This is a genomic window from Candidatus Pseudothioglobus sp. Uisw_041 (genome assembly GCF_048087625.1).
Lineage (GTDB): Bacteria > Pseudomonadota > Gammaproteobacteria > PS1 > Pseudothioglobaceae > Pseudothioglobus.
The window spans coordinates 865,073-921,715 of the sequence record NZ_CP159805.1; the positions used below are offsets into that span (position 1 = coordinate 865,073).

At 37.3% G+C, this 56,643-nt stretch carries 58 protein-coding genes, 1 tRNA gene, 3 pseudogenes and 1 riboswitch (2 of these 63 only partly in view); of the genes and pseudogenes, 30 read left to right on the top strand and 32 right to left on the bottom strand.

Annotation, left to right across the window (positions count from 1 at the left end; translation table 11 throughout):
- The 4 genes in view from ABXT44_RS04365 to ABXT44_RS04380 are tightly spaced (at most 36 nt apart) and all read right to left on the bottom strand, a layout consistent with a single transcriptional unit that may run on beyond the window.
- Positions 1-1,171, bottom strand: the 5' portion of a protein-coding gene (locus tag ABXT44_RS04365) for an Hsp70 family protein (RefSeq protein ID WP_416688365.1). Its footprint begins 428 nt before the window's first position; the window shows 1,171 of its 1,599 coding nt (coding positions 1-1,171); the start codon lies at positions 1,169-1,171; its stop codon lies off the left edge, out of view.
- Between the two features lie 2 nt (positions 1,172-1,173).
- On the bottom strand, positions 1,174-1,359 hold the full coding sequence (locus tag ABXT44_RS04370) for a hypothetical protein (RefSeq protein ID WP_416688368.1): 186 nt from the start codon (positions 1,357-1,359) through the stop codon (positions 1,174-1,176).
- A 36-nt stretch (positions 1,360-1,395) separates the two neighbouring features.
- Positions 1,396-1,704: a hypothetical protein gene (locus ABXT44_RS04375; RefSeq protein ID WP_416688369.1), complete on the bottom strand. Its 309-nt coding sequence runs from the start codon at positions 1,702-1,704 to the stop codon at positions 1,396-1,398.
- 3 nt (positions 1,705-1,707) lie between these two features.
- Positions 1,708-1,941: a hypothetical protein gene (locus tag ABXT44_RS04380; protein ID WP_416688372.1), complete on the bottom strand. Its 234-nt coding sequence runs from the start codon at positions 1,939-1,941 to the stop codon at positions 1,708-1,710.
- A 325-nt stretch (positions 1,942-2,266) separates the two neighbouring features.
- Here ABXT44_RS04380 and ABXT44_RS04385 point away from each other — a divergent pair, with 325 nt between their 5' ends.
- Positions 2,267-2,626, top strand: a complete 360-nt coding sequence (locus ABXT44_RS04385) for a hypothetical protein (RefSeq protein WP_416688374.1) — start codon at positions 2,267-2,269, stop codon at positions 2,624-2,626.
- A 162-nt stretch (positions 2,627-2,788) separates the two neighbouring features.
- Here the strand turns inward: ABXT44_RS04385 and ABXT44_RS04390 are convergent, their stop codons facing one another.
- The 6 genes from ABXT44_RS04390 to fdxA form a co-directional block, all read right to left on the bottom strand.
- Positions 2,789-3,379, bottom strand: coding sequence for a hypothetical protein (locus ABXT44_RS04390; protein WP_416688376.1), 591 nt, complete (start codon positions 3,377-3,379; stop codon positions 2,789-2,791).
- A gap of 106 nt (positions 3,380-3,485) precedes the next feature.
- Positions 3,486-4,679, bottom strand: coding sequence for a glycine C-acetyltransferase (gene kbl, locus ABXT44_RS04395; RefSeq protein WP_416688379.1), 1,194 nt, complete (start codon positions 4,677-4,679; stop codon positions 3,486-3,488).
- Positions 4,680-4,693: 14 nt separating this feature from the next.
- Positions 4,694-5,728, bottom strand: a complete 1,035-nt coding sequence (tdh, locus tag ABXT44_RS04400; RefSeq protein WP_416688382.1) for an L-threonine 3-dehydrogenase — start codon at positions 5,726-5,728, stop codon at positions 4,694-4,696.
- Between the two features lie 135 nt (positions 5,729-5,863).
- A complete protein-coding gene (locus ABXT44_RS04405; protein ID WP_416688419.1) occupies positions 5,864-7,297 on the bottom strand; it encodes an NAD(P)(+) transhydrogenase (Re/Si-specific) subunit beta in 1,434 nt (477 codons plus the stop codon).
- A 13-nt stretch (positions 7,298-7,310) separates the two neighbouring features.
- Positions 7,311-8,882, bottom strand: coding sequence for a Re/Si-specific NAD(P)(+) transhydrogenase subunit alpha (locus tag ABXT44_RS04410; protein ID WP_416686080.1), 1,572 nt, complete (start codon positions 8,880-8,882; stop codon positions 7,311-7,313).
- A gap of 204 nt (positions 8,883-9,086) precedes the next feature.
- Positions 9,087-9,437: a ferredoxin FdxA gene (gene fdxA, locus ABXT44_RS04415; protein ID WP_271541719.1), complete on the bottom strand. Its 351-nt coding sequence runs from the start codon at positions 9,435-9,437 to the stop codon at positions 9,087-9,089.
- A 148-nt stretch (positions 9,438-9,585) separates the two neighbouring features.
- On the opposite strand from fdxA, the gene ABXT44_RS04420 reads away from it, so the two are divergent.
- The 3 genes from ABXT44_RS04420 to ABXT44_RS04430 all read left to right on the top strand — a co-directional run bounded on the left by ABXT44_RS04420 (position 9,586) and on the right by ABXT44_RS04430 (position 11,074).
- Complete coding sequence (locus ABXT44_RS04420) at positions 9,586-9,756, top strand: hypothetical protein (protein WP_416676996.1); 171 nt, start codon at positions 9,586-9,588, stop codon at positions 9,754-9,756.
- A 102-nt stretch (positions 9,757-9,858) separates the two neighbouring features.
- Positions 9,859-10,866, top strand: coding sequence for a YeiH family protein (locus ABXT44_RS04425; RefSeq protein WP_416686081.1), 1,008 nt, complete (start codon positions 9,859-9,861; stop codon positions 10,864-10,866).
- A 13-nt stretch (positions 10,867-10,879) separates the two neighbouring features.
- A complete protein-coding gene (locus tag ABXT44_RS04430) occupies positions 10,880-11,074 on the top strand; it encodes a hypothetical protein (protein ID WP_416686082.1) in 195 nt (64 codons plus the stop codon).
- 83 nt (positions 11,075-11,157) lie between these two features.
- On the opposite strand, the gene ABXT44_RS04435 is transcribed toward ABXT44_RS04430, so the two are convergent.
- Entirely contained in the window at positions 11,158-12,306 is a 1,149-nt protein-coding gene (locus tag ABXT44_RS04435) for an aromatic ring-hydroxylating oxygenase subunit alpha (RefSeq protein WP_416686083.1), read from the bottom strand.
- A gap of 172 nt (positions 12,307-12,478) precedes the next feature.
- Between ABXT44_RS04435 and ABXT44_RS04440 the strand changes: the two genes are divergently transcribed.
- Together ABXT44_RS04440 and ABXT44_RS04445 are read left to right on the top strand one after the other, a co-directional pair.
- The gene (locus tag ABXT44_RS04440) at positions 12,479-14,095 is read left to right on the top strand and encodes a bifunctional metallophosphatase/5'-nucleotidase (RefSeq protein WP_416688422.1); all 1,617 of its coding nucleotides are present in this window, start codon (positions 12,479-12,481) and stop codon (positions 14,093-14,095) included.
- Positions 14,096-14,313: 218 nt separating this feature from the next.
- The gene (locus ABXT44_RS04445) at positions 14,314-15,033 is read left to right on the top strand and encodes a bacteriorhodopsin (RefSeq protein WP_416679552.1); all 720 of its coding nucleotides are present in this window, start codon (positions 14,314-14,316) and stop codon (positions 15,031-15,033) included.
- Between the two features lie 68 nt (positions 15,034-15,101).
- Here the strand turns inward: ABXT44_RS04445 and ABXT44_RS04450 are convergent, their stop codons facing one another.
- Complete coding sequence (locus ABXT44_RS04450; protein WP_416677000.1) at positions 15,102-15,221, bottom strand: DUF2256 domain-containing protein; 120 nt, start codon at positions 15,219-15,221, stop codon at positions 15,102-15,104.
- The gene (locus tag ABXT44_RS04455) at positions 15,218-16,708 is read right to left on the bottom strand and encodes a cryptochrome/photolyase family protein (RefSeq protein ID WP_416686084.1); all 1,491 of its coding nucleotides are present in this window, start codon (positions 16,706-16,708) and stop codon (positions 15,218-15,220) included. The genes ABXT44_RS04450 and ABXT44_RS04455 overlap by 4 nt, the downstream gene beginning before the upstream one ends.
- A 179-nt stretch (positions 16,709-16,887) precedes the next feature.
- Between ABXT44_RS04455 and ABXT44_RS04460 the strand changes: the two genes are divergently transcribed.
- The 3 genes and pseudogenes from ABXT44_RS04460 to ABXT44_RS04470 all read left to right on the top strand — a co-directional run bounded on the left by ABXT44_RS04460 (position 16,888) and on the right by ABXT44_RS04470 (position 21,788).
- Entirely contained in the window at positions 16,888-19,938 is a 3,051-nt protein-coding gene (locus ABXT44_RS04460; RefSeq protein ID WP_416686085.1) for an efflux RND transporter permease subunit, read from the top strand.
- Positions 19,935-20,882, top strand: a complete 948-nt coding sequence (locus ABXT44_RS04465; protein ID WP_416686086.1) for a carbohydrate kinase family protein — start codon at positions 19,935-19,937, stop codon at positions 20,880-20,882. Before ABXT44_RS04460 ends, ABXT44_RS04465 begins: the two co-directional genes overlap by 4 nt.
- Positions 20,869-21,788: pseudogene (locus ABXT44_RS04470) on the top strand (pseudouridine-5'-phosphate glycosidase). Before ABXT44_RS04465 ends, ABXT44_RS04470 begins: the two are co-directional and overlap by 14 nt.
- Here ABXT44_RS04470 and ABXT44_RS04475 read toward each other — a convergent pair.
- Positions 21,789-22,166 (bottom strand): hypothetical protein, encoded by a 378-nt coding sequence (locus tag ABXT44_RS04475; protein ID WP_416686087.1) that lies wholly within the window; start codon positions 22,164-22,166, stop codon positions 21,789-21,791.
- Positions 22,167-22,280: 114 nt separating this feature from the next.
- On the opposite strand from ABXT44_RS04475, the gene ABXT44_RS04480 reads away from it, so the two are divergent.
- Together ABXT44_RS04480 and ABXT44_RS04485 are read left to right on the top strand one after the other, a co-directional pair.
- Complete coding sequence (locus tag ABXT44_RS04480; protein ID WP_416677006.1) at positions 22,281-22,472, top strand: hypothetical protein; 192 nt, start codon at positions 22,281-22,283, stop codon at positions 22,470-22,472.
- Positions 22,473-22,556: 84 nt separating this feature from the next.
- Positions 22,557-23,390 carry a phytanoyl-CoA dioxygenase family protein gene (locus tag ABXT44_RS04485; protein WP_416686088.1) on the top strand — a complete coding sequence of 278 codons (834 nt, stop codon included), beginning with the start codon at positions 22,557-22,559 and terminating at the stop codon, positions 23,388-23,390.
- Positions 23,391-23,413: 23 nt separating this feature from the next.
- Here the strand turns inward: ABXT44_RS04485 and ABXT44_RS04490 are convergent, their stop codons facing one another.
- The 4 genes and pseudogenes from ABXT44_RS04490 to ABXT44_RS04505 all read right to left on the bottom strand — a co-directional run.
- Complete coding sequence (locus ABXT44_RS04490; protein ID WP_416686089.1) at positions 23,414-23,833, bottom strand: DUF2306 domain-containing protein; 420 nt, start codon at positions 23,831-23,833, stop codon at positions 23,414-23,416.
- A 34-nt stretch (positions 23,834-23,867) separates the two neighbouring features.
- Entirely contained in the window at positions 23,868-25,115 is a 1,248-nt protein-coding gene (locus ABXT44_RS04495; RefSeq protein WP_416686090.1) for an aminotransferase class V-fold PLP-dependent enzyme, read from the bottom strand.
- A gap of 41 nt (positions 25,116-25,156) precedes the next feature.
- Positions 25,157-25,933, bottom strand: coding sequence for a class II aldolase and adducin N-terminal domain-containing protein (locus ABXT44_RS04500; protein ID WP_416688424.1), 777 nt, complete (start codon positions 25,931-25,933; stop codon positions 25,157-25,159).
- A pseudogene (locus tag ABXT44_RS04505) lies at positions 25,913-26,104 on the bottom strand (GntR family transcriptional regulator); the annotation flags it as partial. The gene ABXT44_RS04500 and the pseudogene ABXT44_RS04505, both read right to left, overlap by 21 nt.
- Positions 26,105-26,237: 133 nt before the next feature.
- Between ABXT44_RS04505 and pta the strand changes: the two are divergent.
- Positions 26,238-27,200 carry a phosphate acetyltransferase gene (pta, locus tag ABXT44_RS04510; RefSeq protein ID WP_416686091.1) on the top strand — a complete coding sequence of 321 codons (963 nt, stop codon included), beginning with the start codon at positions 26,238-26,240 and terminating at the stop codon, positions 27,198-27,200.
- 2 nt (positions 27,201-27,202) lie between these two features.
- On the opposite strand, the gene ABXT44_RS04515 is transcribed toward pta, so the two are convergent.
- From ABXT44_RS04515 to ABXT44_RS04525, 3 genes and pseudogenes are all read right to left on the bottom strand, one after another.
- Positions 27,203-28,822 (bottom strand): electron transfer flavoprotein-ubiquinone oxidoreductase, encoded by a 1,620-nt coding sequence (locus ABXT44_RS04515; RefSeq protein WP_416686092.1) that lies wholly within the window; start codon positions 28,820-28,822, stop codon positions 27,203-27,205.
- An 11-nt stretch (positions 28,823-28,833) separates the two neighbouring features.
- A complete protein-coding gene (locus ABXT44_RS04520; RefSeq protein WP_416686093.1) occupies positions 28,834-29,760 on the bottom strand; it encodes an electron transfer flavoprotein subunit alpha/FixB family protein in 927 nt (308 codons plus the stop codon).
- Positions 29,760-30,520, bottom strand: a pseudogene (locus tag ABXT44_RS04525) (electron transfer flavoprotein subunit beta/FixA family protein). Before ABXT44_RS04525 ends, ABXT44_RS04520 begins: the two are co-directional and overlap by 1 nt.
- Before the next feature lie 217 nt (positions 30,521-30,737).
- Between ABXT44_RS04525 and ABXT44_RS04530 the strand changes: the two are divergent.
- Positions 30,738-32,105, top strand: coding sequence for a DEAD/DEAH box helicase (locus ABXT44_RS04530; protein WP_416686094.1), 1,368 nt, complete (start codon positions 30,738-30,740; stop codon positions 32,103-32,105).
- A gap of 1 nt (position 32,106) precedes the next feature.
- Here ABXT44_RS04530 and ABXT44_RS04535 read toward each other — a convergent pair whose 3' ends face one another.
- Positions 32,107-33,567 carry an ATP-binding protein gene (locus tag ABXT44_RS04535; protein ID WP_416686095.1) on the bottom strand — a complete coding sequence of 487 codons (1,461 nt, stop codon included), beginning with the start codon at positions 33,565-33,567 and terminating at the stop codon, positions 32,107-32,109.
- Positions 33,564-34,232 carry a response regulator gene (locus ABXT44_RS04540; RefSeq protein WP_416686096.1) on the bottom strand — a complete coding sequence of 223 codons (669 nt, stop codon included), beginning with the start codon at positions 34,230-34,232 and terminating at the stop codon, positions 33,564-33,566. Before ABXT44_RS04540 ends, ABXT44_RS04535 begins: the two co-directional genes overlap by 4 nt.
- A gap of 401 nt (positions 34,233-34,633) precedes the next feature.
- Here ABXT44_RS04540 and ABXT44_RS04545 point away from each other — a divergent pair, with 401 nt between their 5' ends.
- Both ABXT44_RS04545 and ABXT44_RS04550 read left to right on the top strand, forming a co-directional pair.
- Complete coding sequence (locus tag ABXT44_RS04545; RefSeq protein ID WP_271541460.1) at positions 34,634-34,786, top strand: hypothetical protein; 153 nt, start codon at positions 34,634-34,636, stop codon at positions 34,784-34,786.
- Between the two features lie 49 nt (positions 34,787-34,835).
- Entirely contained in the window at positions 34,836-35,363 is a 528-nt protein-coding gene (locus ABXT44_RS04550; protein ID WP_416686097.1) for a peroxiredoxin, read from the top strand.
- Between the two features lie 2 nt (positions 35,364-35,365).
- Here the strand turns inward: ABXT44_RS04550 and ABXT44_RS04555 are convergent, their stop codons facing one another.
- A complete protein-coding gene (locus ABXT44_RS04555; RefSeq protein WP_416686098.1) occupies positions 35,366-35,644 on the bottom strand; it encodes a GIY-YIG nuclease family protein in 279 nt (92 codons plus the stop codon).
- A 100-nt stretch (positions 35,645-35,744) separates the two neighbouring features.
- On the opposite strand from ABXT44_RS04555, the gene ABXT44_RS04560 reads away from it, so the two are divergent.
- On the top strand, positions 35,745-37,034 hold the full coding sequence (locus ABXT44_RS04560; protein WP_416686099.1) for an MFS transporter: 1,290 nt from the start codon (positions 35,745-35,747) through the stop codon (positions 37,032-37,034).
- An 11-nt stretch (positions 37,035-37,045) separates the two neighbouring features.
- Here the strand turns inward: ABXT44_RS04560 and ABXT44_RS04565 are convergent, their stop codons facing one another.
- From ABXT44_RS04565 to ABXT44_RS04585, 5 genes are read right to left on the bottom strand one after another with little or no spacing between them, the layout of a single operon-like run.
- Positions 37,046-37,660 (bottom strand): amino acid synthesis family protein, encoded by a 615-nt coding sequence (locus ABXT44_RS04565; protein WP_416686100.1) that lies wholly within the window; start codon positions 37,658-37,660, stop codon positions 37,046-37,048.
- Positions 37,661-38,014, bottom strand: a complete 354-nt coding sequence (locus ABXT44_RS04570) for a cupin domain-containing protein (RefSeq protein WP_416686101.1) — start codon at positions 38,012-38,014, stop codon at positions 37,661-37,663. It abuts the gene before it with no gap.
- Between the two features lie 23 nt (positions 38,015-38,037).
- Entirely contained in the window at positions 38,038-38,853 is an 816-nt protein-coding gene (locus ABXT44_RS04575) for a phytanoyl-CoA dioxygenase family protein (RefSeq protein ID WP_271537788.1), read from the bottom strand.
- Between the two features lie 54 nt (positions 38,854-38,907).
- Entirely contained in the window at positions 38,908-39,987 is a 1,080-nt protein-coding gene (alr, locus tag ABXT44_RS04580; protein WP_416686102.1) for an alanine racemase, read from the bottom strand.
- Positions 39,980-41,266, bottom strand: a complete 1,287-nt coding sequence (locus tag ABXT44_RS04585) for a D-amino acid dehydrogenase (RefSeq protein WP_416686103.1) — start codon at positions 41,264-41,266, stop codon at positions 39,980-39,982. The genes alr and ABXT44_RS04585 overlap by 8 nt, the downstream gene beginning before the upstream one ends.
- A 200-nt stretch (positions 41,267-41,466) precedes the next feature.
- Between ABXT44_RS04585 and glyA the strand changes: the two genes are divergently transcribed.
- Genes glyA through radA form a run of 3 tightly spaced genes read left to right on the top strand, consistent with a single transcriptional unit; the run spans position 41,467 to position 44,547 of the window.
- The gene (glyA, locus tag ABXT44_RS04590; protein WP_416686104.1) at positions 41,467-42,720 is read left to right on the top strand and encodes a serine hydroxymethyltransferase; all 1,254 of its coding nucleotides are present in this window, start codon (positions 41,467-41,469) and stop codon (positions 42,718-42,720) included.
- 5 nt (positions 42,721-42,725) lie between these two features.
- Positions 42,726-43,178: a transcriptional regulator NrdR gene (nrdR, locus tag ABXT44_RS04595; protein ID WP_271558716.1), complete on the top strand. Its 453-nt coding sequence runs from the start codon at positions 42,726-42,728 to the stop codon at positions 43,176-43,178.
- Positions 43,179-43,185: 7 nt separating this feature from the next.
- The gene (gene radA / locus ABXT44_RS04600) at positions 43,186-44,547 is read left to right on the top strand and encodes a DNA repair protein RadA (RefSeq protein WP_416686105.1); all 1,362 of its coding nucleotides are present in this window, start codon (positions 43,186-43,188) and stop codon (positions 44,545-44,547) included.
- A gap of 4 nt (positions 44,548-44,551) precedes the next feature.
- Here the strand turns inward: radA and cobO are convergent, their stop codons facing one another.
- Together cobO and ABXT44_RS04610 are read right to left on the bottom strand one after the other, a co-directional pair.
- Positions 44,552-45,145, bottom strand: a complete 594-nt coding sequence (cobO, locus tag ABXT44_RS04605; protein WP_416688427.1) for a cob(I)yrinic acid a,c-diamide adenosyltransferase — start codon at positions 45,143-45,145, stop codon at positions 44,552-44,554.
- A gap of 71 nt (positions 45,146-45,216) precedes the next feature.
- Positions 45,217-46,983, bottom strand: coding sequence for a TonB-dependent receptor domain-containing protein (locus tag ABXT44_RS04610; protein ID WP_416686106.1), 1,767 nt, complete (start codon positions 46,981-46,983; stop codon positions 45,217-45,219).
- 88 nt (positions 46,984-47,071) lie between these two features.
- Positions 47,072-47,205: riboswitch (cobalamin riboswitch) on the bottom strand.
- Between the two features lie 115 nt (positions 47,206-47,320).
- Here ABXT44_RS04610 and pheA point away from each other — a divergent pair.
- The 5 genes from pheA (at position 47,321) to lepB (ending at position 52,599) form a co-directional block, all read left to right on the top strand.
- Positions 47,321-48,400 (top strand): prephenate dehydratase, encoded by a 1,080-nt coding sequence (pheA, locus tag ABXT44_RS04615; RefSeq protein WP_416686107.1) that lies wholly within the window; start codon positions 47,321-47,323, stop codon positions 48,398-48,400.
- Positions 48,397-49,461: a histidinol-phosphate transaminase gene (gene hisC / locus ABXT44_RS04620; protein ID WP_416686108.1), complete on the top strand. Its 1,065-nt coding sequence runs from the start codon at positions 48,397-48,399 to the stop codon at positions 49,459-49,461. Before pheA ends, hisC begins: the two co-directional genes overlap by 4 nt.
- Positions 49,458-50,309 carry a prephenate dehydrogenase gene (locus tag ABXT44_RS04625; RefSeq protein WP_416686109.1) on the top strand — a complete coding sequence of 284 codons (852 nt, stop codon included), beginning with the start codon at positions 49,458-49,460 and terminating at the stop codon, positions 50,307-50,309. The genes hisC and ABXT44_RS04625 overlap by 4 nt, the downstream gene beginning before the upstream one ends.
- A gap of 8 nt (positions 50,310-50,317) precedes the next feature.
- Positions 50,318-51,622, top strand: a complete 1,305-nt coding sequence (gene aroA, locus ABXT44_RS04630) for a 3-phosphoshikimate 1-carboxyvinyltransferase (RefSeq protein ID WP_416686110.1) — start codon at positions 50,318-50,320, stop codon at positions 51,620-51,622.
- 77 nt (positions 51,623-51,699) lie between these two features.
- Positions 51,700-52,599 (top strand): signal peptidase I, encoded by a 900-nt coding sequence (gene lepB, locus ABXT44_RS04635; protein ID WP_416686111.1) that lies wholly within the window; start codon positions 51,700-51,702, stop codon positions 52,597-52,599.
- Between the two features lie 127 nt (positions 52,600-52,726).
- Here the strand turns inward: lepB and ABXT44_RS04640 are convergent, their stop codons facing one another.
- A complete protein-coding gene (locus ABXT44_RS04640) occupies positions 52,727-54,088 on the bottom strand; it encodes a S41 family peptidase (protein WP_416686112.1) in 1,362 nt (453 codons plus the stop codon).
- A 174-nt stretch (positions 54,089-54,262) separates the two neighbouring features.
- Here ABXT44_RS04640 and ABXT44_RS04645 point away from each other — a divergent pair.
- The 6 genes from ABXT44_RS04645 to lgt all read left to right on the top strand — a co-directional run.
- Positions 54,263-54,339 (top strand) — tRNA-Arg (locus tag ABXT44_RS04645).
- Between the two features lie 414 nt (positions 54,340-54,753).
- Complete coding sequence (locus tag ABXT44_RS04650; RefSeq protein WP_416686113.1) at positions 54,754-55,074, top strand: hypothetical protein; 321 nt, start codon at positions 54,754-54,756, stop codon at positions 55,072-55,074.
- Complete coding sequence (locus ABXT44_RS04655) at positions 55,074-55,289, top strand: TIGR02450 family Trp-rich protein (protein WP_416677034.1); 216 nt, start codon at positions 55,074-55,076, stop codon at positions 55,287-55,289. The genes ABXT44_RS04650 and ABXT44_RS04655 overlap by 1 nt, the downstream gene beginning before the upstream one ends.
- Before the next feature lie 13 nt (positions 55,290-55,302).
- Positions 55,303-55,680, top strand: a complete 378-nt coding sequence (locus ABXT44_RS04660) for a (deoxy)nucleoside triphosphate pyrophosphohydrolase (protein ID WP_416677035.1) — start codon at positions 55,303-55,305, stop codon at positions 55,678-55,680.
- Between the two features lie 63 nt (positions 55,681-55,743).
- Positions 55,744-56,211, top strand: coding sequence for a DUF1643 domain-containing protein (locus ABXT44_RS04665; RefSeq protein ID WP_416688429.1), 468 nt, complete (start codon positions 55,744-55,746; stop codon positions 56,209-56,211).
- A gap of 134 nt (positions 56,212-56,345) precedes the next feature.
- On the top strand, positions 56,346-56,643 hold the start of the coding sequence (gene lgt / locus ABXT44_RS04670; RefSeq protein WP_416686114.1) for a prolipoprotein diacylglyceryl transferase. 491 nt of this gene lie beyond the right edge of the window; only the first 298 of its 789 coding nucleotides appear in the window; the start codon lies at positions 56,346-56,348; the stop codon falls past the right edge of the window.

Consider the following 56,643-nt stretch of genomic DNA (forward strand, 5'->3'; position numbering starts at 1 on the left):
CAGTTTTTGTATAGTCTTTCTCGTTAACAGCTTCATTATGCTCATCTTTAAATTTCTTTTTAATAATCTTTTGCAAGATAATATCAAAGTCACCACCACCTAGCTTTTGAACGCCTTCAGATGCTAAAGCATTAATATTTTGCTGATTAGCCTTTATTAAAGAGATGTCAAATGAATTGTGACCTAGGCTAAATATCGCATAATAGCCATTGAGCTCAATTTGTCCTTTAAATGCATAATAAAGAGCTGCAGCTGAGGGCTCTTCAATAAGATTTTGTACGTTTAAACCTGCTTGCTTTGCCGCAGTCAGAGTTGCAACACGTGCTTCATTGGTGTAATTTGCAGGAATAGTGACAACTGTCTCTCCAATGTCTCCAACCTCTTTCTGAGCGTCTTGAAATAGTTTTTTTAAGACAAGAGCGCTACAATCAGTTGGAGTAAAGTCTTGGCCCCTAACAGTGTATTTTTCTTTAGTTCCCATGTCCCTTTTAAATCTTGCAATAACATTCTTGTTTATGCCCAATTCCTTTCTTGCCTCTTCTCCAACTAAATATTGTTTGTCATCCTTTATCCATATGCATGATGGGGTAATATTTTGACCTTCACTGTTATTTATAATTTTTGGTATACCATGCTCATCAATGGTTGATATTGCAGAGTATGTAGTTCCTAGGTCTATTCCAATAAATTTGCCACCAAATTTTGACCCAACTTCCTGTAAATCGTCATCCACAGTAAATTGATCTATTTCTCCTGATGTTAAAGAAGTTGTTGTGGATAAAGATATTGTAGTTTGTTCTCCAGATTCTACATTAAGAATAGAGGCGTGCATTACTCCATTTTCGTCAAAGGAACAGGTAACTTCGATCTCATAACCTGCAGAACTAATAGGCGGTAGTTGTATATCTCTATTATGAATAATATTGACAAAACTAGGGTCAGTCTCTGGTGTCCCAGAAGATGTAATTCTAATGTTTATTAATCGTTGATTATCATATTCAGTAAAAAATGATTTTGTTACCGAACATGGGCAAGGTGTGCTTTTTTCAATTACGACAACAACTGTGTCTTCGCCGTCTATATTTTCAATTAAACCAAAATATGATGGGCAGACATCTGTTACCTTGATATTTTTTATTGAATTAGTCTTAATAGATGTTGATTTTTCCATTTCTATTTCTGAAGTTTATCTCCTAGCTGATAAATTCCAAAGCCTAAAGCAATTGATATAAAGTGTGAGTAAAGCCAAATTATTTCAGGTAATTGAATACCAAGAGAGTCGTAAACATCAACCCCAGTCCAACTTAGCCCAAAATCTGCGACACCCCATAAAATCAAGACTATTCCTAAAATTTTCATATAATTATTCCTTTAGTTTTTTATAAAATTTAAAGCTTATAGTTTATTTTTAGTAATTCGTGCGCCCCATTTAATTTTTTGGGAAATTTCATTAGAGAGTTTTGGTTTTGGACTTTTTAGAAATATTAGCATAATAAGATACTTACTTATCCAAAATAGAAAGCCAGTTGCTGATAAAAAAAGCATTAAGGCTATTTTTAATGTTCCACGAAAACCTTTAATATTAACACCAGGTAGCTTTTGAATTACTTTAGAGCCAAATAACAGCCATAATGTATTAGAAACAATAACATAAGCAATAAGGAGAGCAACGCTTCCACCAAGCCAATAAAGGCTTTCTAGCATCTACTAGAACCAATCATCTTTTTTATTAGATTTGTCAGCATTTTTTTTAGAATCTTTCCATTGATCTTCCATCCAATTAACGCCTTTTGCAGCCTTATCCATAATTTTTTTGGATTCGCCCTTTACAGAGGTATCTTTTAATTTTTGATTATTAATGATTTTTCCTGTTGTTTTTTTAGCTGCAGTGAATATCCATCCTATAATTACTATGAAAACTAATACCAGTATTCTGCCCATATACTCCACCAATTGAAATGTATGAGATTCATCCTACAGCAAAAATCAAACAATACAATTCAATTTGATCTAGAATAGATTAGGTACATAATCAAATTAGCATTTGTTTGTTATTTAATAGCCCTAATTAAGTTAATGACTATGTAAAGATGGTCATAGGAACGTTTACCATAAATATGCTTATGATGAGGCAAATGGTAGGGCTGTATTATTTGCCTATTCCCTTAAGGTTAGAGATGAGTGTAGAATTTATAACCTCTACTAGGTAACTATACAAAAAAAACTATGGCGTTTTTCTCATCAAATTCCTCAACGGAGATACTTTATGTTTGGTTTATTTAAAAAAGAAGAGTTTTCACATATACCAAAGGATGTCAGGCCAATTATGAAATTAGCCTTTCCTGGTGGAGAAAAGCAGCTTAATCAGGAAACTAAAGGCTTTTTAGAGGCTTTTCCAGATTTATTTACTCTGAAAAGCTCTCAAAATCTTGTTGTTTGGACCAAGGTTATGTGGGTTACAAATAGTAAATCTCCAGATAGCCACCTATCTTTTCAGGATATATGTGAGGCTATAAATAGACACGAAAATAATAGATTAACTAATGAACAGTGTGCAGCTATTTACACCAAAATTCTTGAACAAGACCTTGCAACTCGCAATATATCTTCTCTCTTTAAAAATTGAAGAAGAGGAAAAAAGTATTAGTAGTTTGCTCATACTAGATTTGCGAGTAGATTAGTGAGTAGAATTTATACTGATAATTAATATATCTTTTGATAGAAGGTCTGTAGGCGATTAGTTGAATCCCTCTCCCTCCACCATACTTACTCTGTCACCATCGCTGATTTACTTGTAATTTAGTCGCCATTCGCGAAACTCTTCATTATGAATAGCGAAAACAAGACCTTCAGTAAAACCGTTTTTAAGTCTATAAGTTTCTTTAAGGTCTTGACAATAAATATCAATAGTTGCGTTTAAATCATTAAGAGTGAAATAATCATTAATGCCTTGGTTATTTTCTTCGATTGATTTAGCAGTTTTTAAATCTGTAAACATACCGGTTATGATTTTTGCAATTGTATCTCTTTGTTTAATGCAGGCATCAAAGTCCTCTATGTAATCCTTGTAACCTCTGATAGCATATATCGTATAGTTGTTTGGTATAGTATTCTTAATAAAAACTGAGGCTTTGTCATATATATTTTTCTCTCTCGGTACTATGATTTCCAAGAATTTATTTGGTTCATTGAGATAAGAATATCTATTTAAATCTTTGTATTTCTCAATCCCATCAAGTATTTCATCTTCACTCATAAATTCTAGCAGGCTGTCCCCAAGGCTTATATCTACAACTTCGAAATTTGCAAAATGGACTGCAAGAACTGCAGGGGAATTAAGAAAGAATAGTGAAAGCAGAAGTAGGGGTAGTTTTTTCATAATAGGATTATATGTTAACTAAGACTAAAGTCCAAACATCGTTTAATCTGAGAGAGCGACTATTATTAATAGTTAGTCGAGTTCAGTACCGATTAATTATTTTTCTTTAATTTGATAAATCCTTATAAGTAGAGGAAAAAGCTTCAATTGCTTTATCTAAATCACCTTTAGTATGTCCCGCTGATATTTGTACTCTGATTCTTGCTTTGCCTTTTGGCACTACAGGAAAGAAAAAACCAATTGCATAAATCCCCTTTTCTAGAAGTTTGACTGACATCTTTTGTGCTAATTTAGCATCACCTAACATGACTGGAACAATTGGATGAACGCCATCATCTACATTAAAGCCTGCCTCTTGCATACCTTGACGAAAGTAATTCGTATTCTTTTCTAGATGATCTCTTAGTTCTGTAGAGTTTGAAAGCATCTCTAATACTTTTATCGAGGCTGCACATATAGAAGGCGCAACAGTATTTGAAAATAAATAGGGTCTGGAGCCTTGCCTCAACATGTCAATGATTTCTTGACGACCTGAGGTGAAACCACCCGAGCCACCACCAAGCGCTTTGCCAAAGGTTCCAGTAATAATATCAACACGGTCCATCACATCACAATATTCATGAACCCCGCGGCCTGTCTTGCCTATAAAGCCAGTCGCATGACAGTCATCATGATGGACCATAGCATCATACTTATCAGCCAAGTCACATATTTTGTCGAGCTGTGCAATAGTGCCATCCATCGAAAAAACACCGTCAGTTGTAATTAGAATACGTCGAGCTCCACTCTCTTTAGCTTCAATTAGTTTTGCTTCAAGATCAGTTATATCATTGTGCTTATAACGAAATCGAGCGGCCTTACAAAGACGAACACCATCAATGATTGAAGCATGGTTGAGTTCATCAGATATAACCGCATCGTCCTTAGACAAAATTGTTTCAAAGAGCCCTGTATTGGCATCAAAACAAGCTGCGTAGAGAATCGTATCTTCCATGCCAAGAAATTCACTAACCTTGTGTTCAAGTTTTTTATGGATGCTCTGAGTACCGCAAATAAAGCGGACAGATGACAAGCCAAAACCCCAGTCACTAAAACTATCTTTAGCTGCTTGAATTACCTCAGAATGGTTTGCTAACCCAAGATAATTGTTCGCGCACATGTTGATCACTTCAGTGCCACCTTCAAGTGTAATTTGGTTTTTTTGATCAGATGCAATGACGCGTTCAGTTTTCCATAAACTTGCCTCTTTAATGGCATTTAAATCTTTTTCTAAGCTCACTTTTGCACTTTTAAAACTCATTAAAATTCCTTAAATTAATCTTCCCAATTGAGGATGACTTTGCCAGATTGGCCTGAACACATTACATCAAAACCCTTCTGGAAGTCTGTGTAGTGGTAATGGTGGGTAATAATTTTTTCAAGTGGGAGCCCACTTTGTACCATCATAGAGCCTTTATACCAAGTCTCAAAAATCTCACGACCATAAATACCTTTTATATGTAGCCCTTTGAATACAACCAAGTCCCAATCAATACCAGAACCCGAAGGCATGATGGCCAGCATTGCTACCTTGCCACCATTAATCATTTTATTAAGCATCTCCCCAAATGCCTGAGGGGAACCTGACATTTCAAAGCCAACATCAAAGCCTTCAAAAATACCTAAACTTTCCATTAATTCTTTCGTGATTTGATTTTTTTCAACATTAACAGTGATTACTTTCGGTAAGATTTTTTTAACTAAATTAAGGCGGTATTCATTTAAATCAGTAATTACTATATTACGAGCACCACTGTGAGTAGCAACCATTGCTGCCATAATTCCAATTGGACCTGCGCCAGTTATTAAAATATCCTCTCCTACCATATCAAATGAAAGCGCGGTATGAACTGCATTCCCATATGGGTCGAAACAGGCTAGTAAGTCCGCTGAAATTTTGACACTTGGTTTAAATACATTTTCTGCTGGAACCGATACATACTCTGCAAAAGATCCATCTCGATTAACTCCAATCCCAACAGTATTAGGACACAGGTGTTTGCGTCCACCTAGACAGTTACGGCATCGATTGCAAACTATATGACCTTCAGCAGAAACCAGATCACCAACCTTTAATCCAACAACACTTTCACCTAACTCAGCTATAACTCCAGCAAATTCATGACCTGTTGTCATTGGCACAGATATGGTTTTTTTTGCCCATGCATCCCAATTATAAATATGTATGTCAGTACCACAAATTGCAGTTTTCTGAACTTTGACGAGCACATCGTTACTGCTTACCTCTGGCATGGGAACGTCTTCAAGCCAAATCCCTTTCTCAGAGTGGCTTTTAACTAATGCTTTCACAATATAATCCTTAGTTGTTTAAAAAAATATTAGTGAGTAGAATTTATATCAATAATTGATATATCATTTTATAGAAAGGGGCTATAGACGTTTAGTTGATTCTCAAATTCTAGATTATAAATAGTTCTTATTTAATTAGTCTATAAGTGGTAAGAGTTTATCAATAGATTCTTTTGCATCCCCGTAGAACATTCTTGCATTCTCCTTAAAGAATAATGGATTTTCGATGCCAGAATATCCTGTTCCCTGACCCCGCTTGGAGACAAATACTTGTTTAGCCTTCCAGCATTCTAATACAGGCATGCCTGCAATTGGGCTGTTTGGGTCTTCTTGAGCAGCTGGATTCACAATATCATTAGATCCAATTACAATAGCCACATCGGTATCTGGGAAGTCATCATTAATCTCCTCCATCTCCATAACGATGTCATAAGGTACCCGCGCTTCCGCTAGAAGAACATTCATATGACCTGGCAAGCGACCAGCTACTGGATGGATTGCAAAGCGAACATTTTTTCCTTGAGCTATTAACTTACGCGCTAATTCAGACACTGATTGTTGAGCTTGGGCAACTGCCATACCGTAACCTGGGATTATTACGATACTTTCAGCTTCATTTAATACAGAGGCAACACCGTCTACATCAATAGAGACCTGCTCTCCATTAATCTCCATTTGAGGACCAGATGAACCACCAAAGCCACCAAGGATTACGCTCACAAAGGACCGATTCATGGCTTTACACATGATGTAGGATAAAATAGCACCTGATGATCCTACTAAAGCTCCAACAACAATCAAAAGGTCATTACCAAGACTAAATCCAATCGCAGCAGCAGCCCAGCCTGAATATGAATTCAGCATCGATACAACTACCGGCATGTCTGCACCACCAATACCCATGACAAGGTGATAACCGATAAATAAAGCCATGACCATCAGAATGATCATCGACAATAACTCACCAGAATTTAAATACCAAGCTACAGATAGTACTGACACAATAGCTGCAGTTGCATTAAGAAAGTGACCCCCAGGAAGCTTGATAGCTTCTGAAGTTACTCTGCCTGCTAACTTGCTATAAGCAATCACTGAGCCTGTAAAAGTAACAGCACCAATCCAGATACCCAAAGCTGTCTCAACACGAAGAATGTTTATCTCTACCACTGACTTTTTAGCAAGTAGCCCTGAAAACCCTTCAAGCATTTTCTTGGAAGTATCATCCATAGAGGCAATATTAACCAGTTCAAAATGAGTGTTAAAGCCCACAAATACCGCGGCAAGTCCAACCAAAGCATGCATACCAGCAACTAACTCTGGCATTTCAGTCATCCCTACTTTCGACGCTAAAAGGTAACCTATCAAGCCACCTGCTGCAATCAGAGCCAGTGAGAGCCACCAATGCCCTAATCCAGGACCTAGTAGGGTGGCAGATACAGCTAAGGCCATTCCAGTAATACCATACCAGACCGCGCGCTTTGCGCTTTCCTGACCAGACAGCCCGCCAAGTGATAGAATAAATAACACCGCTGCAAGAACATAAACAGCAGAAGTAAAGCCTATTTCCATGACGTCAGCCTCATTAAGATTTTTGGAACATGGCAAGCATGCGCCTGGTTACAAGGAAGCCACCAAATATATTAATGCCAGCAAAAAACACCGATATCGCAGCAAGAACCATGACTATAGAGCTGGATGAGTTTATCTGAAGTATTGCTCCCAATATTATGATTGATGAAATCGCATTGGTCACAGCCATCAGTGGCGTATGAAGAGAGTGGCTAACATTCCAAATAACTTGAAAACCAACAAAAACAGATAAGATAAAAACAATAAAGTGCTGCATAAAACTTGCTGGTGCATAGCTTCCAACTAAGAATAACAATGCGCCTCCAACAAAAAGTAATATAACTTGGTTTTTAGTCTGTTTTTTAAAGGCTACAACCTCATCAGCTCGAACCTCTTCAGGGGTTTTATCTGGAACCCTTGCTTTTTGAATAGCGGCAATAGCCTGTACTTTTGGAGGTGGAGGAGGAAAAGTAATCTTTCCATTGTGAACGACCGTTGCGCCGCGGATAACGTCATCCTCCATATCATGAACTATCACTCCATCTTTGTTTGGAGTCAAGTCATCAATCATGTGGCGAATATTACTGGCATAAAGAGTGCTCGCCTGAGCGGCCATTCGGCTTGGAAAGTCTGTATACCCAATAATAATTACGCCATTATCTGTAACAATGCGCTCATCTATAACAGTAAGCTTGCAATTTCCACCTTTTTCAGCAGCCAGATCTACTATCACTGAGCCAGGTTTCATACTGGCAACCATATCCTTAGTCCAAAGCTCAGGCGCTTCTCGATTAGGAATTAAAGCGGTAGTAATCACAATATCCATATCAGGCGCAATCTCTCGGAACTTGGATAATTGAGCGTTAGTAAATTCAGGCGAGGATACAGCAGCGTAACCTCCAGTTGAGGTGCTATTGTTCTGTTCATCTTCAAAATCTAAGAAAACAAATTCAGCGCCCATAGACTCTACCTGCTCGGCAACTTCTGGGCGAACGTCAAATGCATAGGTGATAGCACCAAGAGAGGTAGAGGTGCCAATTGCTGCGAGTCCAGCAACACCGGCGCCAACTACTAAGACCTTTGCTGGGGGTACTTTACCGGCTGCTGTCATCTGTCCAGTAAAAAAGCGGCCAAAGTTGTTACTCGCCTCAATCACTGCGCGATAGCCGGAAATATTGGCCATAGAAGATAATGCATCCATTTTTTGGGCGCGACTAATGCGCGGCACCATATCCATAGCAATAACGCTAGCCTCTTTAGCTTTAGCCATTTCCATTAACACTTCATTGGCGCCTGGATAGAAAAAAGAGATTAGTGTCTTGGAGGATGAAAGTCTTTTGATTTCAGATTCACTTGGCGGCTGAACCTTAACAATTACATCACTTGCCTTTATAAGCGCTTCGCCAGATTTGCAGATCTCAACACCGACATCTTCATATTGCTTATCAATAAAGCCAGCTGCAATACCAGCACCCGATTCAACCAGGCACTCATGACCAAGCTTTTTTAGCTTAATTGCACTGTCTGGAGTTAGGGCAACACGCTGTTCACCTGAAGAGGTTTCTTTAAGAGCTCCAATTTTCATAACTTTCAACCTTTTATTTAAACGTTCTTGAAATGCTCTTATTACCAAAAAAATCTATGTGATAGGACTTCTTAGACATATTTATTAAAAGGATTTTAGATGAAAAAAATATAAATTATTAGAGCGATAAACTTAAAAATATTATGGTTTAATCTACCCCATAAATACAAAATAGAGCAAAAGATTTGTCTTGCCCCAACATATTTAATCACCTTTCCCGGGCTTTTCAGAAAATAAATGCATCTTTCCATCTGGAAAATTATCCGGGTGATATTTTTCATGCTCAGGGTCTGGACCACTATTTTCAGTTATAACTGGCCAATTCATATCAGTGCTGTATTTTCTATTGAACTCTAACCATTTAACGCCAACAGGATCAGTATCAGGCAATATAGCTTCAACTGGACACTCTGGGACGCAGACATCACAATCAATGCACTCATCTGGATTAATAACTAGTGTATTTTCACCTTCATAGAAACAATCTACTGGACACACCTCAACACAATCTAGGTGCTTACATTTAATACAACCATCGGTTACTACGTAGGCCATTTGACTTCATCCAAATAATAGAAACTAAAAATATAACTCTGTGTTAATTTGAACACATTCTATTAAGAATAAAAACATGAAATACAACAAACATCAAAAAGAGTACAATTGATGAGTAATGGCTTTACTTCAACTAGCGGAAAGAACTATGAAAAAACAGAATGAAGAACTAAAAACCAAGAAGAAAAAGAAATTATCATTGCAAGAAAAAGCAATAATGGCCACAAATGCAAGGTCTGAAGAGTCAGACATTCATAATTCTGACTGGAATCCGGGTTCACTAAATAGACTGAATAAGGCTTTAAAAGAAGAGAGTTAATATTTAATTGCTATGTGATTAATTAAAAAACCATACCGCCACTTTAGATCTATATTGATTTAAAATGACTCGCCGTATCAATTACCTTAAATACCTTTCTAAATGAATTCCTTGATTATTAAATTACAAGATCGACTTAATGGGCTTTTCCCTGGCCTAATTGTTGTTGGGACAATAGCCGCAGCAGCAGGATTTCTAAGCCTTCACTACAAAGCCCCAGTGATGCTCTTTGCACTCCTAATTGGTATTGCCTTTAACTTTCTAGCAACCGATGAGCGATGTGCTCAAGGTATAGAGTTCTCAAGTAAAAAAATTCTTCGCTTTGGTGTTGCATTATTAGGCTTCAGAGTTACGCTTGATCAAATTTTAGGTCTTGGTACGAATGTACTTTTACTTGTTCCAATTCTTGTGCTTTCATCGATTACAATTAGTTGGTTCATCGCGAAGTTGATGGGTAGGCGTTATCTTTTTGGACTTTTAACCGCGTGCGCTGTTTCAATTTGCGGCGCAGCTGCGGCGCTCGCTGTTGCCTCCGTCCTCCCTAATTGGAAAGATAGGCATCGCGATACTTTATTTGTTGTTGTCTGCGTAACAGCGCTCTCAACCTTTGCGATGATTGCCTATCCTATTTTGTTTTCAGTAGGGGGCTTTAGTGACGTTGAGATTGGAATCCTTATTGGGGCAACCATCCATGATGTTGCGCAGGTAGTCGGCGCTGGTTATGCCGTTTCTAATGAGACCGGTGATGTAGCTACCTTTATTAAGCTACTGAGAATTTCAATGCTACCGTTCATTGTTATTATTATTGCGCTTTTATTAAAGGGTGATGATGAGCTTGGTACTATTAGCCCTAAAGCATTCCCATGGTTTGCCCTTGGCTTTGCCTTATGCTTGATTGTAAATAGCATCGGATTCATACCTCAAATGTTAACGGGGTTTCTTGCGGACATCTCGCAATGGTTTTTAGTGTTCGCTATTGCAGGGCTTGGCATTTCCACATCACTTAAGTCGATGATGGAGCTAGGCGGAAAATCAATCGCACTTATGGTCTTACAAACTGTCGCTTTACTTGGTATTGCAGTTCTCGCTGTTTCAACGGACTTCATCTAACAAAGGAGAGAATATGAAGGTTTTAGAGGTTTTAGATGCTGAATTGGTTTTGGTGGATTTAGAGGTGAATTTAGGAAGTAAAAAGCAAAACAGCCCAACGCTTTGTGCTCGTTACAACGGAAAAATTATTCCCTTGAGCACGCCAGATGGAAGGCCAATCCTAATGAAGGAAAATAACGCTATAGAAGGGGACTCAGTAGTTAAATAAATATTCTAAAAACCATTGATTAAGTTAATGAATAGCTTTGGATAAAATTAACAGTTGTGAATTAATAAAAACTTGTGTTGTGTCTAAATCATCTTAGTCGCATACCAGTTAGAAAATGAGGCAACGTTTTCTTCCATTAGAGGAGAAAATTGACCCTGCAGTGATGGTGAATTTCGAAGCCCTTTATGTTGATTCTCTAGAGCAATAATGTCCTCACTCATGGCGTCATCAAGGCGCTGATAATAGGCTAGAGACTTTTCATTAAAATCAGGTAGCTCCGTTGTACTTTTTGGAAAACAAATGCTTTGACGTATTTGGCAGCGCTCTGAACTGATTGGAGTGGCTTCATAAACCCAAATCGCCTCTTGGCTTGCTGCAAAAGTCATATTTGGAAAAATCCAGCTATACCGAGCTCCAAGGCTCCATGGCTCTGTTAAACTCGCCATTTTTGATAATGCGCTGAGTTGTTGGGCCTCAAGAAGGGCGCCAGTGCCAGAGGTAAGTCCAAACTGACTCGCATAGTCACCCGATGTAATGTCTGACTCTTCAGGCTTCCAATAGAGATTATCGATGCTGGTTGGGTGCACGTTGTTCAGGTGGTAGTATTCATTAAAAACATCTAAAAATGCCTTCCAATTGCACTGCACTTCAAAGGCTTGACGCCTTGTCGTTACAAGATCGTTCAATGCCCAAGGCTTATGAAGTTTTGCAAAATCGCCTAACTGCTTCTCTAAACTTGTTGACTCACTCCCAATAAAAGCAAACAAGAAGCCTTCAACTTCTTTTAAGTCATACTCAATCAGTGAGTGCTCTGCGAAATCAAAATTTGGATTTTTATCCATCTCTTTGGCGTGAATTAGGACTCCATCTTGTGAATATGTCCAGCCATGAAAAGGGCAACTAATTGCTTGGCATTGTCCGTTACCCTCTAACAACTTAGCGCCGCGATGCCTACAGGTATTTGCATATAACCGCAAAGCTTTATCTTGATCACGAATCAATAAAAGCGCTTGACCGCATAACTCTAATGCTTCATATTGACCCGGAAGCATCAATCTATCTGCCCGACCTAACCCCAACCATTGATCTGTAAAAATACGTTTTTTTTCTTGTGTAAAAATAGAATTCTGCCAATAGAATTCAAAAGGGAGGCTCCTTCTATGCGGCAGTGGTAACGTGCATAGCTTTAGATTTTTTAGTAGTTTATTTTCAATTTTCTCGCTGTTTTTCATCGTTAATTGCTTTAATTGATTTTTAAATAATACATTGTTATTTTGAATTACATTGGAGCATGAGTCTACCCATAATAAATATTTTGATAAATAATATAATAAATAGGATTACAATATAACCTCAACTATTTTTTAATTACAGGGGAGAGTAATTTTGAAACACTTACACAAAATGCATTCAATAGGTTTGCAAAAAATAATTCCAGGTGTGCTTTTGAGCTTTGTTGTTACATTGGGCTTCTTTAGCCAATCGTCAATAGCTGCAAGTCACAAAGTTCTAAACTTAACAATACTTCATACAAATGATTTTCATGCTCGTTTTAGGCCTATCAGTAAGTACGATAATAATTGCTCTGCTGAGAGCAATGCTGAAGGAAAATGTTTTGGCGGCTCCGCTCGTCTAATTACAGCAATTGAGGATGCACGCTCAAGGCATGAAAATACAGTACTTTTAGACGGTGGTGATCAGTTCCAAGGAACTCTTTTCTATAACCTTTATAAGGGTAAGGTTGCTGCAGAAATGATGAATAAACTTGGTTACGATGGAATGACTGTTGGAAACCATGAGTTTGATGATGGCCCTGAAACCTTAAGAGCATTTATGGATGCGGTTAACTTTCCAGTGCTTATGGCAAATGCAAATGTTGATATGGAGCCAGAACTTAAGGGTAAGCTAAAAAAATCAACGGTCATAGAGAGAAGTGGTCATAAAATTGGACTTATAGGCCTTGTTACAGAGGACGTTGTTGATATTTCGAGTCCTGGTGATAATATTATATTCACTGATGCTATTACTGCTGCGCAAGCTGAGGTCGATTCTTTGACAGCAGCTGGAGTTGGCATAATCATACTTATGTCACATTCTTCATACGAAATTGACAAAGAAATTGCAGCCAATACAACAGGTATTGACGTGATTGTTGGTGGTCATGATAATGCTTATCTATCAAACATTAGCGATAGAGCAAAAGGACCTTATCCAACCGTTGTTAATGGCACTCAAATTGTACAAGCTTATGCCTATGGTAAATACTTAGGTGAGCTCTCAGTTGTCTTTGATGATGAAGGTGAGGTTATCTCTGCAACAGGTGAGCCAATTACGATTGACGGCTCTGTCAATGAGAATAGTCAAATAGTTGCTCGCTTAGATGAATTAGAGAAGCCAATAACAGATCTTAAAGAAACTCTAGTTGGAAACGTTTCTAGTTCTTTAAATGGCGATAGAGCTGTCTGCCGAGTTCAAGAATGTGATATGGGTAATATGATAACGGACGCAATGAGAGCGGCAGGAATGGAAAAAGGTTATTCGATTGCTCTTGCAAACTCAGGAGGCATTCGAGCCTCTCTTGATGCTGGGCAGGTTACATTGGGCGAGATTATGACTATTCTTCCTTTCCAAAACACAATGTCAACTTTCAAAGTAACTGGTAAGCAATTACTTGCAGCGATTGAAAATGGCGTTAGTCAAGTTGAGGATGGTTCGGGCCGATTCCCTCAGGTTTCAGGAATGCGCTTCTCATTCGATGCGTCAAAACCTGCTAATGAAAGGGTGACTTCAATTGAAATCCAAGAGAGTAATGGGTCTTTTAGTGCACTCAATCTATACGGTACATACGGTATGGTTTCTAATAACTTTATTCGTGCTGGTGGTGATGGTTATAAAATGTTCAGGTCTGCAACAGATATCTATGACTTTGGTCCAGATCTAGCCGATGTTGTTGTTGATTATATTAAGGCAAATCCAGGTTACTCAGGTTTCACTGATAATCGAATTACGCAAATAAAGTAACCCAAAAAGGCCCTTAATTGGGCCTTTTTTTATCCATCCTTATTTTTTATGCAATTTAAGTAATGTGTCAAAATGACCTATTGTATAAGGGTTTAAAAAAATATATTATAAATTAATGGGTATTTAATATTGTTTTTAAGGTATATTTTTCCGGAATAGCTAATGATTAGTTATTATTATTGTTAATTTAATATATTTAGGGAGTTCCTATGAACGATATGAGTTTATTTTTACAAGCTGGCGATTTTGTTGGCGTTTCATTCTGGATAGTGTCTGTGGCGATGGTTGCTGCTACAGTATTTTTCTTTTATGAAGGTATGGCAGTAAATAAAGAGTGGAGACTGTCAATGACAGTTGCAGGATTGGTAACGTTGGTTGCTGCAATTCACTACTATTATATGAGAGACTATTGGGTAGCTTCGGTTATCGCAGGAGCTCCTGATTCTCCAATTGTATACAGATATATTGATTGGTTAATTACTGTCCCATTATTAATGATTGAATTTTTCATCATCTTGAAAGCAGTAGGCGCTTCAGTGTCAACTAATTCTTTCTGGAGATTATTAGCTGGAACTATGGTAATGCTAATTGGTGGATTCGCAGGTGAGGCGCATTTAGTATCCGCTTCTGTCGGGTTTGTCGTGGGCATGATAGGTTGGGCAATCATCATCTGGGAAATCTTCGGTGGTGAGGCTAGTAAAGCAGCTGAGGCAAATGCAAGCGTAAAGTCTGCATTCAATGCTCTTAGAATTATTGTTTTAGTAGGCTGGGCTATTTATCCTCTTGGATATGTCTTCGGATATATGATGGGAAGTGTAGATGCTGGAACTTTAAACATTGTTTACAACCTTGCAGATTTTGTTAACAAAATCTTATTTGGTTTAATTATTTGGAATGTTGCAGTGCAATCAAGCGCAGCTGGCAGCAAGAAGAAGTAAGCATAACTTTACATAAGTTCATAAAAAGCCCTCTTCATTGAGGGCTTTTTATTAATAGATCAAATTTACTACAGCTTATTCCTTCGACACCTTTCACTGCAATAGAGAACGTTTTCCCAGTCTTTACGCCATTTTTTTCTCCAGGTGAAGGGCTTATTGCAAGTTTTACAAATCTTCTCTAATTTCATCGAGTATGGGCCTTAATAAATTTTTCTGCCTCGCCAAAGATAAGTTCTTTCCTTTCCTGTGACATTCTGTCTAATAGTTTTGGTTGAAGAGATAATCTAGGATTGGATTCATAGAACTTTCTATTTTTTTGAATGAACCTCCAATAAAGTCCGTCAACTGCATTGCACCATTCACCTTTTTTGTAGTTACTCATTTTAAGTAGGTAATTTGAGCCACAGGTGTAAGGCTTAGTTGACATTAGGCCGCCATCAGAATAGGTTGCCATTCCAAACACATTTGGAACCATAACCCACTCGGAAGAGTCAATATACATCTCCATAAACCACCTATATATTTCTTTGGGATCAATTTCGCAAAGATTCATCAGGTTGCTTATGACCATAAGTCTAGGTATGTGATGGTTGTATCCATCTTGTATTGCAGTAATGATAGAATCATCTAAAGGCGCTATTCCAGTTGAACCTTCGTACCAGCTTGAAGTTAACTTGCCCGTATGGCCCCAATAGTTTTTATTTGATTGGTAGTCACCTTTTGTTTGATATACGCCTCTGATAAACTCACGCCAACCTAAGACTTGCCTTACAAAGCCTTCCAATGAGTTCATGGGGATTTGATAAGTATCAGCGCTATCTAGTAGGGTTTGAATAACTTTTTGAGGAGACAAAAGCCCTATATTCATTGAGGCGCTGATGCAGCTATGAAACAAAAAGTTTTTGCCTTCTAGCATTGCGTCTTCATAAATACCAAAATTAGCCATTCTCTTCTTTAAAAAATCTTCAAATTGACTCTCAGCATCACGTCGATTAACAGGAAACCATGGATTATCGAGGCTTCCAGGGTGGTCATTAAAATGCTGCATAATGAGGCTACAAACTTCATCATGGTGTAACGATTGGCTAGTATTTGGCAGGCCAGGAATCAAAGTATTAGCAGGAATTTTTTTTCGATTTTCTGCATCAAAGGACCATTTACCGCCCAAAGGCTTGTTGTCTTCATCCATCAAAATGTTGAATTTTTTCCTTGCGTGCTGATAGAAATTTCCCATTCTTAGGGCTTTTTTATCCTTCATTAGTGAGTAAAGCTCTTCCCTAGAAAAGAGAAACATTGGCGACTGGTGAACTTTAAACTTAACATTACTCTTAGTTAAGCCTTCAAGTAATTCAGTTTCAAAGGTCTTGTCTTCAATTTCAAATACATTTACCTGTTCTATTTCATTATCCAAAACATAATCAACAAGACACTCTAGATAAGATTGATTTTCAATTCGATCATTTAAGGCAAAGTATCCAACAGAGATTCCCAAAGATTCTAGCTCTTCTTTGTACTCACGCATTGCACATAGAAACAAGTAAAGCTTGAGTTTGTGATGTTTTTCATAGCTGCAAAGATCAAAGTCTTCTGCCATAAAGACCTCATTACAGCCCAGCTCTTGAAGTAATTTGGGCTCAAAGAGTTGGTTTCCTAGAATTACAAACAAGCTTTTCATTTATGCTTAATTTTAGTTAATTAATAGCTATCAAATTTTAAAGCATCAAGTCATAAATTATTGATTTTATTCACTAAAAAATGTATAAAAAAAACGGATTATAAGTTCACCAAGTCTTCACTATTTCTTTACGTACCATCTATATAATATTTTGGTTGAAGTTAAAGTAAGAGAAAATTATGGATTCGTTTTTAAATTTCCTTGTACGTCAAAAAAAACTCGCACTATTATTTACGTTGTCAATTGTCGTATTAGGCTTTATGACGCTCCAAAAAATTCAGCGTGATACTTACCCGGTTATTGAATTTGATCGGCTCTCAATAAATACTTCTTACCCAAGCGCCTCTCCGAGAGATGTTGAGAAGAATATTACTAACGTAATTGAGAGCAAAATAAAGGGAATTTATGGAATCAAAGAGCTGACATCTACTTCATCTGAAGGGACATCTCGTATAAATATTGAAATTGATGAGGATGTTGATGATATCCAAGAGGTGAAGGCTAGTATTTCTGAGGCGGTCAATGAAATTGAAGACTTGCCAGAAGATGCTAATGACCCATTAGTAGTTGACAGGACAAGTACTGAGTGGCCAATCCTTACAATAGTAATCGGTGGAGATGACATCAATGTCGAGACTGCTAAAGCCATTGCTAATAATATTGAGAAAAATCTTTCTTTAATTGATGGTATTGCGAACATTAATATTGGTGGAGACTCTGAAAGAGAGGTACAAATTAGAATTAATCCAGAAAAGCTTTTACAATACCAACTCTCTTTTGATCAGGTAAGGAGCGCCATCGCTGATCAAAATATACGCTCTGCTATTGGTGATAATAATCAAGGAAGAAACCAAAAAAATATCGTTATTATCTCTGAATATCAAGATAAAGAGTCTTTAGAGGACGTTGTTGTAAAGTCCAGCTATGATGGGCCAACAATTCTATTAAAGGACATTGCCTCAATTGATGAAGGTGAAATTGGTTTTAATACAATTACTCGAATTAATGGGACTAAGGGCTTCGTCCTCAAGGTTACAAAAACAGAAAAAGCAGACGTTATTAGAACCATTGAAAAAGTAAGAGAGACTTTGGATGTACTTAAAGAATCATACCCTTCAAATATCAATTTAATTGTTACCGATGACAGATCAAAGCCAGTATCTAACCGATTAAATATTGTAACTAACAATGCCTTAGTAGGGCTAGCCTTAATTATGGTTGTTTTAGGCTTATTTTTATCTTTTAAGACTGCATTCTGGGTTGCTATAAGTATTCCTGTGACTCTTTTAGGGACGGTTGCTTTTCTTGGCTTTGTAGGCGAAACAATTAACTTAATCTCATTAATTGGAATGGTCTTAGTCTTGGGCTTAGTTGTGGATGACAGCATTATCATTGCTGAAAGTATTCACCACTATAAAGAAAAGGGGGGTGATGTCTATCAAAATATTGTTGATGGCTTTAAAAGGGTAATCATGCCTGTTGTTACGACTATATTAACTACAATCCTTGCAATATCAACCGTTCTAATAATGAGTGGAACGACCGGTAAATTTATATACATATTACCTATTACTGTTATCTGCGCTTTAACGTTCTCATTTCTTGAAGTGAGTATCGCTCTGCCTGCGCACATGTCTGGTAGTAAGGTCAGCAAACAAAAAACATGGTTTAAGCCTGTCGAAAGATGGTTTGAAAAAGTGCTAGTTGTAATCCTTAGGTGGCGCTTTATAGTTTTAAGTCTTTTTATTGCGCTTCTTGCATTCAGTGCCTATGTTGGCATGAAGGAAATTACTTATATTCAGTGGCCATCGAGCGGCACAAACTCGATAAATATGCGCATTCAAACGCCACTTGGGACTCCCGTTGAAACAACTGAGCAGTCCATCATTAAAATTGATAATATTATTATTGATAAGGTGGGTTCAAACCTAGACTTTTTTACGAGCACAATTGGTTCAAGAGCCTCTAATCGAGCATCGATTGCTATTACCTTGACGCCAGCGAATGATCGCGCAATCTCTGCTAAAGAAATTATTGAGATCCTTAAAGAAGAAACCAAGGATATTAAAGGGGTTTCAAGGATTAACTTTAGAACAAATAGAGGCGGCCCGGGTGGAGCTTTAGATATTGAGTTAAGTCTAATTGGAAGTAATGATGTTCAGCGTCAGGCTGCTGTTGACCAACTTGAAAAAATACTTAGTAGCTACGACGGAGTCAGCGACATTGATCGTGATGACGATTTAAGTAAAAATCGAATTGAGGTTTTGTTGGATTATGAGTCAATGGCAAGCTTAGGAATTCAATACCAGCAGGTATACAGTCACTTAAGGACCATATACTCTGGGATGGACGTTTCTGATGTAGATTTTAATAACACCAAGCTAAGCGTTAAAATGTATCTTGGTGATAGTAATTATTCTGATGACTATATTACGGAAACCTCTATCAGGAATAACCAGGGAAGGATGATTCCAATGTCACAATTTGCAAGTGTTGTAGAGACTCCAGGCGATCCAAACTACAAGCACTTGAATGGTGAGCGAGTTGTTAAGGTAAGTGCGGCAGTTGAAGACTCAGTAACCACCGCTCAATCTGTCTCAAAAAGAGCACTTGATGAGCTAGACTTGATTAATAATTTTCCTGAAGTTCGTGCAATAGAAGGGGGCAGCTCATTTGAAGCAAAAGAAGCTTTAAGTGATTTTACTTTGGCACTTGGGTTTGCTGTCTTTGGTATATTTATGCTAATAGCGCTTCTTTTTAATTCATACTCTCAGCCGCTGTTAGTTATTCTTAGTATTCCTTTTGCTTTGATTGGCGTAGTGTGGGCTTTCTTCTTTCACTCTGAACCATTCAGTTTTTTTGTTTTATTGGGGGTCTTAGCGCTAGTGGGAGTTGTAGTAAATGATTCTTTAGTAATGATCAGCCACCTTAATTTCATTAAGCAAAGTCAAGACAAAGATAGTACGTCAATCCAGTGGATTGCGATGGGCGCTAAAGACCGACTAAGGGCAGTAATATTAACGACCCTTACAACGCTCGCAGGTGTCTTACCGCTTATCTATGGCTTTGGAGGTAAAGACGCATTCTTACAACCAATGGTAATGGCGCTAGGGTACGGCTTACTATTTGGTACTTTTGTTACTTTGATACTCCTTCCTTGCCTTTATTCTTTAAACTTAGACTTAATTAACTGGATTAAAAAGATAAAAAATAGTCTATTGAAAACATGACATCCAAACAAAAGCAGTATGTCTTTGTAATTGGTGGGGCCAATATTGATCTTCAGGGGTCTAGTGATAACCCGCTTTTATTAAAGGATTCGAATCCAGGTGAAATATCAATGTCTTCAGGAGGCGTTGGAAGAAATATTGCTGAGAACATGTCTAGGCTCAACATACCAACAAAAATATTTTCATATGTCGGATCTGACGCTCTGGGAAATTTTTTAATTGAGTCCACTCAAAAAGCGAATGTCGATACTTCATACATAAATAGGCATCCCACATTGCCAACCAGTCAATACCTGTCGGTGCTGGATGATAATAACGACATGCTGGTTTCAATCTCAGACATGAGAATCATTAATGAGATGTCAATTGATGACATTAGAAGCCACAAAGATGCCTTAAATCAAAGCTCTTTGATTGTAATTGATACAAACATCCCAGTTAATGTCATTGAGTACATAACAGAAAAATTTAACCATATTCCCTTATTTTTAGATACAGTATCGATCGCAAAGGCATCAAAGATAACGCACCTTATTGGTAAATTTCATACCGTTAAGCCGAATAGGTTAGAGTCTGAGCTAATTACTGGCATTAAAATTACAGATCAAAGCTCTATGCATAGCGCTGCAAAGAACATGTTTGAAAAGGGTTGCAAACAAATCTTTATTACTCTGGGTGACGAGGGTGTGTTTTATTATGACGGAAAAGATTATGGGATGTTTAATCAAAAAAAGATAGATGTAGTCAGTGCAAATGGAGCGGGAGACGCTTTTGTGGCAGGAATGGTTTATGGTTTTTTAAATTTAAATGGCATTAAAGAAACAGTAAAATATGCATCTGCTGCTGCGTTGATTGCATTAAAAAGTAAAAATACTATCAGTGATCAGTTATCACTAGAAAATGTAGCGCTATTATTAAAGGAACAGAGCAATGAAGCTGAATGATTATTTAGATTTTCACCCAGACGTTGAAAATGCACTAAAAAATAACTTGCCAATTGTTGCGCTCGAGTCTACTATTATCTCTCACGGGATGCCGTACCCTAAAAACATAGAGACTGCGTTGATGGTTGAAGAGACTGTTCGATCAAATAATGCCGTTGCAGCAACTATTGCAATTATTAAAGGGCGCTTAAAAATAGGCCTTACTGAAAAAGAAATTGAATTTTTAGCAACGAATGACGAGATTAAAAAGATCTCCAGGAGGATCTTGCTGTTGCTGTTTCACAGCAATTATCTGGCTCAACAACCGTTGCGTCAACAATGATTATTGCAAAACTTGCAAATATAGCAGTATTTGCAACAGGTGGAATAGGAGGGGTTCATAGAGGCGCTGAAACAACACTTGATATCTCTGCAGATCTTGATGAGCTCTCAAGAACAAACGTGTGTGTTGTTTGCGCCGGGGTAAAGTCTATACTTGATATTGGGCTAACTCTTGAGTATCTTGAAACCAAGGGCGTTCCTGTTATTGGCTATAAAACTTCTGAGATGCCAGCTTTTTACTCCACAAAATCTGGGTTTAATGTCGACTACAGAATTGATGCAGCAACTGATATTGCAAGCATACTTAAAACCAAATGGGATCTCTATATTGATGGGGGTGTATTAGTCACAAACCCTATTCCAGTTGCATTTGAACTTGAATCAAGCGCTATGAATGAGGCAATAAATCTAGCTATTATTGAGGCTGATAATGAAGGTATTACAGGCAAAAAAATAACGCCTTATTTATTATCAAAAGTTAATGAAATTACAAAAGGTAAGAGCCTAGATGCCAACATCAAGTTGATTAAAAATAATGCAGACTTAGCGGCAAAAATTGCAGTGCATTTTTCTAAGAAGGATTAGTTACTCTTTTTCTCTTACGAAAAAATTAAATAATAGAATTATTGCTACAAAAAAAAGTATCAATAGCACAAGGATTCCTTGGTCTGACATAAAGTACTTTTCAATAGAAGCAACGGTTTTATTCATTGTTACACTCTCGTCACTAGTTTGAGTGCTTAGTGCAGGCTCTTTCTTACTGGTCTCTGCTTCTATAACTTCTTCTACATTTTCATCAATCTGCGCCTCAACTAACTCATCTTCCTGAAGGAAATTTGGGGTTTCATCATAATCTTCATTCAGAGAGTTTAAAGGAAGTACTTGGTCTCTATCATCACCTCCAGCAAAAGAGAAGCTGACAAAAAAGAAAGATACAAATAGGAATAAAAGTATTTTTTTCATAGAGCTTACAATGATATACCTTTTAGATAAAAATAATAAAAATTCTGTATGATAAATTAAGAATAATTTGATGTAATTCTGTTACTATATTAATTAATTAAATCGGAGAAAATTATGGCAACTTATGAATGTAGTAATTGTGGAATGGGCGTTAATGCAACCTGCGCTAAATGTGATGAGCCACTTGTAGATGGCTTACTTAAGCTAGATGATGGCGGTGAAGTTCAAATCTCTGAGTGTCCAAATGGCCACGGAAAAATAAAATCACCAATGTGCTGTGGTAATGATATGAGCTGCGCGATTTAAAAGCATTTTAAAGCTATTCCAATGACCCCTAGTATTAGTAATACTAGGGGTTTTATTTATTAATAATTTAGACCATTCATCTCTATGAAAAGTTTACTTGCTCCAGAAGAAATTAAACATTTTAAGCGTGATGGTGCAGTCTTAATAAAAGGTAAATTTGATAAACAATGGCTAGACAAGCTAAGAAGAGGCATTGATGAAGATATCAAAAATCCCAGTCCAAGGTTTGAAAGGCACACCAAAGATATAAATGCACCTGGTTACTTTGAAGATTTCTGGACCTGGGATCTTTATAAGGACTTTAAAGACTTCGTTTTTAACTCACCAACTGCAAAAATAGCATCCGAGCTCTTGGAAGCTAAAAAAATAAACTTAGTAATGGACAACTGGTTTTTTAGAGAAGCGGGATCAAAGTCTGGCGCTCCATTTCATCACGACATCTCCTACTTTGATTTTGAGGGCTCAATGTGTGTTCTTTGGCTTCCACTAGAACCTGTATCAAAGGAAGAGGGAATTGCTTGGATTAAAGGCTCCCATCTTTGGGATAAGCTGTTCATTAGAACGCGATTCAATGAAGGACATCTTGTAGATGGAGAGGCTGGCATTGTCAATGGCAAAACTTATGATATTACGCCAGATATTCTTAATAATAAAGATGATTATGAATTTCTTCAGTGGGACCTTGAACTGGGAGATTGCATCTTTTTTGATATGCGAACGCTCCACGGAAGCTTAAATCAAGTAACGCCAAAAAAAGATATTCATCGATACACCTTAAGAATGGCTAAAGAGGGCTCTATGATTGAATATCGAGGTGATTGGGCCCAAGAAGAAAGAGCAATAATGGAGGCAAATGGGTATCAAAATGGGGATGATTTGGATGGCAAAATGTTTCCAACTTTACATGAAGAAATATAATTATGCATCACTTAGGATTAACATTAGCTTAAAAGCTTACTGTTAAATAACAACTCTCCTAGAAAGCGCCCAGGCATTAGCGTAAAAAATCCTGCAATTATTAATCCACCAAAATAAAGATAAATCATTAAATAACGATGTTTTTTTGTTTCACCTTTTTTTATTGCAATATAGGCTGCTGGGCAGGTATAGATCGTCAATACACATAATAAATGTATAAGCCCAAAATGATTTAAAAGCAATCTTGGACCAGCAAATGCCGGAATAAATAGGGCAATAGATGCGGTTATAAGCATCAATAGTAAGTAGATTTTTCCAAGGAATTTATGCTGAGTAGAGCCTTTTTGCCTAATCATCATATAGGTTCCAATTGCAAATGCAGGCAGAATTGTTGCTAGATGCGCATACACAAGTGTGTAATAATTTAAAGGGTACTCAATCATTATTAAACCACCAAAAAGAGGCTAATAGCTTTCTTTAAATGGTTTTTAAAGCGTTGATCAGGTTGCTAACATCCTCATGGGTGTTGTAGTGAACCATACTCGTCCTAACAACGCCATCATCCGTATCAATTCCAAGTGCCTTTAAACAGCGCCATGCATAAAAGTTATCGTTTCGAGTAGCTATGCCTTGCTTAACCAGATCGCTACTTAATTCTTTGGAAGATTTATTATTCATAGTGAAGGCAATTGTAGGTGCTCTGTCTTTGTTACTTATTTTGGTTTTTCCTATAAGATTGATGTCATCTCGAGTGTTAATATAATCCAGCAACGGGTTTGCTATTTCCATCTCATGCTTAGCAATCAGTTCATTAACAGCTTCAATTTTTCCTCTAGTTGAAGCATCTTGGCCAGGGAAGTGATGTTCATACAAGTTGTTGAAGTACTCATAAACGCCTATTAAACAAGACAATTCTTCATGGTTTGGCCCGCCTGGATTAAGTGTGTATGGAACATCTCCTTCAAGAAATTCGTGATTTTGATTAGGTAGCTTATTTAGAATGTCTTTTTTTCCATAAAGAAGGCCAAGGTGTGGGCCAAACGTCTTGTAGAGACTAAATGCGTAAAAATCGATATCTAAGTCCTTTACATCTGGAAAGCCATGCGGCGCATAAGATACGCCATCACCAACAATATAAGCATCATACTCATGAACCAATTTTGCAATCGACTTAAGATCATTTATCGAGCCAACAATGTTAGAGCAATGGGTAACAGCTACTATTCTAGTTTTCTCTGATAAGAGGGCTTTTAAATCATCAATGTTAAGTTCAGCTGTTTCTGGATTGATTTGCCATTCTTTAATAATCATTCCATGCTCTGCTAGTCTTCGCCATGCGCCAACGTTTGCCTCATGGTCTTGGTTTGTAACGATGACCTCATCACCTGGCTTAAGGAGGCTTCTCATTGCGTTAGAAAGGACATACATATTCATTGTCGTTGAACCGCCTATAATTATTTCATCAGTTTTTGCATTGATCATCTCGGCAAAAAGCTTGGTGGCCTGGTCCATATTGTCACCTGCAATAGCAGATGTATCAAATTCAGCATAGGGCTGTACTTTGGTAGATGTCATAAAATGGTTTAAGTGCTCTATAACGTTAGTTGGAACGTAGCTTCCTCCCGCATTTTCAAAGAATGACCATTTCGAACTTTTAGGGTCACTAAAAGCTGGGAATTGCGCTTTGACGTAATCGACGTCTAATGAGATATTGTTACTTGACATTGGAGCTCCTTATCAAAAAAAAATAATACTACTGAGCAAATCTAATTTTTATAGTCTGCTTCTTCCTTATCTAAAATTCTTTTTAAAGCATCAAAATGCATATCTGATGCGTCATATTTTTGCCATTGTGCGGCAGTTTTTGTGGCAATCTCGTGTGATACTTGGTGCAATGCTTTGCCTGTTTGGTAAGCGCCAATGAGCGTTTCACAGGACCTCTCAAAATAAAAAAGGTCATCAAATGCTTTGGCAACTTTTTTTGCAGCAGTTAGAACGCCATGATTACCCATTAACATTACCGAGTTATCACCTAATATGGTGCTTAATCTCTCTGCTTCTTCGCCAAGACCCATACCGCTATATTCATAATCTATTGATACTTTTTCATAAAAGCGCATTGTATTTTGATCAATCGGCTTCATAGTTTTATCCTCTAAGCAGGATAAAATTGTTGCGTACTTAGGATGGACATGAAGAATACACCTTGCTTGAGGATTATTTCTATGCAAAGCGCCGTGAATTGCCCAAGCAGTTGGGTCTGGAGCATTTGGCTTAGACATTGTAGATTCATCATTTGAATCAACAAGAATAAGATCGCTTGCACAAATCTGTGAGAAGTGCATTCCAATTGGGTTTAAAAGAAATTTAGAGCCATCATCTGAAACTGCTAAACTAAAATGATTTGCAACGGCTTCATGCATATTTAGCCTTGCAGCCCAGCGAAAAGCTGCTGCAAGATCTGTACGCTCTTTCTTGTAATCATTTTTATTAGCAACTAACTTGGACTGTACGCAAGTTCCTTTTCCATGGTAACGACGCAAAATATTGCTATTCTCTAGTTTATCAATTGCCTTTCTAACAGTTCCAACACTAACATTTAATTGTTTTGATAGTTGAGATTCTGATGGAATAAAATCGCCAACCATAAGCTCTTCACTTGTTATTTTGGCGTTTATATAATCTATAACGTTTTGGTAAAGCTTTTGATCCATGTAGCTTTTATTCTAAACTGTATGCTCTAAGTATACTCATATATATGTGTTAAGTGTGTGCATGAAGATGTCAGTCTATTTAGAATTAAAAAATTTTCGGGTAAACTATGATGAACTTTATTAAGACAGAATAATGGCGTTATTAGAAGATCTAACCAACAAGGCTAAAGCGAAATTTCCACGTATCTTATTACCCGAATCTAGTGATTCTCGAGTCATAGAGGCGGCTCACATTCTGACGAGTCAAAAAATTGCTCAAATTGTTCTTTTTGACATAGATTCAGAGCATTCTCTGGGTATAAAGACAATTAATCGTGAAAACGAAGATTTGAAGGCCAAGTACGCCCAAACCTTGTTTGAAATAAGAAAGCACAAGGGTGTTACTTTAGAGAGTGCTCTTGAAATGATATTAAACCCAACTATTTTTTCAATGATTGCCCTTCATAGAGGCGATGTTGATGGCGTTGTCATGGGCGCTATAACTCCAAGCCAAGAGGTTCTTAGTAATGCGCTTCGAATTATTGGCGTTTCTAAAGGCAGTAAACTAGTATCGAGTTTATTTCTGATGGCGTTTGATCAGAATCACAAAATGTATGGTGAAAATATGATTTTTTCAGATTGTGCAATGAATATTAATCCCAACTCTGAAGAGCTTGCAGAGATAGCACAAAGTGCCTATGAAACGGCAAAATTGTTTTTAAAGGAAGAGCCTAAGATGGCTATGCTTTCATTTTCAACAAATCAAAGTGCCAATCACTTGGAGGTTGATAAAGTTAAAGATGCAACAGATACCTTAAAGTCTAAGCTTGTAGATGCCCAAATAATAGGCAACATTCAGCTTGATGCTGCTCTAGATAATGAGGTCTTAAAAATTAAATATCCTGAGGCTTCATTTACACCACCTGCAAATGTCTTAATTTTTCCAAACCTTGATGCTGCAAACATTGGCTATAAACTGGTTCAGAGATTTTCAGGAGCCAAAGCAATTGGCCCAATTCTTCAGGGGCTGGCAAAACCAGTTAATGACTTATCTAGGGGTTGTAGCGTGGATGAGATAGTTAATACTGTGGTAATTACCGCAAATCAAAGTAGTTAAACTTACATTCCAATATAATTTGGCCCACCACCGCCTTCAGGAGGCACCCAGTTAATATTTTGTGAAGGATCTTTAATGTCACAGGTCTTGCAGTGAAGGCAGTTTTGCGCATTAATTTGGAAATAATCTTCACCATCTTTTTCAATTATTTCGTAGACTCCCGCGGGGCAATATCTCTGAGCTGGCTCATCATAGAGTTTTTTATTGTGGGCTAAGGGGATTGACGCATCTGTAAGCTTTAAATGAACAGGCTGATCTTCCTCATGATTCGTTCCAGACAAGAATAAAGAGGAGGTAATATCAAAACTCAAAACGTTATCTGGAGCGGGGTATTCTTTTATAGGCGAAGACTTGCTAAGGCTTAATGAATCGCAATCCCTATTCTCGTCTTTAATAGTTAACGGAAGTTTGTTTCGAAAAATATTTGATTCAATAAAGTTATAAGCTGCGCCAAGATAAAAACCAAATTTGTGCATAGCGGCACTAAAGTTTCTAGACTCATAGAGCTCTTTGTAAAGGGCGCTGCTTTTAAATAGGTCATCAAAATCACAGTTTTCTTCTGAAAGCACTTTATTAATATACTCAGCGGCTAATATTCCAGATTGGAGTGCACAGTGACTACCTTTAATCTTACTAGGGTTTAAAGTTCCAGCATCACAGCCAACAATCATGCCTCCATCAAACTCCATTTTTACAAGGGAGTTAATGCCGCCTTTGGTGATTGCTCGTGCACCATAAGAAACTCGCTTACCAGATTCAAGATATTGCTTAATGGATGGATGCTGTTTAAATTGCTGGAATTCTTGAAAAGGGCTATGACTTGGATTACTATAATTGAGATCAACAATTAAGCCAACGGCGATTCTGTTGTTGTCAAAGTGATAGAGGAATCCACCACCAGACGTTCCACCTTTAAGAGGCCATCCCATGCTATGTACAACATCACCGGGACTATGCTTATCATTGTCAACTTCCCATACTTCTTTGAAGCCTATAGCAAAGTGTTGAGGAGTTTTTCCCTCGTCAAGATTAAACTCTTTTATCAACTTCTTACCTAGGTGGCCTCTTGCGCCTTCTGCAAAAATTGTCTGCTTAGCAAGTATGTCCATTCCAGGCGTATAAGTGCCTTTTTGATTTCCCTCTTTGTCAATTCCCATATCACCCGTTGCAATACCAATAACTCTTCCACTTTCATCAGTAAGGTATTTTTGGGCAGGAAAGCCTGGAAAGATATCAACGCCAAGCTCCATTGCTTTCTCAGAGATCCATTGACATAACTCACCAAGTGATATTATGTAATTTCCTTTGTTGTGAAGGCTTTTTGGCATTAACCAAGAAGGTATTTTTATACTTTTATTATTGTTAGTAAGCCAGTATAGATCGTCTTTGGCTACAGGGGTCTTAAGTGTTGGGCAGTCCTTGGCATCTTCAGGAAATAAATCAAAGAGGGTTTTAGGCTCGAATACTGCTCCAGAAAGAATGTGTGAGCCGATTTCGGCACCTTTTTCAAGTAGGCATACCGACAGATTAGGATTGAGTTGTTTGAGTTTGCAAGCAGATGCTAGTCCAGATGGACCCCCACCAACAACAACTACATCATATTCAATTGACTCTCTTTCCATTAACTAGCTTCCTAGACTTGATATTCGTTTAATTCTTTTAAAGCGCCAAATAGATCTGTCTGCCATACCAAATCTGCCATTCTAGACATAGGTGCATCAGGATCATTATTAATAACAACGATGACCTGTGAGTCCTTCATGCCGGCAAGATGTTGAATTGCGCCAGATATTCCTACAGCTAAGTATAGCTGAGGCGCAACTACTTTTCCAGTTTGACCAACTTGATAATCGTTAGAGATAAAGCCTGCATCTACGGCAGCTCTTGAAGCGCCAACTGCTGCATCAAGTTTATCTGCTAATTGCTCAATCAGAGCAAAATTCTCTTTTGATCCAAGTCCGCGACCACCAGAGACAATTCTTGCTGCTGTTGTTAACTCAGGGCGTTCAGATTGAGATTCTTGGAGTGAAATAAAGGTTGAGTTTGACTCGGGTATTGTTGATGACAATACTTCAACTTCAGCAGAACCTCCGTCGCCTGAATGTTCAAACGCAGTTGCTCTAACTGTCATGATAATTGTATCATCTGAAGACTCTACTGTTGCCATAATGTTTCCAGCATATAAGGGCCTTACAAATGTATTGTTTGACTTAATTTCACAGACGTCTGATATTGGCTGAACATCTAGAAGGGCACCAACGCGCGGTAAAATATTTTTACTGTAAGTTGAAGAGCCTGAAACGAGGTATTTATAACCGCTCATTGCGTCTGCAATTAGCTTGCTCGCTACCTCTACATTGGCATTCTCAAGCGCATCATCAACAATCATTTTGACTGAGTTGATTCCAGCTAACTTGGATACAGATGCTGAGTTTGACGCGTCGTTCGTTAGAACCAGCGCGTCAATGCTATCCGAAAGCTGTGAGGCTGCAGTAATAGCCGCTCTGCTACATGCATTTACTTCTGATCCGTTGAGTTCAATTAATATAAGTGCTGACATTACAGAACTCCCATTTGATTTAATTCTGAAAATAACTCTTCAGCAGAACTGATCTGCTTGGAGGCCCTATCTTTAGTTCCTGACTCCACAACACTGATAACTTTAATGCGCGGGGATGTATCAATCCCGAGGCTATCTAGCTCGATTGTCTCAAGGGGCTTGGATCTGGCCTTCATAATATTAGGGAGTGAAGCATATCTAGGCTCATTTAGCCTTAAGTCTACCGTTACAATTGCTGGGAGATTAAGCTTTCTAGTTTCAATTCCTGAATCTATTTCACGACTAACTTCAACACTACTTGCATCAGAGCTAAGATCGAATTGCGATATAAAAGTACCCAAAGAATAGTCCAAAAGGCCTGATAGGATTTGACCCGTTTGGTTATTATCATTATCAACTGCTTGCTTGCCCATTATGATGAGTTCGGCTTCTTCACGCTTAATAATGTTAGCCAAAATTTTACCAACATGTAACGGCTGTAAATCAAGTTCAGATTCAGTTTTAATAAAGATTGCACGATCAACGCCCATTGCAAGAGCTGTTCTAAGAGTATCTACAGTTTTATCAGTGCCAATACTAACCGCAATAGTTTCGGTGGCAGCGCCACTTTCTTTAAGAGTTAAGGCCTCTTCAACTGCAATCTCACAAAAAGGATTCATAGCCATCTTTGCATTGGTAAGATCAACTTGCTCAGTTTGCTTGTTAACTCGGGCTTGCGTATAGGATCAAGGACTCGCTTGATAGGAATAATTATTTTCATAGTTGATTAAATTTCGTTACAAAACTCGCGAATAATACCATATAAATTACCTTTGTCTAGAGCAAGAAAATACAATTTTATTATAACTAAATAGCATAAGGTTCAATGTAAAACATAGTCTTCTTTTTTGCTCACCATTTCCATTCATATTTGAGATTGCAAGTTATGGCTCAACTAAGCCCGTAAAATACACCCATATTTTTTTTGATGCTACCAGATGAGTTTTTCAACGCTAGGACTATTACCACAACTTCTTGATGCTATTGAAGCGCAAGGCTACTCTGACGCTACGCCAATTCAGGAAAAATCTATCCCTATTGTTTTAGAGGGAAAAGACTTAATGGCTGCTGCTCAAACTGGTACAGGAAAGACTGCAGGTTTTACGCTACCAATATTACAAATCCTTTCAGATGGCAAAAGACCATCATCAAATCACACTCGCACTCTTATATTAACGCCAACCCGAGAGCTTGCTGCACAAATTCTTGAAAGTGTTAAAACTTATGGCCAGAACTTGCCGTTAAGCTCAACAGTAGTTTTTGGAGGCGTTGGTATTGGCCCTCAAATGCAAAAGCTTCGTAAAGGGGTTGACATATTAGTTGCTACTCCTGGAAGACTACTCGACCTTCATTCTCAAAATGCTGTCAATTTTAATGAATTAGAGATATTGGTTTTGGATGAAGCTGATCGTATGCTTGACATGGGGTTTATTCATGACATTAAAAGAATTATTAAATTATTACCAAAAAAACGTCAAACATTAATGTTTTCAGCAACTTTTTCTGAAGACATTCGTAGGCTTGCAAAGGGTCTTGTCCATGAACCAGCTGAGATTTCAGTTACGCCCAGAAACTCTACAGTTGAGGCAATAAAGCACTGGATTTGTCCAGTAGATAAGTCAAGCAAAACTGCACTTTTAACCCATTTAATTAACAAGGGAGAGTGGCAACAAGTTCTCGTATTTAGCAGAACCAAGCATGGCGCTAATAGAATTGCTACTAACCTAGAGAAGAAGAACATCAGCGCAACTGCAATTCATGGAAACAAAAGTCAGGGCGCTAGAACTCGTGCATTAGCTGACTTTAAGGCTGGAAAAGTGAGAGTCCTCGTGGCTACTGATATTGCAGCGCGCGGAATTGATATTGACCAACTCCCACACGTGATTAATTTTGACTTACCAAGTGTCCCAGAGGACTATGTTCATAGAATTGGCCGAACTGGAAGGGCGGGAAGAGGCGGCGAAGCAATTTCTTTGGTCAGTGCAGACGAAGCCAAACAATTATTTGATATTGAGCGCCTCATCCAAAAGGAACTAGAACGTGAGTTAATTGATGATTTTGTGCCAAAACATGATCTTCCAAAGTCGCGCGAACTGCTTCCAGTAAGGTCCAAAAAACCAAAGAAACTAAACAATCAAAAACCCCAAGGAAGAAATCGAAATCGAAATAGAAGCAAAAATAATTCTCAGGGCAGTGCTGCTAAAAATAGTGACGGCCAAAGAGATGAAAGAGAGAAACCAAATCAGGCAAAAAAACGCGTATTTTGGAGTAAAAAATCAAGTAGAAAGCCTAAGCCTTTAAGCTAGGCTACTTAATATTAGTAGGAAACCTCAGTTTTGCTTCAGCTCCTTGCTGAATAAAGCGGTTCTGAAGGGTTACCTCGCCTCCATGAAGCTGCATTATTTTTCGAACAAATCGCAGTCCTAAGCCGTTTCCTCGAACCCCTGTATCTGGCCTAGAGACAGAGAAAAATCGGGTAAACAACTTGCTGAGAACGTGGGGAGGTATTCCTGGCCCATCATCAAGAACAATAATTGAAATTGCAGCATTAGTTTCAGAGACCTTAATAGTAATTGTTCCTGATTTTGGACTAAAGTCTAAAGCGTTATTAACAATATTTCCAATAGCTTGCTCTAGTAATATTTTTTCAGCCTTAATTAGAGATTTATTGTTGATCTCAAGAACAATATTTAAACCTTTATCTGAGATATTTTTTGAGCGGCTAGGCGCCTTTAAAACGTTATTAACAATCTGCAAAATGTTCAGTAGCTCAATGGCCTTAAGCGTTTCCCGTCTTTCAATTCTTGATAGATCGAGCAATCTGTTAACCAGAAGATCCATATGCTTATTTGAATCCAATATGTTTTCAATAAACCTTTTTCTTTGCTCGTCACTCATTGGAGTGAGTAGGTTTTCAGCAGTAAGCTGAATTCCTGTTATAGGCGTTCTTAATTCGTGCGCAAGGGTATCAATGTACTGCTCAACATCGTCCTTAAGCTCAACCTCAGCTCGGGCATTTTCAATAGTTTTTGCAAGTTTATTGAATTGATTGTTAAGATCAGGAGCAACCACATCTTCACCACTAAAAAGACTGGTGGTATATTTTTCTATGCGCCTGATATTTCTGGAGATTCTGTAACTACCTAACGCACCAAAAATTAATGAAATTAGAAAAATATAAAAGATAAATTGTAAGAGATAGTTTTGATCTAATAAATCCATTAATGGTGCTACAACAACTACCGCACCTAAGATTTCACCGTTGTTTCCATAAATTGGATTTGAAGCGTTAAGAAACCTTGACTGGTATAGGTATTCAACGACAACTCCTCTAGCTTTTTTGGGCCCAGGAACATTCTCGACAGCAACTCTGGTGATGCCTTGACCGCCACTTAGGGCTGAATCAACTTCATTATGAGCTCTCATGTCCTTGCCGAGTATAAGTCCTCTAGAATCTAATACAAGGAGGCCATCCTTGTCAGTAACATAAATTGCAAGGTTTTCAAGTTTTTGATTACTGTTGGGATCTATTGTGTTTCTTTGAGAGCGTAAATAGTTAACAATCAAACTTTCAAAGGTTTCTAAATCAATTTCACCGTCCTTGTTGTTTTGAGAGGCTACTCTGCTCATTAGACTTGAAACCTCAACCATGACTGATTTTGCTGATTCAAGGGCGGTTCTGTGGGCAAATACCCAAAGTAAAGTTGAACTTATAATGAAGTAGAGAAGAAAGAGTTTGGTACCAATGTTGAGCTTAAAGTGTCTCATTCAATTAGGCTATATCCAATTCCTCTATGGGTTTCAATAAAATCGCTGTTTTCGTCAACCTCATGAAGCCTCTTACGAATAGACTTAATATGAGTATTAATAGTTTTAATGTCAGAGCCATGGGGCCTGTCCCAAATAATGCTCATTAAAAACTCTCTGGAGTGAACTCTGTTCGGGTTTTTAACAAGGTGAGATAAAATTTTAAATTCTGCAGGAGTAAGCGTTAGCTCAATCTCATTAAAAACCACTCTTTGCATAGCATGATTAATACCAAACTTTGAGCTTCCAGAAGTAGTGCTTGCTTTTCCAGTTCTTAGCTGAGCACGAACATGAGCAACAACGAGTCTTGGGCTTAATGGTTTAGTTACGTAAGCGTTAGCTCCAAGACCTTCAAGACCGAGAACCTGATCAGACTCATCATCCCTTGCTGAAATAATAATAACAGGTAAGCTGTATTTTTCACGGACCTTTCTCAGGACGTCAAACCCACTCATATCAGGCAAACCAACGTCAAGAAGAATTAGGTCAACTTCGTTATTGTTAAAATACTCAAGTGCGTCTTGACCATTATCAAACCACTTGCAATTAAAAGAGTCTTGCTCGAGGATAAAAGCGATACTCTCGGCAATTGTTTTATCGTCCTCAACTATTAAGATGGTTTGCATTTAAGATAATAATTTCTAATAAAAAAAGATATTGTAGTTTAAAACAAAAAAATTGAAAGAAACTTCATAAAGTCTTCATCAAAACTCCATTGATTAAACATTTGAAAGTTTGACGCAATGATTATTATCTGCATATTGTTTTTAGTTTATTAGAGCCGTTGCAATTACAACCCCTTTAAATTGCAACTAAACATAATACTAATAATCTCTTCATTTGTAAATGGATTATACATAAGCATTATGCAAGTCTCTAATAGCTAAAGGCAATATTTACGAATTTTAAGTTTTTTAAAGAACCTCATAACTTTTGTCATTCTCTCTCCGTTTGGCATAAGAGGTACCCGCTTTAGTTGACAGGTCTCTCCTTATCGGTCAACTAAAGCATTTTTCTTGGATTAACTATGAATCAAATGCAGAAGCAACTATCTTTAAAGCCATCCTTAGCAAATATTGCTAAATCTTATTGTAAGAGAAATAATATCAATGAAAAACAATTTTTAAAAGCAATGAAGTGGTATCAAAGCGCTATAAGTAACTCTAAGAAAAATAAATAAATCTATTTTTTTTAATTAAAATCAACCTAAACTCTAAGGCTATTTCATAATGTCCATAAAATCTATCAAAAAAGTTTTTCTTATATCTCTCTTATTAGCATTTTATTCCACGTCTTATGCATCATTGGAATTAGGCGATAAAGCGCCAAACTTTATTCTTGATGATCAGAATAGTCAAAGCCATCAATTGACGGACTATAAGGGTAAATGGGTAATTCTTTATTTTTATCCTAAAGATGACACGCCTGGCTGCACCACTCAGGCTTGTGACTTTAGAGATGCGGTTAAAAGGATTATTGCAAGTAAGTCTGTTGTATTTGGTGTAAGTCTTGATAGTGTCGAATCTCACAAACGCTTTTCTGACAAAAATAATTTACCTTTTTCCCTGCTCTCAGATGAAGAGGGCATAGTTGCAAAATCTTATGACTCTCTTAATAGCTTTATAGGCTTTAAGAGCGCAAAGCGAAATACCTTTATTATTAATCCTGAAGGGTTACTATCTAAAATTTACCTATCAGTAGATCCTAAAACACACTCACAAATGGTCTTAAACGATCTGTCTATATTGCAAGAATAACTTTAGTTTGATTTATTTAAATGAATTAAAGCTGTTTTAGTTTTCCTTGTCATTTTTTTAATTACAATTTCTCTTTTTAAAGCCTCACTTCTTGATATAGCACTCTCTTGATAGACTAATTCTAATGGCAGTCTTGATCTGGTGTATTTAGCGCCACCTTTAATTTCACCATTGTGCTGTTTAAGACGATTTTCTATATTATTTGTAATTCCGCAATAGAGTGTTTTGTCGCCGCATTCAAGAATATAGATAGTCCATATTTTTTCAGAAATATCAATCATTTAAACTTTTTACCATAATTGTGAAAACACTCTGCAAAAATACATTAAAATCCATTTTTTTATAAAAAAAGTGTCATGATAAACTGTTTCTTTTTTATCAATGATTTTTTTATCTCCTAATGGAATTGAAATTGTTATGCTGACTATCGTTATGCGCGCTATATGGCCATTATTCCTAGGAATATTATTTATTAGCTTGGGAAATGGCTTACAGGGAACCTTAAGTAGCTGGAGGGCAGATTATGAAGGTTTTTCTGTTCTTACAACCGGCCTAGTAATGTCGGGTTATTTTTTGGGTGCTTTTGCAAGCTCTTTGATATCTCCTGGTCAAATCAAAAAGACTGGCCAAATTCGAACTTATGCTGCTTTTGCTTCAATCGCCTCAACTGCAATTCTAATACAGTTATTATTTATTGAGCCACCCGTCTGGTTTGTTGCTCGGTTTTTATCAGGTTTTTGTGTTGCTGGAATCATGATAATTGTTGAGGGATGGCTAAACTCAATTTCTTCAAATGAAAATCGTGGGCAACTATTTTCAATTCATATGATGGTTGTTTGGGGCGGCCTTGCAATGGGTCAGGGCTTATTTGTGATTGATAGCCCAGCAGGTGTTAATTTATTTCTGCTTGCCTCTATCTTGCTTTCAGTCTCCCTAATCCCAATCCTGTTAACTGAAATCAAGGCTCCTGAAGTTGAGATGCAGGAACCCTTAGGTTTTAAGGCATTATGGAAAGCATCGCCTTCAGGGGTTGCAACGATTGGCATCTCTGGGCTAGCTTCTGCAGGCTTCTTTGGTGTTGGAACAATTTACGCAATTCAGTCGGGTTTAAGTATTTCTGAGACCGCACTTTTTATGACTCTATTTATTGGTTTTGGCGCATTATCACAGTGGCCACTTGGCTGGTTATCTGACAAGATTGATCGAAGAAAGGTGATTCTACTTTGCTGCTCAATAGTTATAGGGGTTTGTGCACTTCTTGTAATGTTTGATTTTTCTAAAACTACTTTCTTAGTTTTAAATGGATTGATTGGTGCAAGCACATTACCGCTCTATTCACTTGGTGTTGCTCAAACTAATGACCGCTTAAAGCCAAGTCAAATGGTTAGTGCTAGTGGAACAATTGTTTTTGTTTTTAGTGTCTTTGCGGCATTAGGACCCTTCACGATGAGTTATTTCCTGAATTTATTTGATAGCATTGGCTTCTTATTGTACTTAAGCCTAGTTCACTTGGTAATCGGGGTAACAGTGTTTGTTATGATGTTTATTAATGAAGATGTTGACGAGTCGGATCAATCAGACTTCCAAGTTATGGCGCAAAGACCAAGTATGGTTGCAATGGAAGTGATTGCAGAGGAAGCTATAGAATCTCAATCAGATTCAGAAAGCTAATAAATTCTTGGCTATACGTTTGCAGGGTTGTCTACGTCATGACCTAAGTCTTTCAAATCTTGATAGCGGTCACCTATTCTATGATGCGGTCTACCGCCGATTGAAGCGCCTAGCGCTATGACCAACTCATCATCTGCCGGAGCGTCAGGTATAGCGAGCTGAATTGTCAAGTAATGAGAGCGCCGTCCGGCATCATTTTTATCCATTAAAGGAATCATGATTGGCGCATTTGCACCGCCCCTTGTATTGCAAAATGACAAGTAAGATTGAGCTCCAACAGCTTTACGATAGTAATTGCCAAATCGAAGTGTATGGATAATGGCAGAAGCATGCTCAATTTCACCCTTAAGTCCTACTATGGCTGATTTGCCATATCCCTCTACTTTATCTCCTGAGCCAGCTTCCTTAATAATCATGGCGGTTAATATTTCACCAAGCTCTGGCGCAACATCTAGTATTCCTGGCTTGAGATCTTCTGTAAATTTACCGGCATTTTGCAGGTCAACCCAAGGATTTTTTATAACAGCAATCGCTGCTATTAAAGTAAGCGGTTTGTCTGCTTTTTTGTTACCTTCAATAAGAGTTTTTTCAACGTGTAATAGCGTTTTCCTAATTTCAACTGGCATTTACTTCTCCTTCAAAGGTATATTTAAACCTCTTTGAAAAACAATAATTAAGGCGCCTTTTTCAGAATAAGAAGAGTGCTGACTACCAGGCTTAAAAGAAACAAATTCACCTTTATTAAAGACTGTTCCGTCTGAGTCAATTAGCTCACCTTCCACTATGAAGAACTCCTCAAAGCCCATATGCGTATGCGGGACAGTTTGTGCGCCTGGGTCCATTTTTAAGACATAGCTTCCTTGCCCTGATACTTGATCATAACTGATGATATGCCAACTCATTTTTGGAACGGGAGAGCCGTAACGATCAAATGGCATAAATTCAACATTGTGAACATCAATTGTTTTTCTCTCATTCATAAGTTTTATACTAGACGTTAAATTTAAAATTCAGACTGTAGCCAGTTATCTTTTGCATAGTGGCAATCTTGATCCACTAAATGCAGGCTAAACGCTTGTCGAGATCGCTCTGATGTATTTGCAGCACTATAATGAGGAAGCTGACCATGCAAGATAATTAGAGTACCAGCCTTAACCTCAAGCATGTCTAATTCGTTATCAGGAAATGGACTATCATCTAAAATTTCAAACTCAGTACCTCCACCAGAAGACAATTTAAAGCGTTTTTTAAGTGGAATTGAATGTCCTCCAGTAATTGCTTGTAAACAGCCATTTTCTTTATTTGCATCCTCAAGGGCTACCCAAAAACCGATACAGCTCATTGGGCTTGTGTATAAAAATGTTGAATCTTGGTGAAGTCCAACCTCACCACCAATACTAGGCTGCTTAAAGATGTGCATGGATTGTAGCTTTCTAGGTTTTTTGATTCCAAGCTGTAGGCCAATTTCTGGCAAATTAAGCTCATTGATTACTTTTTTATAGACAGGGTCTAATTCATGCTGCGCATGGCCTATCTTATTAATAGATTTTTGTTTGGGAACGGTAAAGTTTCCATTGTCATCGATTGCCTTTTCTTCAAAAAAAAATCGAATTTGATCTCCAGAACTTAAAAAATATTCATCACTCGTTCTTTCCTGTTCATCAGTTGTAAAAACTGAATGTGAAGAGGGTGGCTGAAAATCATCAATAAGTTTTTCAGCGCGCTTCATTAAAAGCTCTCTTTGCTCTTGATTAATAAAATCTTCTACAACTACATATCCATCTTTATTAAATGCGTTGATTTGGTTAAGTGAAAGCATGGTTTTTTAAGAAATACGATAATGAATTAAATGCATTATATTAGTATTGAAAAATTATTGGACGTAAGTTTTATAAACTCTATTGGTAATTTTACTAAATATTTCATAAGAAATGGTATTGCAGCATTCTGCAAGCTCATCTATAGGAATATTTTCACCAAAGAGCTCAACTCGTTCTCCAACTTGAGGATTTAAAGCCTTACTTAAATCAATGGTCATCATGTCCATCGAAACTCTTCCTGCTACCGAGCATCTCAAGCCATTAATGAACACAGGGGTTCCGTCTTTAGCGCTTCGGGGATAGCCATCTGCATACCCAATAGCCACAACGCCTATTAGTGTATCTTTCTTGCAAATAAAGCGCTCGCCATAGCCAATTGATTGGCCTGCTTTAAAGCTTTTTATTGAGATCAATGAAGAAGACAGAGTCATTACAGGAGCTAACTTTTTTTGATGTAATGTATCTTTAAATGGAGAGGAGCCATAAAGCATAATACCTGGGCGAGTGTAATCTTTATGAGTTGATTCCCAGGCCAAAATAGCAGCCGAGTTAGCTAAAGATAATGAATAATTATGATTACCACTAGCATTTTCAAAATCAATAACTTGCTCTGAAGTCGACTTACTCTCTAGATTGTCAGCACTAGAAAAATGTGTCATTAGGGTTATCTTATTAATGTTATTACTTTCTTCTAAAGATCTAATAGCCTCCTTAAATTGAGCATCTTGAAAGCCAAGCCTTCCCATTCCAGAGTCGTGCTTAATAAAAACATCAATCTTTTTATTTATCGTAGCATTAAGAACCCACTCAAGTTGAAGTGGGGTGCATACTGTTATTGTTAAGTTATTTTTAATTGCTAAGGTAAGCTCTGACAACTCAAAAATACCTTCCATCAGCAAGACTGGGGTTTTGCTTAATCCAGAAGCCCTTAATTCAATAGCCTCTTCAATGCACGCAACGCCAAAAAAATCAGCACAATCTTCTAGATATTTTGCAACCTTGACAGCGCCATGACCATAGGCGTTAGCCTTAACAACTGCAATTGCATAGGAGTTAGCAGATAAGGATTTAGCGTAAAGATAGTTTTGTTTAATTGCGCTAAGATTTATTACTGCAGTGCACTTTCTAGCCATAATTTAAATTCGTCTTATTCGAGTACTTGTAGCGACTCATATCAATTCCTTCTAATGATATTTCAGGCTCATTGCCCGAAACTATGCTTGCTAATAGTTTGCCAGAGCCAAGAGACATTGTCCATCCTAGAGTTCCATGACCAGTATTTAAATATAAGTTTGAGTAAGGCGTTGCACCAATTATAGGAGTTGAGTCAGGAGTGCTAGGCCTAAAGCCTGTCCAAAAGTTAATGTCATTAGTTTCTTTTGCCGCATGAGGAAAAAGATTATTGAGGCCTTTTTTTAAAGAATGAAGTGACTTTTCTCTGAGACTTGAATTATGGTCTGTCAAATGCGCAATTCCAGCAACTCTTATAGTATTTCCCAGTCTGGTAATACCAACTTTATTCTTATCATCCATTATCGTTGACTGAGGGGCATCTAGATCATTTAATACTGGAAGGGTAATGGAGTAACCTTTAACTGGATAAACAGGAATATCAATGCCCACACTGGAGAGAATTTCGGATGAGTGACTGCCAAGCGAAACTGAATAACTATCTGCCGTTAATTCACCGTGATTTGTTTTAACTGCAGAAACTTTATTATTATTAATATGAATAGATTCAATATGAGTATCAAACTCAAATTTAACGCCCATCTCTAGACATTTTTTATACAATTCACTGGTAAATAAATAACAGTTTCCTGTGTAATCATTGATGAATCGAAGGCCACCATAAAGTTTATTTCTAATATATTGAAGTCCGGGCTCAGCCTCTACGCAGCCTTGAGAGTCAAGCACTTCATATTTAATATTAAATTTCTTTAGGATTGCCATATCTTGTTTTGCTTTTTCAAGATCCTTAGGACTCCAAAATAACTGAAGTGATCCTTGTTTTCTGTGCTCATAATTAATATCAAATTCACTCTCTAAATCGATTAAAGTTTTTTGAGAATAGTTTGCAATTCTAAGCATACGGCTTTTATTAATTTCATAGCTATCAGAATTGCAATTTTTATACGTCCGATACATAAACTTAATCGTTTCAAGACTAACGTTTGGATTAACAACCAATGGTGATGTTCCGCCAAGAGTCCACTTAATCAAACTCAGTGGTAAGCTTGGTGTTGCCCAAGGTGATGAAAATGCATACGATAGTTGACCTGCATTAGCATGACTTGTTTCCATAGCCACACTCTTTTGCCTGTCGACAACAGTAACATTATGTCCCTGTTTTGCAAGGAAATAAGCTGAAGTTGTGCCAATAATTCCGGCACCTAAAACTAGCACATTCATTGTTTAAAAAAATAAATATAAAAGGTAATTTTACCACTGAGAAATATCAATGATTTACTCAAGAATTGAACTTAATTTCAAATAATAAAACTGTAATAAAAACATACTATAATCTTTTAAAAAAAAGAATAATTTAGTTTGGATATTACTAAATAAAGTGGTTAAAATTAACGTTTTAAGATTCCTTTTATGGAGCTATTATGTTTGATAAAAACCTAACATTAAATGATGTTGATCCTGAGATTGCAAATGCAATAAATGCTGAAAACGCAAGACAGGAAGCGCACATTGAATTAATCGCATCTGAAAACTATACTTCGCCGAATGTCATGTTTGCACAAGGCTGTCAAATGACCAATAAATATGCTGAGGGTTATCCTGGTAAGCGATATTATGGCGGCTGTGAGCACGTCGATGTTGCAGAAACCTTAGCTATAAGTAGAGCAAAAGAATTATTTGGAGCTGCCTATGCAAATGTGCAGCCACATTCTGGCTCAACTGCAAATGCTGCTGTCTTTCAAGCGCTTTTGGTTCCTGGTGATACTATATTAGGAATGAGTCTGGCTCATGGTGGTCACTTAACGCATGGCGCTGCGCCTTCTTTTTCAGGTAAAAATTTTAATGCTATTCAATATGGCCTAGATGAGTCTACTGGTGAGATTGATTACGACCAAGTTGAGCGTTTAGCGTTAGAGCATAAACCAAAGATGGTAATTGCTGGCTTTTCAGCATATTCAAGGATTGTTGATTGGGCTCGCTTTAGAGAAATCGCTGACATGGTAGGAGCTTATCTTCTTGTTGATATGGCTCATGTTGCAGGTTTAGTAGCAACGGGTGACTATCCTTCTCCAATTGAATTTGCTGATGTATGCACTACAACGACTCATAAAACATTAAGAGGTCCACGTGGCGGCTTAATTGTTGCTAAAGCAAATCCAGAAATTGAAAAAAAACTTAACTCTGCTATATTCCCAGGAATACAGGGTGGGCCTTTAATGCATATCATTGCAGCTAAAGCGATTGCCTTTAAAGAGGCTATGAGTGATGACTTTAAAGCGTATCAAAAACAAGTCGTTATTAATGCTAGAGCCATGGCAAGCGTTTTCCTTGAAAGAGGCTATGACGTTGTTTCAGGCGGCACTGATAATCATGTTTTCTTAGTAAGTTTTATTGAGCAAGGACTAACAGGAAAAGCAGTTAATAATGCTCTAGGTGAGGCCCACATTACAGTAAATATGAACTCCGTTCCAAATGATCCGCAGTCACCTTTTGTTACCAGTGGAATACGTGTTGGAACTCCTGCAGGAACAACAAGAGGTTTTGGTGAATCTGAGTGCAAAGACATTACCAACTGGATTTGTGACATTTGTGATGATTTAGAAAATCAATCTGTTATTGATGAAGTAAGAGCAAAGGTTGGAGAGCTTTGTTCTAGATTTCCAGTTTATAAGTAACCGCTATGAGATGTCCTTTTTGTCAATCTGATGACACCAAGGTCCTAGATACTAGATTACTTGATGATGGCTCTCAAGTCCGCCGAAGAAGGGAATGCATCGCGTGTGGGGAAAGACACTCTACTCGTGAAACAGTTGATTTAAATTTACCAAGACTCATTAAAAGTGATGAATCAAGGCAATCATTTAGCGAAGATAAGCTTCGTTCTGGACTGCTAAAAGCTCTCGAAAAACGGCCCGTTGAAATTTCAAAAATTGAAACTGCAATTCAAAAAATTCAGCGAAAACTGATGGCTCAAAATGACAGAGAGGTTCCTTCATCAATGCTTGGAGAGTGGGTAATGGAAGAACTGAGGGCTCTTGATGAAGTTGCATATATAAGATTTGCTTCGGTTTATCGTCAATTCCAAGACATTGAAGCTTTTAAAAGTGAAATTGATAAATTAATGAATAAATAATTCTAGGATGGCAAAAACTAAAATTGAGTTTGTTTGCAGAGAATGTGGCTCATCACATCATCAATGGGCAGGTCAATGTCTAGATTGTAAAGAATGGAATACACTTGAAGAAGTGGTAATATCACAGGCAACTTCTTCTAAACCTGAAAGCCTTAAAGATCTTCCGGCATCTAAGGTACAAAACCTATCTGAAATTAAATCTCAAAATAATCATCGGCTCTCAACAGGCCTCAGTGAACTTGATCGCACGCTTGGTGGTGGCTTGGTAGATGGTTCTGTAGTTCTTATTGGTGGTGATCCTGGTATTGGCAAATCAACTTTGATTTTGCAGGCAATAGCTGCGATTAATGCCTCAAATACAACCCTTTATGTCAGCGGTGAAGAGTCAGCTGAGCAGGTGAGTGATAGGGCTATTAGACTAGGAATTAAGGAAGATATACTCTTTATAGGTGAAACCCATCTAGAGAAAATAATAAAGATTTCAAAAGATACCAGACCTAAAGTTATTGTTATTGACTCAATCCAGACCATGGTTACTGATCTTTCAAATTCTGCGCCAGGCTCTGTAACACAAGTTCGTGATTGTGCAGCCCAGCTTACCCAATACGCCAAACAAACTAATACAATACTTTTGATGATTGGTCATGTTACAAAGGGTGGTGCGCTTGCAGGTCCAAGAATCTTAGAGCACATGGTTGACGCTGTTTTATATTTTGAGGGGGATGCTGGCGGCCGCTATAGAATAATTAGAGCGGTAAAAAATCGCTTTGGTGCTGTTAATGAAATTAGCGTCTTTGCAATGGGTGAGAAAGGACTACAACAAGTCAGCAACCCATCTTCAATATTTCTTTCAAATCAAGAAAACCCCTCATCTGGCTCAATGGTTATGGTCACAAGAGAGGCTACAAGACCTTTATTGGTTGAGATACAAGCGCTCGTGGACCAAGCTAATGGAACTCCAAAAAGAGTCAGCGTAGGTCTTGATCAAAATAGACTGTCACTACAACTAGCAATTCTTCACAAGCACTCTGGAATTGCAACATTTGATCAAGATGTTTTTATAAATGTCGTAGGCGGGATTAAAGTAAGTGAAACTGCGTCGGATTTAGTTGTAATGCTTGCAATCGTTTCAAGTTTAAGAGATAAGGTGATTCCGAGTAAATGGATTGCTTTTGGAGAGGTTGGCCTTACTGGCGAGGTACGCCCGGTCTACAACTCTATGGAAAGGCTATCAGAAGCTCAAAAGCAGGGCTTTGAGGTTGCAATCATTCCAAAAGACAATGCCCCTAAAAAACCGATAAAAGGAATGAAGGTTGTAACTGTTGGGTATCTATACCAGGCAATTCAGTATTTACTTGAAAACAGCTAATCCCTTATAGGTCTATACCTTTTTGAGCTCTAATATTAGCTCTAAAAGCGTGCTTTACATCTTTGACTTCACTTACAGTGTCTGAGGCCTCAATAATGCCCTCAGTGGCTGCTCTTCCAGTAATAACAACGTGCTGACCCTCTGGCCTATTACTAAGAGCCTTAAGGATTGACTTTTCATCGAGATAGTTGTAATTAATCATATAAGTAATTTCATCAAGAACCACAAGATTAATTTCTGGATCAGCTAGAAACTTTTCAGCTTCTAACCATGTTTCATTTGCTAGCTTTTTATCAAGCTCTTGGTCTTGCGTATTCCAAGTGAAACCACTTTCCATATGAGCGGATACAACATTGGGGTTACTATCCAAAAAAAGATCTTCGCCTGTCTGCTGTTCACCCTTTAAAAAACGCACGAGAGCTACCTTCATTTCATAACCAAGTGCTCTACAAATCATACCCATAGCAGAAGATGACTTGCCTTTACCGTTCCCAGTAAGAAGCACCACAATCCCTTTATCTATATTAGCCTCTTCAATTCTGGAATCAATATGCTCTTTCTTACGCTGCATACGCTTCTTGTATGAATTTTCCATAATTAGTTTTTTACCTAATGCGGCAATATAATAGTTGTCCAGTATATGGAATTATATACTGGACAACTAGAATCTTAAAAATTGTAAGTTAAGCCTAGAGTTGATGTTTTACCAAGAGTCTTATAACCTTTTGCCATTTCATAGTTCTTATCTAAGGCGTTATTTCTATTAAGGTAAACAGTTAAGTCATCTGTAAAACTGTAGCTAGTACTCAAATTAAGTAATCCGTAACCACCGAGTTCTGCAGAATTCTGGCCCCAACCAATATTGTTAGCATCGTTATCCCATGCACGAGACTTAGCTATCCAATTAATGTTTCTCTTCCATTTTCCAGAAGTCTTAGAAAGGTTTAATGAAATCGAGCGATTAGGTCTCCTACCTTTTTGCAAACCAGTTGAAGCTGCTATAGCTTTATTGTAATCAATACTTGTATCAAGATCCCAACCTAATAAATCAGTTCCAAGTGACAACTCAACTCCTCGTATATTAACAGTCCCACTGTTTATGTAGTAAGGTGTGGCTACATTGACATAACTATGGGCATCAGTAAGTTTGCTTTTATAAACCTTTAACTCAACATTACCCCATTCATAGTCACCGGTTAATCCAAGCTCTAGATTTTTTGAAAGCTCACGCTTTAGGGCTGTTCTTCCAGCAACAATATTTAAATTTTGGTAATAGTGGTTAGGTAAGTTAGATGCAGTTCCGTAAGAGCCATTAACTCTCAAAGTCGAGCTTAAATCTCTCCCCCAATTTAAATTATAAGTAGTGTGGGTTTTAAACTTATCATGATCCACAATTCTTGCGCCAATTGAGATTTCATTATCAATTATCAAACCCTGCCACTGAGAAAAAATATCAGTATGTTTAATTTGCCTAGTATTTCCTACGTCCTTGTCTACTGAATTCATAAGCCCAATAGATAGCTTGCTATTATCAAAGTCAAGCTCATTGATAATTGACATGGTGTTTAATCTATACTTATTACCTTGCCTTTGAGTCCTCTGATTCATAATGTCTAAATTAATCTTAAATCTTTCACTAACTTTTTGAGTTATACCCAAACCAACTTGACTCAGATTATTGTCTGGCTTCACAGCATAGCCAGGATTATCATAAAAGATTTCTGCTTTTGTCCTTAGAATATTTACACTTATATCAGTTGAATCAGTAAGCTCAGTTCCAAGATTTAAGCCTAATGTTTTCCTATCAATTGGATCTAAATCTCCATCTCCCGTAGCATCAACACCATCCGTATGAAAGTCTGTAAGTGCAATATCTAAATAACTCTTTTCGTTCTTGAAATAAGAATTTAGATTAATCTTACTAGTGCCTTTGGAGCCGTATGAAATATCAATTTTATTACTGGTAATTGAATCTGCATCCTTATCAGTAAATACATGAATTACACCGCCAATTGCGCCAGGACCATATAGTGATGAGAAAGGTCCCTTACTTATTTCGATGCGCTCTATCTGGTCAACAGGAATAACATCAAGGTTAGCTTGACCACCAGAAATCGTCACTTTCATGCCATCTAGTAAAAGTAAAGTATGTTTTGCTTCATTTCCTCTTAAACGAACTGCATTAATAGATCCCTGTCCACCCTCATAGGAGATCGAGGGAATATACTGAAGAAGCTCAGTAAAAGTTTTAGCACCAGTACTTTTAATTGCTGCTTTATCCAGCTTAATTGTCGTTGCAATAGATCCAATAACTGGGCTTGAAGTTCTATATTCAGTATTAAGAGAGATTTTAATTGGACCAATAACAGCATTTGCTGCATTAGAGAATAGAATTGCTGACAAAGATGCAGCAAAAATTAGATTTTTAGTAAACATAATGACCCCTTATTTATAAATAAAAAGAGGGATTTAGAGAAAAGAATTACAAGACATGCAATACATTAACTCACCACCCATCGTAGCTTTTAGTAAAACTAAACTTGCTATGTATCGGACTTATCTTTATCAGAATTACCGTTGCGAGGGCAGTGTTGGATTTAAACCAACTTCCATATTGCAAATTATTTTGTGAATTATATCGATTTTTTATAAAACTGCAATAACTTTTTTTGTCCTATCTATTTACTATCTTATTACTTAATAAAAACAATACTTTGAAGTCCTAATAGTCTTAGGTAAAATACCCCCTAAAGAATATCTTTTAACTTGTATTATGAAAAGCGATTCACTTGAAAATTTAAGAAATGATATCGATGATCTGGATCAAAAAATTCAGCTTCTAATATCTCAGCGCGCGGACTTAGCTGCTAAGGTTGCACTTGTCAAGCAGGAGTCGAATGCGCAAACAGCTTTTTATAGACCTGAGCGGGAAGCAGAGGTATTAAGCAAGGTAATCCAAAGAAACAAAAGCCTTCTTAAAGATAAGGATATTGCCCTTATTTTTAGAGAAATTATGTCAGCCTGCTTGGCGCTTGAGCAACCCCTAAAGATTGCATTTTTAGGTCCTGAGGGAACCTTTACACAGGAGGCTGCTTTAAAACATTTTGGCCATGGAGTTTCTCCGCTGGACTGCGGTACGGTTGATGAGATTTTTCATCAAGTTGAGACAGATAATGCGCAGTATGGAGTTGTGCCAATTGAAAACTCCTCAAATGGAGTTATTGGTACGTCTCTTGATATGCTTTATAGTCATGATTTAAATATTTGTGGTGAAGTAGAAATTGCAGTTGCCCATCACCTAATGATGCAAGACCAGTCTCAAGAAATTAAAATTATTTACGCGCATCAACAAGCACTTGATCAATGTCATCGATGGCTCTCTAATCACTATCCTCATACTGAGTTAAGGCCTGTTGCCTCAAATGCATTAGGCGCAAGAATGGTAAAGGATGAGCCAAATGCGGCGGCAATTGCATCTAAGGTTGCTCTTAATATCTATGGACTTGAAAGAGTTGCTAAAAATATAGAGGACAATGCTGGTAACGTTACTCGCTTTATTGTTATTGGTAAAGATGAAGTTCCAGCTGGCGTTAACGATAAAACTTCACTCCTAGTTGTTACCAAGCATGAGTCAGGAGCTTTATTTGATTTACTGGAGCCATTCAAAGCCAATAACATCAATATGCTTCAACTTGCAAGGCATCCGATACCTGGAGTAAAGTGGGAATATTTGTTCTTCATTGACATAGAAGGGCATCAGAGCAAAAAAAATGTTCAAAAAGCTATTCAAGAGGTCAAATCACGCGTCTCTAAATTAGATATTTTAGGCTCTTATCCTGTAGCAGTTTTATGAATGCCTGTGAGTCAATCCTTGGATTGAGTCCATACCAAGGTGGAAAACCTATAGATGAGCTTGCTCGAGAATTAGGACTTAAAAATATTACAAAGCTTGCTTCTAATGAAAACCCATTAGGCGTTAGTAGAGCAGTAAAAGAAGCAGTTTTTAACTCTTTATCAAGCATTAATCGCTATCCTGATGGTAACTGCTTTGAGCTAAAAAAAGCTATCGCTGAGAAGCTTTCAGTAATGCCAGACATGATTTCACTAGGTAATGGTTCAAATGAGCTATTAGAGCTCATTGCAAGAGTATTTGTATCCAAAAAAACTGATGAGGTGATTTTCTCTCAGTATGCTTTTGTTGTTTACCCTCTGGTCACTCAGGCCTTGGGAGCTACTGCAAAAGTTTCTCCAGCTAAGAATTATGGCCATGACTTAAATTCAATGTTAAGTTTAATAAGTGAAAATACAAAACTTATTTTCGTTGCAAATCCAAATAACCCTACGGGGACCCTTTTAAGTGATGATCAGCTTTATGCCTTCTTACAAAAGGTCCCTAATAATGTCCCAGTGGTATTAGATCAGGCATATTTTGAGTACTTAAATGTTGATGATCTTGCAATTGACTGGCTTAAGGAATTTGATAACTTAATCATTACGCGCTCCTTTTCTAAGGCTTATGGCCTAGCTGGACTTAGGGTTGGTTACTCTGTATGTAGCCCTTTAATTGCAGATTTCATAAATCGCGTAAGAGAGCCGTTTAATGTTAACTATACTGCTCAAGTTGCTGCCATTGCAGCGCTTTCAGATGATAAGCATTTAAATGACTCAGTAGAAATAAATACTAATGGTTATGAGCAGCTAACGAGTGGATTTGATGCTTTAAAACTCAACTACATTCCATCTCATGCTAACTTTATTGCTGTTGAATTTAATAATGCCATGAATATCTACAATGACCTTCTTAAAGAAGGCGTTATTGTCCGCCCAGTAGAGATGAAAGGGTATTTAAGAATTTCAATTGGAACCTCAAATGAAAACGATCACCTGCTTAGTGCATTAAAAAAAGTTTTATGATTAATAAAATTACAATAATTGGAGTGGGCTTAATTGGAGGCTCTTTAGCGAAAGCAATAAAAGAGAACAATTTAGCAAAAGTAGTCTTCGGCTTTGGGAGAGACTTAAATCGCTTAGAAGCAGCTCAAAAAGCAAACGTTATTGATCAATTTTCAACCAACTTAGAAGACGCGATAAATGATTCAGATATTGTAATTATCGCTACTCCTGTAGGCTCTTTTAAAGAGATTCTAAGTGAAATAAAACCTTTTCTAACTAGTAAAATAGTAATTTCTGATGTCGGCAGTACTAAAACTAATATTGCCTCTATAGTGAGCCAGACGTTAGGGGATTATTCAAATTACTTTATTCCAGCACACCCAATTGCAGGTAAGGAAAAAAGTGGTTTTGAAGCAAGTGAAGCCACTTTATTTAATAATAGGAAAGTTATTATTACACCTCTTGAGACTAGCAGCCCAGATTCAATAAATCTCATCCAGAAGATGTGGGAGTGTACTGGTGCAGATGTTGATTTTATGAGTCCTGAATCTCATGATGAACTACTTGGAATGACCTCACACTTGCCCCATATGCTTGCTTTCTCTCTTGTTAATTATCTAATTAGTAAAAATCCTAGCGCATCAATATACGCTGCAGGTGGCTTTAAAGACTTTTCTAGGATAGCCTCAGGTGATGCTGTTATGTGGAGAGACATCTGCATTCAAAACAAAGATCAAATTATTAGCCATATCAAAGGCTACCAAAAAACATTGAACTCCCTTGTTGATGCGATTGAAAATGAAAATAGTGATGAATTAGATTTGTTGTTTACTAGCGCTAAAAAAACCCGTGATTCATGGGTAGGGTAATTTAACCGATGGCAAGCTTTGTAACCTCAAAATGTAGGCCACTAAAGGGTTCTATTAAAGTTCCTGGTGATAAATCAATATCTCACAGATCTATAATGCTTGGATCGATTGCAACTGGAATAACTAAGGTGTCGGGATTTCTTCAGGGAGAAGACAGCCTGGCAACTTTAAACTCCTTTAAGGAAATGGGCGTCCAAATTGATAGACAAGGGTCAAATGTAATTATTAATGGTGTTGGAATGCACGGACTAAAAGAGCCTACAAAACCATTGAATTTAGGAAATTCTGGAACGTCTATTCGCTTAATGTCTGGCCTTCTGAGCGCTCAAAACTTTGATTCTGAGCTTTGCGGTGATGAATCGCTCTCTATGAGGCCAATGGCTAGAGTTATCGAGCCACTATCTAGAATGGGTGCAGACATTTCTGGTCCTGATTCAAAGCCCCCTCTGACAATTAAAGGTGGTAAAAAATTATCCTCTCTAAACTACACACTACCCGTTGCCTCAGCACAGATTAAATCATGCCTACTATTAGCAGGCCTTTATGCAGACGGTGAAACTCATGTTATTGAAAATGGTATATCCAGAGACCATACTGAAAGAATGCTTAGAGGCTTTGGTTACAAGGTTAATACATCACCTGGTGAAGTCTCTATACTTGGGGGAGGGAGCCTAAAGGCTTGCATTATTGAAGTTCCTAGTGACATATCGTCCTCTGCTTTTTTTATGGTAGCAGCTAGTATTGCAAAAGAGGCGGATATTACTTTATTGGCTGTGAATGTCAATCCAACCAGAACAGGAGTGATTGATATTCTTCGGTTAATGGGCGCTAATATTGAGCTTATCAATGAGAGATTGGAGGCTGGTGAACTAATTGCAGACATAAGAATTTGTTCATCAAAACTTAAAGGAATTAAAATCCCAGAACGCTTAGTCCCTTTGGCAATTGATGAGTTCCCAGCTATATTTATTGCAGCAAGCTGCGCCGAAGGAGAGACTATCTTAACGGGCGCCAAAGAGTTAAGAGTTAAAGAATCTGATCGCATTCAAGTAATGGCTGATGGGCTTTCATCATTAGGTATTGAGAATGAAGTTCTTGATGATGGCATTAAAATTGTTGGCGGCGAATTTAAAGAGCAATTAGCACCAATCAAATCTCATCATGATCACCGCATCTCCATGTCATTTGCTGTTGCATCTGTTAGGTCTAATTTTGAAATAAATATTGACGGGGTTGACAACGTAAAGACGTCATTCCCAAACTTTGTAGAGTTAGCGAACTCAATTGGTATGAGTATTATTGAAACTAATTAGGTTTAGTGCTAAGTAGTAATTTAAGTATGTCATCCAACACCTTGTTATAATACGCTTTTTGAAAAATACACTAATCTATGACTATTAATAATGCAGAACCGTTCTTTGCATGGGACGTACTATCTTGGCTTTTCGTGGCAATGGCTCTTGCAATTGTTATAGTTTTAGCAGACCTTCTCTTATCTAAGAAAAATAACCAAATCAATACTGAGACTTCTGAAAAAACATCAAAAATTGGCAGTTTTTTCTATTTTTTAGTATTTCTAAAATTTTCAAAATCTGAAAAGTATAGTCACAGACCAAAAGTTGTTCAGTGGTCAATAGAGATGTTTCCAGTATTGTTGCTGGTTTTGGTGTTTAGAGGCTTTATATTTGAGCCTTTTCGTGTGCCCTCAAACTCAATGATGCCGACACTTTTAACGGGTGATTTTATTATAGTAAATAAGTTTGATTATGGCCTTAGACTGCCAATAACAAACACAAAACTTGTGGAGTTTTCAAGCCCTAATAGGGGAGATGTAATTGTATTTAGGTACCCAAATTATGAAAAAACGCCTGGTTACTCTGGGGTAGACTTTATTAAGCGTATTGTCGCTCTTCCAGGTGACGTAATTTCTTATAAAAAAGATCAGTTAATAGTTAATGGAAAGTCAGTTGAAGTTAAAAAAATAGGCCCTTATGTTGGTGTGGATTCAGGAAAATCAATGAATAATTACAGACTAGTCCGTGAAATTTTTGACTCTTCTGGTCATGACATACTTCTTAATCCAAAAGGTCATTCAAAAGAACTGGTGGAAATTACAATTCCCCAAGGTCATTACTTTGTAATGGGCGATAACAGGTCTCACAGTAGCGATTCTAGATTTTGGGGCTTTGTTCCAGAAGATTATATAATTGGAAGGGCTATTGGAATATGGATGCATTGGGATTGGAATTTTAATACAATGCAGTTTAGTCGAATTGGTGGCTTTGATTAAAAAAAAAGCTTACTATGGAAAAAATACTACAGATCATTTAAGCTTTAAAGAAATTCTGGATTTTTCAAGCAAGTAACCCTTCAAAAAATAGCCTTCCATAAGTTTCTTTATGAAAGGCTATTAGTCGTTATTTCTTATAGATTTTTAGTGCCTTTAAGACATTCATTGCCTCGTGCACAAAATAGTCTTCCTTTAGAAGGTCAACATACTCTTCATCCCTTAAATCACTAATATTATCTTGTGACTCAATGATTTGTTCAGTAGAGAGATCAGAAGGTGCTACTGGAGCTTCAACCTCTTCAGCAGAGAGAGAATTCTTAAGATCTTTTTCTTGCTGGCTAAGGTCTATTGAATCTTCATTTTTATCATTTTTAAGAGAGATGTTTTCAAGTTCAATATCAGGCGTTATTCCTTTTCCCTGAATAGACCTACCCGAAGGCGTAAAGTATCTCGCAGTTGTAAGCTTTAATCCAAAGCCATCTTGTAAATTAAGCACGGACTGGACAGAACCTTTACCAAAAGACTCTTCACCCATAATCAAAGCTCTCTTATGGTCCTGAAGTGCGCCTGCAACAATCTCAGAAGCAGAAGCAGACCCTCTATTCATTAATACAACAATAGGAGCACCGTTAAGAATATCACCAGGCTTTGTTGGGAATGAACTATTAGAGTATGGAGTTCTACCTTCGGTATAAACCACAATACCAGGCTCATCGATGAACAAATTAGATATATCAATCGAAGAATCCAAAAGCCCACCTGGATTATTCCTTAAATCAATAATTAAAGAATCAAGCTCGCCTTCATTCTTTTCTACTAAATCTGCAACAATAGTTTTCACTAGAGCAGCAGTTGGTCTTTGAAATTGTGCAATTCTTAGGTAGCCAATACCTTCATCCAGTAAGAGTCCTTTTGCCGAGGTGATCGTGATAATTTCACGCGTTATTTCAACTACAAAAGGAGCAATATCAGGCCTTCCAATTGTTAGTTTAATGGTGGTTCCTGGGGCACCTCTCATTAGCTTAACTCCTTCTGCAAGGTTAATTTGGCTTACGTTTTGATCACCAATTTGTAAAATAATATCTCCAGCCTTAAGGCCTGCTCTGTATGCAGGTGTGTCATCAATTGGGGATACAACCTCTATATACTCACCCTTCGTACCAATGACAATACCAAGGCCACCAAATGCGCCCCTTGTACTTTCACTTAAGTCAGACTGGCCACGTGGCTCAAGAAAACTAGAGTGTGGATCCAGGCCCTCAACTAAACCTCTTATCGCATTGTTAAACAACGTTTCATCATCAATATCATCAACATACATTAGCTTGATTTGAGAGAAAACAGTAGTAAAGGTATTTAAACCCTCAAAGAAAGATGGGGAGTCAAGAGGGGAGTAGTCTTCTTCCTCAGCTAAAGATCCACTTGTAGCTCCAAAAAAGAGAAAAGCAGAAAGAGCAGTTGATTTAATTAAAGCCTTTGCATTTATCATAATAAATTTAGTTAGTAATAAAAGTGAGTTGGTAAATTGATTTTTATAAGGATTGTACTTGTGTTTTATAAAGTTTAAATGAAGAAACCATGTAGTTTTAAATAAAATATTGCAAATTCATATAATTTTTACTTCTAAACGTAATGACTCGACTAAAATTATCACTTACTAATTGCGCTCGTAGCTCAGCTGGATAGAGTGTCGGCCTCCGAAGCCGAATGTCGGGTGTTCGAATCACCTCGAGCGCACCAATTCTAAAAGCTTTCATAACTTTTATTCCGTCTGAAATCCTGTATTTCAACTCTTTATCTAAACAACTTCTAATCTTCATCTAATCTTTATTGCTTGTTATTAGAATGTCGTCCGATTGAAAATTACTTATAAATTAATGGAGATAATCTATGGAAACTAAACTCGTTTTATGGACAACTGGATGTATGGCATTTATGCTTAGCTTTATGTACGCAATGGTTAGTATCATTAGTAGCTTTGTAAATTAAATATTGGGGGCTATTAATATTGACTATGAGTTAATAAGCCCAGGGTCAACAGTTTAAATTATCAACCAAAACTTCTTGACTCTGAATATATAATATACAAGCTCTAATTGTTCGGATGAGCCGTGTTCACTATTAAGCCAACTATCTGGATTTAGAAGATTATTTATGAAAGTAGAAAATATAGAAAAGCCTACAACAAAATTTATAGCAACAAAGCTTTTTTGGCTTGGAGTAATTGGTACATACATTCTTGCAGGTGTATTACTTAATAGACTTGAAACTAATGCTGGATATGAAGAGCTTAGGTTCACCTCCCTAATTCCAACTCTTTTTTATTTTTTTATCTTGTTTCTAAGTTACAGGTCTTTTGAAACTCAAGCTGTTAGAACCACTATTTTACAATTTGTGACTCAAATGCTACTTCTCCTTCCTTTAATGGCTATGTATATGGCGGTAATACTTTTTACTACAAAATTTTCAAGTTAATGAATAAAGTAAGTTCTAAAAAATTATTTAACAGTAAATGGACGGCAGTTGCACCGAGTAATAAAGAAAAACACTTTCTTATTACTGAACTAAGCTTTGATGAAAACAATAACGTAACTCATTGTTTAATAGAGTCAGTAATATCGAATCGAGTAGAACTTATTAATTGGGAAGATTTAAAGGAGAGTAAACATTGGTTACAAGGCTGGAAGTGAAGAAAAATCAACTATGAAAGTTACAGACGTTGTTGCTGCAATAATCAAGAAAGACAATCTATATTTAGTTACCCAAAGAAATAGAAATAAACACATGGGCCTTAAATGGGAATTTCCTGGCGGCAAGGTTGAGGCCAATGAGGCTCTTAAAGAGGCTTTAGCTAGAGAGATATACGAGGAATTAAACATAGATATTAATGTTTATGAAAAGCTTGCAGAGGAAAGCTATAAAGACAGTGAAATTAACATTGTTCTTCATTACTTTCTTTGCACAATAAAAGATGGTGTTATTAACCTTAATGAGCATGAAGCGATGGAGTGGATAGATAAAACAGATTTTGATAAATATGATTTCGTTGAAGGTGACGGAAATATTACCTCACTAATTTAATTGTAATTTAATTAATGCTTTATCATTAATTGCTATGAATCACTTATCGTACAAATGATCACTATAAAGAAAAGCGCAGTATTCTCAGACTGCCGAAAATACCGATATTCTTTAACAAGATCATGGAATTCAGCAGATGGTTATGTTTTATTCATTGGATTAAACCCCTCTATTGCAGACGAAACAATTGATGACCCCACATTAATAAGATGTATTAATTTTGCTAAAGACTGGGGGTATGGTGGCTTAATCATGGTTAATTTGTTTGCTTACATGGCAACCTATCCAATGGAGCTCAAAAAAGTCAAATTACCAATAGGGAAAGATAACAATATGCATATTTTAAAAAACCTTCAAAAGAGTGAGCTAACAGTTGTAGCGTGGGGTAATGATGGTTATTTCCTGTATAGAGATAAGGAGGTGTTAGAAATTATTAATAAACCAATGTGTCTAAACATAAATAAATCAGGTCAGCCGTCGCACCCCCTTTATCAAAAGAAAGACCAAGGATTGATCAATTTTATTAACTAGTTATTTGGCTTATCAATAGCCAGTTTGGTACACTAAAACGGCAACATTGCCTATAATCCAATACATAATGAAATATGCTTACAATTCTGAAATTAAACCAACTTAAACGTTACATTTATGCGCTCATTTAATCTGTGAAATACTTTGTAATTGACCCAGTAATTTTAGACTTAGGAATTGTACAAATTTACTGGTATGGGGTCATGTATCTTTTGGCATTTTTAGTAGCCTATTTACTTGCAAAATCTCGCGTTAAATATCACTCTGAATGGAATGTAGGGCATGTTGATGATTTAATTTTTTATGGCGCTTTAGGCGCTGTACTGGGAGGGCGCTTTGGTTATTTACTTTTCTATAACTTCTCAGTTTTTATAGCAAACCCGTTAACATTTTTTAATTTCCAGAATGGTGGAATGTCTTTTCATGGCGGCT

Bases quoted from the DNA above. Each gene is read 5' to 3' on its own strand.
- ABXT44_RS04655 (WP_416677034.1), top strand. From the start codon at position 55,074: ATGAATAAAGTAAGTTCTAAAAAATTATTTAACAGTAAATGGACGGCA.
- ABXT44_RS04660 (WP_416677035.1), top strand. From the start codon at position 55,303: ATGAAAGTTACAGACGTTGTTGCTGCAATAATCAAGAAAGACAATCTA.
- ABXT44_RS04550 (WP_416686097.1), top strand. From the start codon at position 34,836: ATGTCCATAAAATCTATCAAAAAAGTTTTTCTTATATCTCTCTTATTA.
- ABXT44_RS04475 (WP_416686087.1), bottom strand. From the start codon at position 22,166: ATGAAAAAAATACTTTTATTCCTATTTGTATCTTTCTTTTTTGTCAGC.
- ABXT44_RS04465 (WP_416686086.1), top strand. From the start codon at position 19,935: ATGACATCCAAACAAAAGCAGTATGTCTTTGTAATTGGTGGGGCCAAT.
- ABXT44_RS04405 (WP_416688419.1), bottom strand. From the start codon at position 7,297: ATGGAAATAGGCTTTACTTCTGCTGTTTATGTTCTTGCAGCGGTGTTA.
- ABXT44_RS04480 (WP_416677006.1), top strand. From the start codon at position 22,281: ATGGCAACTTATGAATGTAGTAATTGTGGAATGGGCGTTAATGCAACC.
- ABXT44_RS04515 (WP_416686092.1), bottom strand. From the start codon at position 28,822: ATGGAAAGAGAGTCAATTGAATATGATGTAGTTGTTGTTGGTGGGGGT.
- ABXT44_RS04520 (WP_416686093.1), bottom strand. From the start codon at position 29,760: ATGTCAGCACTTATATTAATTGAACTCAACGGATCAGAAGTAAATGCA.
- kbl (WP_416688379.1), bottom strand. From the start codon at position 4,679: ATGAGTTTTAAAAGTGCAAAAGTGAGCTTAGAAAAAGATTTAAATGCC.
- ABXT44_RS04440 (WP_416688422.1), top strand. From the start codon at position 12,479: ATGCATTCAATAGGTTTGCAAAAAATAATTCCAGGTGTGCTTTTGAGC.
- ABXT44_RS04585 (WP_416686103.1), bottom strand. From the start codon at position 41,266: ATGAATGTGCTAGTTTTAGGTGCCGGAATTATTGGCACAACTTCAGCT.
- ABXT44_RS04450 (WP_416677000.1), bottom strand. From the start codon at position 15,221: ATGAAATTAGAGAAGATTTGTAAAACTTGCAATAAGCCCTTCACCTGG.
- ABXT44_RS04625 (WP_416686109.1), top strand. From the start codon at position 49,458: ATGATTAATAAAATTACAATAATTGGAGTGGGCTTAATTGGAGGCTCT.
- ABXT44_RS04650 (WP_416686113.1), top strand. From the start codon at position 54,754: ATGAAAGTAGAAAATATAGAAAAGCCTACAACAAAATTTATAGCAACA.
- ABXT44_RS04535 (WP_416686095.1), bottom strand. From the start codon at position 33,567: ATGAGACACTTTAAGCTCAACATTGGTACCAAACTCTTTCTTCTCTAC.
- pheA (WP_416686107.1), top strand. From the start codon at position 47,321: ATGAAAAGCGATTCACTTGAAAATTTAAGAAATGATATCGATGATCTG.
- ABXT44_RS04435 (WP_416686083.1), bottom strand. From the start codon at position 12,306: ATGAAAAACAGCGAGAAAATTGAAAATAAACTACTAAAAAATCTAAAG.
- nrdR (WP_271558716.1), top strand. From the start codon at position 42,726: ATGAGATGTCCTTTTTGTCAATCTGATGACACCAAGGTCCTAGATACT.
- radA (WP_416686105.1), top strand. From the start codon at position 43,186: ATGGCAAAAACTAAAATTGAGTTTGTTTGCAGAGAATGTGGCTCATCA.
- ABXT44_RS04430 (WP_416686082.1), top strand. From the start codon at position 10,880: ATGAAGGTTTTAGAGGTTTTAGATGCTGAATTGGTTTTGGTGGATTTA.
- ABXT44_RS04560 (WP_416686099.1), top strand. From the start codon at position 35,745: ATGATTTTTTTATCTCCTAATGGAATTGAAATTGTTATGCTGACTATC.
- ABXT44_RS04455 (WP_416686084.1), bottom strand. From the start codon at position 16,708: ATGAAAAGCTTGTTTGTAATTCTAGGAAACCAACTCTTTGAGCCCAAA.
- ABXT44_RS04565 (WP_416686100.1), bottom strand. From the start codon at position 37,660: ATGCCAGTTGAAATTAGGAAAACGCTATTACACGTTGAAAAAACTCTT.
- ABXT44_RS04380 (WP_416688372.1), bottom strand. From the start codon at position 1,941: ATGGGCAGAATACTGGTATTAGTTTTCATAGTAATTATAGGATGGATA.
- ABXT44_RS04640 (WP_416686112.1), bottom strand. From the start codon at position 54,088: ATGATAAATGCAAAGGCTTTAATTAAATCAACTGCTCTTTCTGCTTTT.
- ABXT44_RS04570 (WP_416686101.1), bottom strand. From the start codon at position 38,014: ATGAATGAGAGAAAAACAATTGATGTTCACAATGTTGAATTTATGCCA.
- ABXT44_RS04540 (WP_416686096.1), bottom strand. From the start codon at position 34,232: ATGCAAACCATCTTAATAGTTGAGGACGATAAAACAATTGCCGAGAGT.
- glyA (WP_416686104.1), top strand. From the start codon at position 41,467: ATGTTTGATAAAAACCTAACATTAAATGATGTTGATCCTGAGATTGCA.
- ABXT44_RS04545 (WP_271541460.1), top strand. From the start codon at position 34,634: ATGAATCAAATGCAGAAGCAACTATCTTTAAAGCCATCCTTAGCAAAT.
- hisC (WP_416686108.1), top strand. From the start codon at position 48,397: ATGAATGCCTGTGAGTCAATCCTTGGATTGAGTCCATACCAAGGTGGA.
- ABXT44_RS04370 (WP_416688368.1), bottom strand. From the start codon at position 1,359: ATGAAAATTTTAGGAATAGTCTTGATTTTATGGGGTGTCGCAGATTTT.
- ABXT44_RS04490 (WP_416686089.1), bottom strand. From the start codon at position 23,833: ATGATTGAGTACCCTTTAAATTATTACACACTTGTGTATGCGCATCTA.
- ABXT44_RS04445 (WP_416679552.1), top strand. From the start codon at position 14,314: ATGAGTTTATTTTTACAAGCTGGCGATTTTGTTGGCGTTTCATTCTGG.
- pta (WP_416686091.1), top strand. From the start codon at position 26,238: ATGGCGTTATTAGAAGATCTAACCAACAAGGCTAAAGCGAAATTTCCA.
- ABXT44_RS04425 (WP_416686081.1), top strand. From the start codon at position 9,859: ATGAATTCCTTGATTATTAAATTACAAGATCGACTTAATGGGCTTTTC.
- ABXT44_RS04555 (WP_416686098.1), bottom strand. From the start codon at position 35,644: ATGATTGATATTTCTGAAAAAATATGGACTATCTATATTCTTGAATGC.
- ABXT44_RS04375 (WP_416688369.1), bottom strand. From the start codon at position 1,704: ATGCTAGAAAGCCTTTATTGGCTTGGTGGAAGCGTTGCTCTCCTTATT.
- ABXT44_RS04530 (WP_416686094.1), top strand. From the start codon at position 30,738: ATGAGTTTTTCAACGCTAGGACTATTACCACAACTTCTTGATGCTATT.
- ABXT44_RS04410 (WP_416686080.1), bottom strand. From the start codon at position 8,882: ATGAAAATTGGAGCTCTTAAAGAAACCTCTTCAGGTGAACAGCGTGTT.
- ABXT44_RS04485 (WP_416686088.1), top strand. From the start codon at position 22,557: ATGAAAAGTTTACTTGCTCCAGAAGAAATTAAACATTTTAAGCGTGAT.
- ABXT44_RS04390 (WP_416688376.1), bottom strand. From the start codon at position 3,379: ATGAAAAAACTACCCCTACTTCTGCTTTCACTATTCTTTCTTAATTCC.
- ABXT44_RS04575 (WP_271537788.1), bottom strand. From the start codon at position 38,853: ATGCTTTCACTTAACCAAATCAACGCATTTAATAAAGATGGATATGTA.
- fdxA (WP_271541719.1), bottom strand. From the start codon at position 9,437: ATGGCCTACGTAGTAACCGATGGTTGTATTAAATGTAAGCACCTAGAT.
- aroA (WP_416686110.1), top strand. From the start codon at position 50,318: ATGGCAAGCTTTGTAACCTCAAAATGTAGGCCACTAAAGGGTTCTATT.
- alr (WP_416686102.1), bottom strand. From the start codon at position 39,987: ATGGCTAGAAAGTGCACTGCAGTAATAAATCTTAGCGCAATTAAACAA.
- ABXT44_RS04385 (WP_416688374.1), top strand. From the start codon at position 2,267: ATGTTTGGTTTATTTAAAAAAGAAGAGTTTTCACATATACCAAAGGAT.
- ABXT44_RS04460 (WP_416686085.1), top strand. From the start codon at position 16,888: ATGGATTCGTTTTTAAATTTCCTTGTACGTCAAAAAAAACTCGCACTA.
- ABXT44_RS04420 (WP_416676996.1), top strand. From the start codon at position 9,586: ATGAAAAAACAGAATGAAGAACTAAAAACCAAGAAGAAAAAGAAATTA.
- ABXT44_RS04610 (WP_416686106.1), bottom strand. From the start codon at position 46,983: ATGTTTACTAAAAATCTAATTTTTGCTGCATCTTTGTCAGCAATTCTA.
- ABXT44_RS04495 (WP_416686090.1), bottom strand. From the start codon at position 25,115: ATGTCAAGTAACAATATCTCATTAGACGTCGATTACGTCAAAGCGCAA.
- lepB (WP_416686111.1), top strand. From the start codon at position 51,700: ATGACTATTAATAATGCAGAACCGTTCTTTGCATGGGACGTACTATCT.